Here is a 47,334-nt window from a genome sequence, read left to right as displayed (position 1 = left end):
GAACGACCGCAAACACCCCTTCGTGTGGACGAAACCGGTCGAGGAGATTCTCAAGAAAGCTCAACCGAAAACCAACTAACGAAACGCGACACTAGGAGGTTGCGGTCAGATCGAATCCGATGAACTCGGCCGCGTCCTCGGGGCTGGCGAACAGGATGGTGCGGTCGTCGAGATGCACCATCCGTCCGTAGTGGGTGGAACTGATCTCCTCGAAGACCGATCCGTCGAAATCCTGGCCGAGGGCGTCGGTGAGTTCGTCGTAGTCGAAGTCGAGGCGGTTGACACCGTCGACCCGGATCATCGACGGGTACTCGGTGAGGGTGACGCCCTCCTTGTCGCCCATCACGTCGGCGACCACACGTCCGATGGGTGTGTTCATCAGCGTGACGCCGCACATGTTGGAGAACTCGGTCTGCGCGCCGAATTGCATGCCGTCAGATTGCAAGGTGCTCACTGGTTCAACTCCTCGGGGATATCGACTTCGATGTCCGACAGCACGTCGGCGAACTTGGTCTTCGCGGCCGACAGACTCGCGGAGAACGTGACCGACTTGTCGGCCGGCTGCGACCAGATCGGCTGCAGGGTGTGCGCGGCGTCGAGGCAGCGTGGCACCCATTCGGCCATCCAGTCGGCGGCCAGTTTGCGGTTGTCGATCGCGAATTTCTCGTCCCGGCACAGCATCTGGAACAGCGACCGCGTGTAGTTGAGGTCGCGGGCGTAGTCGTACTCGCCGGTGCCGACGATCGTCGGGGTGATGTAGTCGCCGTTGCGGGCGGCCACCTGCATCACCAGTTCGCTGCGGAACAACGACCCGATGAGCTGTTCGAACACGATGTTCGTCACGAACAACAGTTGTGCCCAGTCGCCGATCGCGGTGATCCGCTCGAGCGTCTCACGCACTCCCTGCCACTCCGGTGCCGACTGCCAGACCTCCTTGTGGACCGATCCGTCGAACCGCTCCTCGGCCTCGGACAGGTCGAGGTTGAACAACGCCAGATCCTGCGCGAAACGCAGTTTGTGGGCCGCGGTGACGGCGACCGCGTTGTTGATCATGTTCGTCGGTGCCGACCGCTGGATGGAGGTGAACACGTGCAACCCCATCCCGCTCTCGGCGTGCATCCACGCACCCAGGTTGCGTTCGATGAAGGTGAGCCAGGCCGAGTTCCAGCCGTCGTAGGCGCGAGCGCGCTTGGCATTCTGCAGACACAGATCCACCTGGTGCACCACCGCGGAGTTGTTGCGGTAGATGGTCTGTTCCCACTCCTCGTTGGGATCGAGGAAGGCGTGCCAGTTGCTCGAGCGGGCCACCGTCCACTCCTGCGGGTATCCGCCGGGTCCGTTGCCGAATCCGTAGATCCATCCCTGCGTGAGATGGCGTTCGGGATCGGGCTGGACGTCGACGGTGACGTCCTCGTAGGTGGTGGCGCGCTTCTTGGCCGGCTGATAGTAGTTGTACTTCCGGCTGCGGCTGCTGGGGAACTCCTTGGCGCCTGCCTCTGCGTCCGTGAACTCGATGGTGGGGAAGCTGCGTTCCCGTGGTTGTGCTGGTGCGGACATACCTTTCGTTCCTGTCGTTCTGGCCTGACTTCTCAGTCAAATGCCGGGCTGGTGAACTTGTCGTAGAAGATCTGGTCTCTGGGCATCGCGTGCTGGTCGGCGAGCGCGAGCGCGGCGTCGACCATCGGTGGGGGGCCGCAGAAATACACCTCCGTTCGGGCCAGGTCTGATTCGTTGCCGTTGACGATGTCGGTGACGTTGCCGGCGGCCACGGTCACCCCCTCGGGAGCGTCCGTGGTCGATTCCGACAGGCACGCCGTGAACGAGAAGTCGGCGATCTTCTCTCCGAGAGAAGCGATCTCGTCGAGATAGAACAGATCACCGGCAGTTCGGGCGCCGTAGTAGAAGCGCACCGGACGATTGATCTGCTCCTCGGCGATGTGCCGCAGCAGCGACAGCAGGGGCGCCATGCCGGCGCCGCCGCCGATGCACACGATCGGCAGCACGTGTCCGTTGCGCAGCGAGCACGATCCGTACGGACCGTTGATCATGATCTCGTCGCCGGGTGACAGTCCGCCGTCCTCGAGCATCCCCGCGAACCTGCCGCCGGGATACTTCTTGATGAGGAACTCGAGGCGGTCGGGGGTGCTCTGCGTGGTGGCGATCGAGAACGACCGCGTCTCGTCGGTTCCCGGGATGGTCAGATCGACGTACTGGCCGGGTTTGAACTCGAACGTCTCGGGTTCGACGACGTCGAGTCGTAGCGACACGATGTCCTTGGTCATCGGTTCGATGCCCGCCACCCGGGTACGGACGTCCTGGATCGGTGCCCCGCCGAGAAGCTCGTCCTCGTCGAAGTTGAGCAACTCGATCTCGCAGTCGCTGTAGGCGTAGGTGCGGCACAGCAGTACGTAGCCCTCGGCCTCCTCGGCCTCGTTGCAGGCGAAGGTCGAGTAGTCGTCCATCTGCACGTCGCCGTCGAGCATGTACGACTTGCACGCCGAACACCGGCCCTCCCGGCATCCGTGCATGAGGTGGATGCCCTGCCGGAACGCGGCGTCGAGGATCGTCTCGTCCTCCGTGACCTCCATCTCGATGTCGACGGGAGCAAAGTTGATGCGGTGAATGTCGGCCAAGGCGATCTCCTGGGCTGGACCGCCCCGCCGGCCGAGGTGACTCGACCGGCGGGTCGGCTGGATGCGGACGTGTGGGATCGGACCGATCAGACGGTCACGGCCCCGTTCTTGTTGGCCATGTACGCGGCGATGTGCTCCGTGCGTTCGGTGTCGCTCATCTCGTTCAGCAACACGTTGGGGCTGCCGAACTGGATGCCACGCACATCGTCGAGCGTCCACATCTTCTTGGGATCGAGATCCAGATGTGGCTGCGGGATCAGGGTCTTGCCGTCATCGCGGACATAGCCGAGATCCTTGATGATGTCGGCGAGATCCTTGCCGTGGTGCAGCGTCTCCCATTCGCGGAATCCGGTGAGGCGCCCCATGTTCGGGGTGGGACGTCCCTCGTATTCGGGGCGGAAGGCCACCTTGTCGGTCCACGCGCAGGTTTCCGAGCAGTAGGTGCGCCACTGGCCGTCGACCTTGTCGGTCACCATGTCCTCACGGATCAGACACGGCACCATGCAGGTCCAGCAGCGGTGCGGGTACTCGTAGTCGACGTCCTCGAAGGCGATCGGCTTGTTCTTGCCGGGGTAGGCCAGCCGGTTGTAGTTCTCCCACCACTTGCCGAACTTGTTGTACCAGCCGGGGTACTTCTGCTCGAACCACTCGAAGTCCTTGTCGGTCATGGCGTCGATGCGCCAGTAGTTGACCGGCCAGCCGGTGGCGAAGAAGCGGGCCACCTCGTGCACGTAGTGCTTGTTGACGATCCGGTTCCACGCCTCCTCGACCAGGTCGTGCGGGATCGTCAGGCCGTACTTCTCCAGCGGCAACAGGTAGCTGCGGTAGTAGTCGTCGTAGATCCAGCGCCGCCACATCTCGGCGTAGCTCTCCCGGTCCTTGCGGCGGTCCTTGGTGCCGTACTCGATGAACGTGCCGATCGCGGCGTCCACCACGCAGTGGTTGTTCCACCACGCGTAGCGCAGGTCGCGTTCGAGCAGCGGCCGGTTGCGTTCGTCGGCCAAGGCCATCAGCAGGATGGAGTAGCCGTTGGAGATGTGGCGCGACTCGTCGGACTGCACCGAGTGGAACACCGTCGGCAGCAGGTAGTCGCCGTTGGCGGCCGCCTCGTCGGGCATCGCGACGAACAGGGTGTTGGTGAACGCGGTCTCGGCCACCACGGTCAGGTAGATGTTGGCCGCGGTGATCGCGTCGCCGGTGATGAATCCCTCACCGAACTGGCGGCCGATGGTGCCCGCGTAGTTGTTCGCGAACGCCTTCTCGGTGATGTCGAACCCCGCCGGGTCGATGTAGTTGTTCATGTACAGCTTTTTGAGGTTCATCTGGATCGTCGAGTGCCGCACCTCGTCGATCATCTGCACCGCGAGCCCGTTGTGGATCTCCGGGTTGGGCACGGCGTCGATGGCCATCGGCATGGCGCGGGCCGCCGAGATCTCCGGGAACGGGATGATCGACAAGAAGAGTTTCTGCCATTCCAGCCAGCGCTCCTGCACCTGCCGGAACATGTTGCCGCGGATGGCGCCGTCCATGGCGCCGAACACGCGGTTGTCCTTCTCCTCCTCCATCGGGAAGTAGGACCGCATGATCTGCTTGAGAGGGTCCTTCTTGGGTGCCTTCTCGAACGTGTAGTCGGTTCCGAAACGGGTTGCCGGGGTGGCAAAGGTGGGCTCCCACGACAGCTCGGTGATCTTCGCATGGGCTTTGGTCAAGCTCTGCCTGCTCAATGTGCGCCTCCTCGTATAGAAGGCCGACGACATGCCGGCCTGCTGGGCTGGAGCGCCTTCGATACAACATGGTGATCCACGCCACATCCGTCTCACTGTGAGACGAGCGGCATGTTTGCTGATCTGCATAGGGCATTTCGGCCCATCTCGAGGCGCTGCTTCCGGGTGCTGGCGGAGAATCCGGGCGCTGCAGCGTCCGGATTCTCCGGCACCACCCAGGTTGTGAACGCGCCGGCGTGACAAGGGTGATTGTCGGAACCGAGGCGCCGGGCGCCGCGTCCAAGGCGGCATGCCGAACTACCCGACCGACGACCACGGACTCATCCACCGCGCGGAGGTAATCGCCGTCGGGTTCACCGACGACGATCTGCGCAGATCGCTCCGGGAAGGAGACATCGTGCGGATCACGCGCGGGGTCTACGTCGTCGGGGCCACGCGTAGCCGCCGCGAATGGCACCGCGTGCGCGCCCTTGCCGCCGTGTCGACGAGCACAATCTCGTTCCCGCTGAGTCATCAGTCGGCGGCCGTGCTGCACGGCATCGAGATGCTGATGCCCGATTTCCGGCGGGTGCACACCGTGGCCACCACGGGCAAGGGCTACCGAACCGCAATGCAACACTGCCACGGCGGAGATGTCGACGATGCCGACATCGTCCGTATCCGGGGCGTCGCGGTCACATCCGTCGAACGCACCGCCGTCGACGTGGCCTGCGCCGCCTCGGGTTTCGCGCAGGCGCTCGCCGTCTTCGACTCCGCGCTGCGGCACGGTGCGGATCGCTCGGCGATGGCGTCGATGCTGACCAGCCGACGTCGCGGCGTTGCCATGGCGCGGCGCGCGTTGCACTTCGCCGACGCCGGGGCCGAGAATCCCGGTGAATCATGGAGTCGCGCAGAGATTATCGAGGCCGGACTACCGGTGGCGCGCCTGCAACACGACTTCTATGACGGTGATCAGCACGTGGCCCGTTCGGATTTCGATTGGCAGGGACGCTCGTCGGCGAGTTCGACGGTCTGGTCAACTACCAGAAGCTGCTGCGGCCCGGTGAGGACGTGACCGAGGTGGTGCTGCGGGAGAAGGCGCGTGAGGATCACCTCCGCAGCATGGGCGTCATGGTGGTCCGCTGGACGTGGAAAGACCTAAAGGCCGGACGTGTGGCCGGCCTCGTGCGGCAGTGGTTGGTGACACTGAACCTGCTGGCCGCGTAGACGTCGCGGTCCCCGCGAGGTGCGGTATCGGAGGAGTTGGGTGGTGCTGGAGAATCCGGGTGCTGCAGCATCCGGGTTCTCCAGCACCACCCGAATTCAGCCGGCTCGCAGGGCGCGGTAGACGGCCGTCTCGAAGTCCAGGTAGCGCGCCAGCGCGGTCGGGTCGAAGAACGGGAAGAGTTGGGTGGCCCAGAAACCGCCGATGCCGTTGTGCCGGTCGATCCAGAAGTACAGATTGGCCAGGCCGGCCCAGCCCAGTGACCCGGCGGGCCGACCGGTGGGTGCGTCGGCCTCGTTGATCAGGAAACCCAGGCCCCAACTCTTCGGCACACCGGGAAAGAAGTCGACGTCGTGAGAGAGTTTCGGTTTCACCCCGGGTAGCACGGTGACGGTCAGCGGCCCGATCTGGTCGCGGGTGGCGGCGGCGACGGTGCCGGCGCGCAGGATCTGCTCGCCGGAGTCGGCGCGACCGTCGTTGAGCCACATCCGGATGAAGGCCAGGTAGTCGCCGACGGTGGAGTAGAGGCCCTGCCCGCCCATGTGGATCTGCGGGTCGTCGGGAAGGGCGAAGCGTGGATTGGCACGCAGAGAGCCGTCGGGGTTGCGGTGATACATCGTCGCCGTGCGTGTGCGCATGTCGACGGTGCGGGTGAATCCGGTGTCGCGCATACCCAGTGGACGCAGAAGGCGTTCGGCGAGTACCTCGCCGAGTCGTTGGCCGGTAACGGCCTCCACCACCAGTCCGGCCCAGTCGACGCCCGACCCGTACCGCCATTCGGTTCCCGGATCGAAGAGCAGCGGCGTGGTGAGTGCGGGCAGTGTTGCGGTGGCGATGTCGGGCAACTGCTGCTCGCGGAACAGGCGCAGATAGGTCTCGTCGAAGAAGTCGTATCCGAATCCGGCAGTGTGCGTGAGCAATTCGCGGGTCGTCGGAGATCGGCGTGCGGGCCGCAGTCGCGGGGTGCCGTCGGCGTCGAATCCCTCGATCACTTGTGGGTTGGCGAGGCGGGGTTCGTACTCGCTCGCCGGTGCATCGAGGTCGAGAAGTCCGTCGTCGACCACACTCAGTGCGGCGGCGGTGGTGAGTGGTTTGGTGGCCGAGAAGATCGCGAACACCGTGTCGTCGGTAACCGGATCGGAGCCGGGCGCCGTCGCGTGTACCCGCATGAGGGTCTTTGTGGCGTCGGTGACCCCGGCGACCACGCCGGGTAGTGCCGGTGCCTCGGTCATCTTGTCCTGCAGTGACTTTCGTACGCCGTCACGCAGTGCGTGCACGTCGAATGCCGACGGCATCACCGGGCCACGCCCAGCGACGCGACGAACTCACCCAGACGTTCGATGCCCAGCGTGAGGTCCGCGGTGGAGGCGGCATAGGACAGCCGCACGTATCGGTCGGCGCCGTCGACCCCGAAGTCTTTTCCGGGGGTCAGCGCCACGCGCGCCTCCGACAGGGCGCGTTCGCAGAACTCCCACGACGACAAGCCCGTCGACCCGACGTCGATGTACACGTAGAAGGCGCCGTCGGGGGTCACCGGAACGTCGAGGCCGATGGCGGCGAGGCCGTCGAGCACCTGCACGCGGCGCCGCGTGAACTCGCGTCTGCGTTCCTCGGTGACCGCGAGCGACTCCGGGTCGAAGCAGGTGAGCGCCGCGTACTGCGCCGGCGTCGGCGGGCAGACGTAGAAGTTCTGGGCCAATCGTTCGACGGGTTCGACGAGTTTGTCGGGCAGGATGCACCAGCCCAGACGCCATCCGGTCATCCCGAAGTATTTGGAGAAGCTGTTGATCACCACTACGTCGGAGGCCAGTGACGGTTCGGCGAGCACGCTGCGTGGCGGGCGACCGTCGGGTTCCGGGTCGGACAGACCCAGGTAGATCTCGTCGACCACATTCCACCCGCCGCGCGACCCAACCCGCCGGCACATGTCGGTGAGGTCGTCGAACCGCATCGACGTCCCGGTCGGATTCGACGGCGACGCCACGATCACACCCCGGGTGTCCGGCCTCCAGAACTCGTCGACCAGATCCGGGGTGAGTTGAAATCGGTCGGCCGCGGTGGTGGGCACCAGCGACACCGACGCCCCGAAACTCTCCGCGAACTGCCGGTTACACGGGTACGAGGGATCACCGATGAGGACGCCGTCACCGGGGTCGATGAGCGCCGCGCACGCCAGTAGCAACGCGGCGGAGGCGCCGGCGGTGACCGCCACGTTCGCGGCGTCCACCTCGGCCCGAAAATGGTGACGGTAGAAGTCGGCGATCGCCGACCGCAGGTCGGGCAGGCCCAGCGCGGACGTGTAGGCCATCGGGCGGCCGTCGGCGATCTCGCGAATCCGGGACAAGAACTGTGGTGGCGCGCCGAAGTCGGGTTCACCGATGTTGAGGCGCACCACGCGGTGCCCTTCGGCCTCGACGGCGGCCGCGTTCTTCGCGAATTCCATCGCGTAGAACGGGGCCACCCGCTGTGCGCGCCGCGAGATCTTCATCCCCCCATTCTGCGCGGCGCGCCTCTCCTCAGTTCGCGGGCACCGAGTTGAAGGTGTCCGGGTCGGGGCCGCGGCGCTCGTCCTTGTTGAGGCCGTCGATCGCGGCCATGTCCTCGGGGGAGAGTTCGAAGTCGAAGATGGCGAAATTCTCCTCCACGCGCTTGCGGGTCACCGACTTCGGGAAGATGATGTCGCCGCGCTGGATGTGCCACCGCAGGGTGACCTGGGCGGTCGACCGCCCCTTCTCGGTGGCGATCTTCTGTAGCACCGGATCACCGAGAACGTCCCCCTGGGCGATGGGCGACCACGCTTCGGTGGCGATGCCGTGATCGGCATTGAACGCCCGTACCTTGGTCTGGGTGAGGTAGGGGTGCACCTCGATCTGGTTGACCGCGGGCACCACCTCGGTCTCGGCGAGCAACCGCTCGAGGTGATGCGGCTGGAAATTGGAGACGCCGATCGCCCGGGCCTTGCCGTCGGCGTAGATCTTCTCCATCGCCTTCCAGGTCTCGACGAAATCGCCCACCTCGGGCAGCGGCCAGTGGATCAGGAACAGATCCACCGCGTCCACGCCGAGCGCCGACAGCGTGCCGTCGGTGGCCGTGAGCGCGTCGTCGTAGGCGTGGAAGGAGTTGTTCAGCTTGGAGGTGATGAACACCTCGTCGCGGGGCAGGCCCGAGGCACGGACGGCCTCGCCGACCTCCTTCTCGTTGCCGTACATCTCCGCGGTGTCGATGTGGCGGTAGCCGACCTCGAGTGCCATGGTGGTGGCCTCGACCGTGTCGGCGGGGTCGATCTGGAAGACACCGAATCCGAGCTGCGGAATCTGTACCCCGTTGTTGAGGGTGATGAATGGGACTGTCATGACATACCTTTCACTTCGATGTCGGTGGACGGACGGATCTCGTGCCGACGCCGGGTGGCGCCGGTGTTCAGGCAACGATGACGAGCTTGCCCCGCTGGTGGGATTCGAGAACGTCGTGCAGTGCCTGACCTGCCTGGTCGAGCGAGTAGGTGGCCGCGACGTCGGTGACGATCGCTCCTGACGCTGCGTCACCGATCAGGGGTTCGATCGCGGCGGCGCGGTTCTCCTTGCTCTGCGGTTTCTGGCCGTCGACCACGACGATGCCGTCGTCGGCGCGGCCGAACGCGGCGATGCTCACGATGCGGCTGTGGTCGGCGACCAGTTCGAGGGACACATCGATCGCCTCGTCGGTGCCCACCGTGTCGATCGCGGCGGTGATCGCGCCGGGCGCGGCCGCCCGCACGCGGTCGGCGAGGCCCTCACCGTAGGTCACCGGGATGGCGCCGAGTGCCCGGAGGTGATCGTGGTTGACCTCGGCGGCGGTGGCGATCACGGTGGCGCCGCGGCGCGCCGCGAGTTGCACGGCGATCGAGCCGACCGATCCGGCGCCGCCGTGGATCAGGACGGTGTCCGAACCGGTGACACCGGCGGTGGCGATGGTGTCCGCGGCGGTGACCCCCACCAGCAGCAGCCCGGCGGCGTGCTCGTCGTCGAGTTCTGCCGGTTTGTGATGGACCGAACCACTGTCGACGACGACGTGGTCGGCGTAGGCGCCGGAAATCGGGTAGGCGATCACCGCGTCGCCGGGGGAGAAGGGCTGCTCGGCGCCGTCGACGGGGTCGCCGACAGCGCGGACGACGCCGGCGAGTTCGGAGCCCACGGGGCGCGGGAGCACGGACTCGTCGGTGCCCATGGAGCCGTTGACGACCTTCGCGTCGAACGGATTGACGCCGATCGCCCGGACGTCGATGACGACCTGCCCGGGGTCGGGTAGCGGCAGTTCGGTCTTGACCACCTCGACCACGTCGATCGGGTCTCCGTAGGCGGTGGCCACCACTTGACGGGCGGTGACAGCGGCGGAGGTGATGTCGAGGGTGTTCTCGTTCGTCGGGGTGGTGCTCGAGTTCTCGGCCATGTTCGGTTCAAGGCGACCCGCCCCCGGCGGTATTCCGGCAATCGTGGAATCGATTCCACCAAGATTGGTAACTTATGGGTTACCATTAGGTTGTGGGTGACGTGTTCGATGCTCTCGCCGACGAGGTTCGCAGGCAGATTCTGCGAGACCTTCGCGACGGACCGCTGCGGGTGGTCGATCTCACTCGGCGGATTCGCGACGTCCATCCGATCTCGCGGCCCGCGGTGAGCAGGCATCTGCGTGTGCTCGCCGAGGCGGGTCTGGTGGTCGGCGACGACCGCGGCAGGGAACGGCACTACCGACTCGACAGCGGTCCGTTGGACTCGGTGACGGCGTTCGTCGGTCAGCTGCGCACGCGTGCCTCGGGCACGAAGCCACCGATCACCGCGGCCATGCTCGACGCGCTCGGCACCGAGGTTCATCGGGCACGACGAGATCGCCGCGCGCCACCGGCTCCCGGGGACCGCTCAACGCCGCATGACGCACGAGAGGACACCGCATGACGCACAACCCCAGTGGCGAACATCGCAGAATCGGCGACGCGGACGCAGTGGTGCTGCACCGCACGTATCGGGCCGGTATCGACGACGTCTGGGCAGCGGTCACCGAGTCGGATCGGCTGGCTCGATGGTTCGGTACGTATGCCGGTGACCCGGCGTCCGGCGCGGTCGACGTGACGATGACCGCGGAGGGCGACGACGTGGAGCCCTCGCGCTGGATGATCGCGGACTGTGTGCCACCGCGCCTACTCGGCGTGGTGAGCGACGGCGGCACCGGCTGGCATCTCGTGCTCGAACTCGTCGAGGTCGACGGCGGCACCGCGTTGTCGTTGACGCAGTTCATCGACGACCCGGGAATCGTCGAAAGCGTGGGTCCCGGTTGGGAGTACTACCTCGACCGGCTCGGCGCGGCGCTGGCCGGTACCGACCCGGGTGCCGTCGACTTCGACGACTACTACCCGGGGCAGGCCGCGTTCTACGCGCGGCTGATCCCGCACGCGGATGGCCCGGCGTGGTGACGTCTCAGGTGCGGAACCATGCCTCCGGGTTGTCGGCGAGGGCCTTCTCGATGCGCAGCCGCGAGGTGTCGGCGAGATCGGCGGGAAGCGAGTCGGGGGTGAACCACGCGACGTCGGTGTTCTCGTCGTCGGCCACCCGTGGTTCGCCGCCGAGGTGGCGTGCGAGGAAGCACACGTCGAGGTAGCGGGTCTGGTCGCCGTTGGGGTAGGTGATGAGCGGTGTCACGTCCACGCTGGTGAGCCGCACGATCTCGGCGTCGATGCCGGTCTCCTCGCCGATCTCGCGCCGGATGGCGCGCGCCGGCTCCTCGCCCGGTTCGAGTACCCCGGACACCACTGCCCACTCGCCGGTGTCGGCGCGGCGCGTGAGCAGAATGCGCCCGGCATCGTCGCGCACCACCGCACTCACCCCCGACAACCACAGCGGCCGATGGCCGATATGAGCGCGCAGATCGGTGATGAACCCGGGAATCGGCATGGCTGCCATCATGCCGTCCGACGCGGTGGGCCACAGGGCGAGGCGGGCCGTCCCGCCGTGGCAAGCGGGGTGGCAAAATCGCATCCGGATGATCTGTGGGACGCGACGTGAGGAGCGGAGATGCGGAACGTGGGAGTCTGGGTGGTGCTGGTCGGCATCGGAGCGGTCGGCGTGATCTGGGCGATCGTCGACATCGTCAACAAGGGCTGGTCGCAGGTACCGGGCAGCACGTGGCTATGCGGCGCGCTCGGGCTGATACTCGCGGTCGGCGCCCTCTACCGCGAGTTCGGCGGTCAGCCTCTCGTGACCGTCGACCACGAGAACATCGCCGAGGAATACGAAGCCCAGAAGCGTGCCGACGGCCTGGAGGCGAACTGGATCACCAAACCCGGCTTCGAAGACGGTCAAACGGCCGCCGCCGAGGGCATCGAGCCCCCTGACCAGCGTTGACGACGGAACTCTGAGCAAAGTCACAGCGCAGCGTGCGCCTGTCGATCCGGTTTTGTCGGTGCCGGGTGTTTGACTGAGAACAACAGTCAACCCACGCTCCGGCGACGCGTTGAAGCCGAGCTCGGAGCCGACGACAGGGAGATGCCGGTGAGCACGCCACAAGTCCCGCACGACGCGTCCACCCCATGCACCGACTGGGACGACATGTCCGAATGGCTGCACCGCGAGCTGTCCACGATGCCGCGGGGTGCGTTGCTCGACATCGGCCCCGCCGAGTACGACCCGATCGTTTATGGCGACGACGTCTGCTGCGCACAGATCCAGGTGCTGCGCGGGCGCACCCTGCTCATCCGGCTGTCCACCACGCTGATGGATGCTCCGACGGCGCTGTCGGGCTACTCGGTTCCCCGCGTGGTGCTCGACCGGTGGCATCACGACGACCGATTCGACGACTGCACCCATGGTTACCTGATGACACGTTCGGCGAGTCTGGTCGCCGGCATCTGCGTCGGATGGTTCCGCGACCGCTGCGATTCGCCGGCGCCGAATGTGCTCGGCTACTCCTATCGCGCTCCGAGCCGCGGGGCGCCACCCTCGGACGGGCTGGGCGGCAGTCTGGGGGAGAGCCCTGATCTTTTCCCTGAGTCACCCCAGAAATAGGCCGCGAACAGGTGATTTCGTGTCGATCCGGGTTCAGGATGGGGTCATGGCAACAACACAGGGAGACACCGACATGACCACTCCGCACACATCCGGGGACCCGCAGAAACCCAACGGTTCGGGACTCGGCTTCTGGAAGATCCTCGGCATCATCGTGGTCGCGCTCCTGGCGCTTGCGATGATCGGCCCGCTCCTCAAGGGACTCTTCTGGGTTGCGCTGATCGCACTGGCCGGATACGGCGGCTACATGCTCTACCGGTCGTCGCGATCGTCGTCGGGTAGCTGACGAACAGAGACGCACAGCAACGCGCCGGGACCGGAGGGCGGCGCATCGGAGTCCATCACCCATCCGCCCCCGATCTCGCGTGCGGCGCGCACGTCCACCACCGTTCCGTCCAGTCGACCGCGAGGCTCGGCGATACCCGGAACGGTCAGGCGTTCGTCGTCGAGATCGAGGATGACTCGCGCGCCGACGGCAGGGACCCCGGACCCGAATGCGACCGGCGGCCCGATGACGTCCACGACCTCGTCGGAGAGGGATATCCGGCGGCGCATCGACTCGGTTGGCCGCGGTGTTCGAGATCGGGGCGGCGTGTAGCCGGTGATCCGCAGATCCACGACGGTTGCACCGTGCACTCGCGTCCAGTGCGGGTCCGACGGTTCGTCACATCTCGACGCCTCGCATCCCGACTCGTCCCATCGCGGGTCATCACCGGCACGCATCACCTGGCATCGGGTTTCGGTCCCCGGCACCGCAACGTACTGCCCGCGCACCCGGCGGACACAGTGAGACGTCGTCCACACCGCCTCGACGATCCCACGGACGGCGGGTGCCCGATCGTGATCGGTGTGCCATGAGAGGCCCAATGCCAACGGCACCGACAAGGGATCGCCGCAGTGCGGGCTCAGGTAGGCCGAAACCGAACCCGTGCGGACCAGACCGTCCTCGGTGTCCCAGCCGAGGACCGGCACTGCCCGCCAGGAGTCGCCCACGTCCCCGAGTGGGTACGCCGACAGCGTCCCCGACAGCTCCGCGCCGGTGGCCGGAACCGTTCCGCAACAACCGAATTCCGATTCGGCCACGGAGACGCGGATCGTGCTGCCGACCGGCTCGGCGGCCGTCACGACGGCTCCATCAGCAGGCGGATGAACACGGTGTCGCCCTCGAGGTCGGTGGCCGGGGTGTGCGGCGTCACTGTGGCGAGCGCCGACCAGCCGGCCCCGGAAACCCGAATCCGACTGACCTGCAGCGCCTTTCCCCTGACGACTCCGGTTGCCGCCGAACTCGACCCGTCCACGTCGATGCGCGGGTCGTCGAGGTCGACGGTCATCGTCGACCCCTCGCCCGGGAGCAACTCGCCGAACGCCTCCGGCCGCCCCGTCAGGTGCACGGTGCGCGACGCGCGTTCTTGCCGACCGTGATATGCCTCGATATCGGCCGCGGTCGGTTCTCGCAGTGCCAGCACATCGAATCCGACGACCGTCGCCGCGCTGCCGTGGCCCACGCCGTCGGTGCGGGTGCCGGTATCGAACACGTCGAAACGTTCGGCAGCGGGCACCCGGGTGTGTTTCCGGGTGCCCGGGATCGCCACCCAGCCGTTCTCGCCGGGGCGGTAGTCCTGCTCGGTGGTGTACACCTCGCGCACGACCGCGCTGACCTCCGGATCCACTCCCTGGTCGGCATGCCAGGAGAGGGCGAGGACGAACCGCCTGCCATGAGGATCGCCCAGCGCAGGGTCGAGGTGGGTGGGGTCGACGTGTGCGGACACCGCGCCGAATCGCGCCACTTCCAGATCCCGATCCCAACCGGTGATCGCGGGCGCGACGAACAAGTCGTCGGTGCCGGCGGGGGAGGCGGTCAGGGTGCCGGTGACAGTGACGCCTTCGGCGGGAGTGGTTCCGCAGCAGCCGTATTCCCACGTGGAGATCATCGCGTACGCGAGCGGGCCGCCCATCCGATCATCGTCTGTGTGCACGTAACGCATCGGGGGTTCGACGGACCCGGCACGAACCCCGGGGGCCCCGATGTACCGGCGACAACTTTACGCGGGCCCGGTCAGGTGCGTCGCGACGATTCGGGCGACACCAACTCGGCCGGCACCTCACCGACGTCGGCGGCGACCGCTGCCAGTTCCTCGCCCAGCGACTCTGCCGGCCGAGTGCCGGTGCCGGCCTGATCGCGACCGCTCTGCTCGCCCGTGGTGTCGTCGATCGACGTTTCCACCATCGGCCGTTGCGGCCCTCCGGTGAAGAGGGAGGCGATGGCCCCGAGCACGCAGCAGATCAGTGCGAAGGTGAACGCTGCGGTGAGGCCGTCGGAGAACGGGTCGCTGATCAGGTGCGGGAAGAACTCCAGGCCGGTGAGGTGCTCGACGCTGGCCTGCGGCAGGCCCTGCAGCGCCGGACCGGCGACCATCTGGATCGGGTTGTAGCCCAGGAACGCGGCGAACAGGATGCCGACGGTCGGGATGTGTGAGATCTCGCTCGCCGCTGCCGAGGGCATACCGTTCGCGGTGAGGCCGCTGTACATCGCCGTGGGCAGGTGCTGGCTGAGGCCCGCGATCATCAGCGAGAAGAACAGGCCGATCGAGAGCACCATCGCGGCGTTCTGGAACGTCGTCATCATGCCGGCGCCCGAACCGCGCGACGTGATCGGCAGGCTGTTCATCACCTCGGCGCGGTTCGGTGATGCGAACAGACCCATGCCGATGCCGTTGATGAGCAGGATCAGCGCGAACACCCAGTAGGTGAAGTCCACCGGGATGGCGATCAGTGCGGCGAAGGTGCCCGCCGTGATGAGCATGCCCATCGTGGTGAACCACTTGGTGCCCAGCTTGTCGCTCAGCGCTCCCGACAACGGTGCGCTCAGCAGGAAGCCGATGGTCATCGGCACCATGTAGATGCCCGCCCACAGTGGGGTCCGGGAGTAGTCGTAGCCGTGCTGGGGCAACCAGATGCCCTGCAGCCAGATGATCAACAGGAACTGGAGCCCGCCCCGACCGATCGACGCCATGAGGTTGGCGAGATTGCCGAACGCGAACGACCGGTTGCGGAACAGCGACAGCTCGAAGAGCGGGCTGTCGACCCTGGCTTCGATGACGACGAAGATCGCCAGCACGAGTGCGCCGCCGATGAGTCCGGCGAGCACCCATGGATTGGTCCAGCCCATGTTCGACGTGCCGTAGGGCTGGATGCCGTAGGTGATCGCCACGAGAATCGCGACCAATCCGACCGCGAAGGTGAGATTGCCCCACCAGTCCATCTTCGCGTGCTTGCGGACACCGGTGTCGCGCAGCTTCAGGTACGCCCAGATGGTGCCGATGACTCCGAAGGGCACCGACACCAGAAAGATGTAGTGCCACTGGATGGGTGCGAGCACACCACCGATCAGCAGACCGAGGAACGAGCCGGCGATGGCGGCCACGCCGTTGATGCCCATGGCCAGGCCGCGCTGGTTGGCCGGGAACGCGTCGGTGAGGATGGCCGACGAGTTGGCCATCAGGAACGCGCCGCCGACGCCCTGGATGACGCGCCAGAAGATGAGCCAGATGGCTGCTTCGCTTCCGTCGAACCAGGTGATCGCCAGAAAGATCGACGAGATCGTGAAGATCAGGAACCCCATGTTGTACATGCGTGCGCGGCCGAACATGTCGCCGAGACGACCGAAACTCACCACCAGGACGGCGGTGACCACGAGGAAGCCCATCATCATCCACAGCAGGTAGCTGGTGTTCTCCGGCTCGAGGGGGTTGAGATGGATGCCCTTGAAGATGTCGGGTAGTGCGATCAACACGATCGACGAGTTGATCGTGGCGATCAGCATGCCGAGCGTGGTGTTCGACAGGGCGATCCACTTGTAGTGCGGATCGTGTGCGGGTGTGCCGGCGGTGGAGGCCGGTGCGGCGCTGGCAGTCATCGGTGTCCTCGTGTGCCTATCGGGGGTCGGTGGTGGACGGGGTGCGGACGGTTCGCTCGCAGACGGTGTCCGACAATGCGTCGGCCAGTGTCTCGACGGAGCGCACCACCTCCTCCTGCTCGGCCGCGTCGAGCCTGCCGATCGCGGCGGCGAGCAGTTGCGCCTTTGCCGACCGGGCATTCCGGATGAGTTCGGTCCCGGCGTCGGTGGCCACGAGCAAACGCGCGCGACCGTCCTCGGGATCGGGCGTGCGCGCCACGAGTCCCTGTTGTTCGAGCCCCGCGACGATGCGGGACATGGTCGGCATCGTCACCGATTCACGTTCTGCCAGTTCGGAAAGCCGCAGCGGTCCGTGGCCGATCACCGACCACAGCGCCGACGCGACGCCCGCGCTGAGGTTGCCGGTACCGCTGGTGCGCAGCGAGCGGGTGATGCGCACGAGGTGATGGTGCAGCGCAGCCACGTCGGTGGTGTCGGTTCCGATGGTGGCGGCTCCGGCGGTGTCACTGGAAACACTGGGCATGGGTGACCGGCTCTCGGTGATGAAGGGGTGAACGACCACCCAAATATAGTTGCTTGATGCTAAGTAATCGAACCGTAAAGACTGCCGCGGCGGTCCGTCTGCGGGGTAACCTCGGTGCACCACGACGACATTCTGGGAGGCAGAAATGCTCGCACTCGGCTTTTTCGGCTGGATCATCATCGGCGGTCTCGCGGGGTGGATCGCGAGCAAGATCCTCAAGACCGACGATCAGATGGGCATCCTGCTCAACATCGTCGTCGGTATCGTCGGCGGCCTGGTGGGCGGCTGGATTCTGAAGCTGTTCGGCGTCGACGTGTCCGGCGGCGGCCTGATCTTCAGCTTCCTCACCTGCCTCGCGGGCGCCTGCCTGCTGCTGTGGATCGTGGGAATGATCCGCGGCCGATCCAAGGTGTGACGCGGTCCCGGCGTCAGGAACAGGACCGTCAGGAACAGGGCCGTCAGGAACAGGGCCGTCGGGAACAGGGCCGTCGGGAACAGGTCGGTACGTTGGAAAGCGAACCGACTCTCACCGACGGAACGAGAACATCATGACGCAGGTCATCATCATCGGCGGACACGGCAAGGTGGCATTGCGGCTGGCCAGGATTCTGGCCGACCGCGGTGACAAGGTCACCTCGGTGATCCGTTCGGAAGCACAGTCCGACGATGTCACCGCGGCAGGGGCCACCCCGTTGGTGGCCGACGTCGAGAAACTCGATGTGGCCGGCCTGGCATCGGTACTCGCCGGCCAAGAGGCGGTGGTGTGGTCGGCAGGCGCCGGTGGGGGCGAGGCATCGCGCACCTACGCAGTCGACCGCGACGCGGCCATCCGTTCCATGGACGCCGCGCAATCGGCGGGTGTGCGCCGGTACATCATGGTCTCCTACTTCGGCGCGGGCCCCGACCACGGTGTGCCAGAAGATGATCCCTTTTATGCCTACGCCGAGTCCAAGGCGCAGGCCGACGAATACCTCAAGGGCACCGATCTCGACTGGACGATCCTGGGACCCAGCCGGCTCACCGACGACCCGGGCACCGGACGAATTGACGTGACGCACAAGGGAACCTGGACCAAGGGCAGTGCCAGTCGCGACAATGTGGCACAGGTCGCGGCCGCGGTCATCGCAGAGCCGTCGACAACCGGGATGTTCATCGAGTTCAACGACGGCGACCTGCCGATCGACGAGGCGATCACGCCCTGATCGGGGGACAATCGGGCGGTGCACGCCTCTGATGCTTCCGTCCTTGATTCACTCCGAGAGATCGTCGGTGATTCGCACGTCCTCACCGATCCCGACGCGATGGCGGGTTTCCTGACCGACTGGACCGGACGCTGGACGGGCACCGCGCTGGCCGTGCTGCGTCCGCGCACCACCGAGGAGGTGGCCCGCGTGGTCGGGGTCTGTGCGGCGGCCGGGGTCGCCATCTGCCCGCAGGGGGGCAACACCGGACTGGTGGGCGGGTCGGTGCCGCCGAGTGACAGCAGCGGGCCGCTGGTGGTGCTGAGCACCACCCGGATGACCGACATCGGGGACATCGACACCGTGGGCCGGTGCGTCGGGGTCCAGGCCGGGGTCACGATCGAGGCGCTCGATGCGACCGCGGCGCAGGCCGGGCTGGCCTTCGGCGTCGACCTCGCCTCGCGCGCCTCGGCCACCGCCGGCGGCGTGGTGTCGACGAACGCGGGCGGGGTGCGGATGATCCGGCACGGCAATACGCGCGCCCAGGTCCTGGGCATCGAGGCCGTGCGCGCCGACGGTGCGATCCTCCGGCGATGGAAGTCGTTGGTGAAGGACAACATCGGCTACGACATCCCCGGTCTGCTGACCGGCAGCGAGGGCACCCTGGCGATCGTCACCGCGGTCCTGTTCCGGTTGGTGCCGGTCCTGGGCGACACCGTGGTGCTGGTTGCGGCCGTGGATCGGGTGGCCGGCGCCATCGAGCTGATCGGGGCCGCACAGGAACGCGGGCTGACCGTCGAGGCGGCCGAGATCATGACCCAGGACGGTGTGGACCTCGTGCGCGAGCACGGGGCCCGCAGTCCGGTGGCCACACCGGCACCCTTCTACGCACTGATCGAGCTATCCGGGCCCGAGGCTCTCGAGGAAACCGTCGTGGAGATCCTGGAGAACTGCGATCGCGTCGTGGACGCTGTACTCGAGGCCGGACCTGCGCGCGCGCTGTGGCAGGTGCGGGAGAGCCACACCGAATCGATCGCGCGTTCCTCGGCCACACCGGTGGTCAAACTCGACATCTCGGTACCGCTGCGGGAACTGCCCGCGGCCTTCGATGAACTCGCATCGATCGCCTCCCGGGTAGATCACCCGTGCCGCCCGATCCTCTTCGGCCACATCGGCGACGGCAACATCCACGTCAATCTGCTCGACGTGCCGGAGTCCGCGGTGCAGTCGGTGACGACCACCGTGTTCGAGATCGTCACCGCCCGCGGTGGCAGCCTCAGCGCGGAACACGGGATCGGGCGCGCGAAGGCGGCGTGGGTCGGCCTGGGTCGTTCGGACGTCGACCTCGACACCATGCGCATGATCAAGGATGCCCTCGATCCGGCCGGACTGCTCAACCCCGGCGTGCTGTTCGGTCCCTGAGTGCTGTAGCCCTGAACGATTCGCCGACACCGAGGTGTTCGGGGACACACGGCACCGGGAACGAGAGGGCGGCCATCGCCACGCGATCGCCACGATCGCGACGCATCGTTGGTCGTCGTCGCGGGGAACGGGCATAGGCTCATCGCGATCGATACGTCAGCCACGATGCGGGGAGCGACATGGCATTTCGGAAGTTCTGGAGAACGCGGACATTGTTGGCGCACAACACCTCTGCGCAGCGTGCGCGCATGCGGTCGGCGGCGGTGTTGGGTGGCGCCGCTCTCGCCACGCTGGCCCTGTGCGCACCGCCCGCGCATGCGGCATTCGTCAGCGTCTCGCGTGATCCGGTGGGGTCGGGCCCCACCGCGAGCACCTTCCGATCGGCGGCGGCGTATCCGCATCCGGAGGCGAATCCGCCCGGCGCCAACGCGTGGGGATGCCGGCCCACCGCCGCCCATCCGAATCCGGTGGTCCTGGTGCACGGGACGTGGGAGTCGGCATATCAGACCTGGGCAGGCCTCGCGCCGAAGCTGGCCGCGCTCGGATTCTGTGTGTTCGCACCGAATGTGGGCATTCTCCCCGCCGACGCGGGTGGGGGAGTACCGGCGGCGCAGAACGGCGGCGAATACGGCGCCGGTCCGGTCGACGAGAGCGCCGCCCAACTCGCCGCCTTCGTGGCGCGGGTCCGCGCGGCCACGCACGCGGACAAGGTCGACCTCATCGGTCATTCCCAGGGCGGGGTCATCGCCCGGGACTATCTCCGGTTTCACGGTGGTGTCGGTCGGGTGGCGCGGGTGGTCACCATGGTCGCGACCAATCACGGCACCACGTTCGACGGTCTGGTGAACATGCAGCAGTGGGCGCGGTCGGTGGGGATCGACGTCGGACCCGAGGTGATGGTGGCCGCCGGGGCGGCCGGTGCCGATCAAGAGGTCGGCTCGAAGTTCATCACCACGCTGAACCGTGGCGGCGACACCGAGCCGGGAATCGCCTACACCGCGCTTGCCAGTCGCTATGACGAGATCACCACGCCCTACACGTCGACCTTCCTCGCCGCGGGGCCCGGGGCGACGGTACACAACGTCGTCATCCAGGACGGGTGCACCGGCGACCACACCGACCACACCGATTTCACGTATTCGCCACGCGCCCAGTCCCTGGCGATGCACGCCCTCGATCCGGCCGTTCCGATTCGCTGTGTCGCGCGCTGAACCGCGCAATGATCACCGCGCAATGATCACCGCGCAATGATCACCGCGCAATGATCACAGTGCGGCGAGCACCTCGGCGGACTCGACCGGCCGGGAGAACATCGGATAGTCGAAGGAGATCGCGTTGTCGTGCTCGGCCGTCGAGGTCGCCGCGGTGCAGTCGGTCAGCGTGATCACGCGGTAGCCGTTCTCGTAACCCGACCGCATCGTCGACTCGACACAGCAGTTGGTGAGGAAGCCGCCGAGGATGATGGTGTCGATTCCCTTGCTGCGCAGGATGAAATCGAGGTTGGTGCTGGCAAACGTGTCCAGTCCGCGCTTTCCCTCGATGAGGATGTCGCCGTCGGCAGGCCGCAGATCGTCCACGATGTCGGCGCCCCAGGAACCCTTGACGAACGCGTTACCGTCGACGACTCCCTTGAGGATGCCGTAGGGGTGGCGGGTGAGCTCGCCGTATCCGGGGGCGAAGGTGATGGGTGCGTGCATGATCGTCACACCGGCCGCGCGGGCCTTGTCCACCAGCGTCACCGTGTTGGCAAGCATGCCGGTGGCCGCCATCACCTCGGCGACCGCCGGATGCAGAACGCCGCCCTCGGTGGCGAACTCGTTCTGGTACTCGATCAGCACGAGTGCGGTCCGCGAGGGATCGAGGGAGAGGGTGTCGTCGGTCATCGGTACCTCCCGATACGAGAATGGTGATGCGGGTCACATTGATTCAACTGCCTGTCCGGCGGGGGCGCAAGCACGGGTCGGCGGTCACGGGCGCGCGGCCCGCTCCGATCGGTGAGACGATGCTGACGTGACGACCGACGTGAGCGAAGGGCTCGCCGAACTCGCCCGGCGATGCGGAGTGACCACCGGATACACCGGCTGGGACGAGAATTACCACGCGGTGAGTCGGGAGACACTTGTCAGCGTCCTCGACTCGCTGGGCATCGCCGCCTCAACCGACGCCGAGGTGGAACAGTCGTTGCTCGACCTCGACGACGCACCGTGGCGCAGATTTCTCCCCCCGGTCACGGTGGTGACGGAGGGCACCGGCGCGGTTGTGGAAATCCATGTGCCGCACGGTGATCCGGTCGCGGTGTGTATCCGCACCGAAGCCGGCGAGATCGTCACCCCGCATCAGCTCGACATCTGGGTTGCGCCCCGCGTCGTCGACGACGTGCTGACCGGACGGGCCAGCTTCGCGGTTCCCGACGACCTCCCGTACGGGTATCACGAGATCATCGCGGTCAACCCGGCCCGCGACCTGCAGGCCCAGGCCCCGCTGATCGTCACCCCGCGCCGCCTGTCCACCGCCGACGAGTTGCTGGGCGCCCAGCGGTGGGGACTGGCGATCCAGTTGTACTCGGTGCGTTCGGCCGGCTCCTGGGGCGTCGGCGACTTCGCCGACCTCGCCGACATCTGCGAGGTGGCGGCGAGCACCTACGGAGCCGACTTCGTCCAGGTGAATCCGCTGCACGCGTCGGTGCCGCGCGCGCCGATCGAGGCGTCGCCGTATCTGCCGATCACGCGGCGTTTCGTCAACCCGCTCTACATCCGCGTGGCGAACGTCCCCGAGTTCGACGATCTCCCCAAGCAGCAACGAAAGGCGTTGCGCGGGTTGGAGAAGGCGTTCTTCGCCGACAATCTGGATGCCGAACGGATCAAACGCAACAAGTCCTACCGGGCCAAACTCGATGTGCTCGAGCTGGTTCATCAGGTCCCGCGCAGTGCTGCCCGGGCCGACGCCTATCGGACGTTCCGCAAGCGTGAGGGTCGCGGATTGCGCGATTTCGCGACGTGGTGCGCACTGGCCGAGCGTTATGAACCCGATGACCCGCGGTGGTCGACCAAGTTGCTGGACAAGCATGTGATCAAACGCAAACGTCGCAAACTCGCCGACCGCGTCGAGTTCTACATGTGGCTGCAGTGGATCTGCGACGAGCAACTCGCCGCCGCTCAGCACGCCGCCCGCTCGGCGGGCATGAGCATCGGGGTGGTCGCCGATCTCGCCGTGGGGGTGGCACGCCACAGTGCCGACGCCTGGATGCTCGGCGACGTCCTCGCGCGCGGGGCCACCGTCGGCGCCCCACCCGACGGCTTCAACCAGCAGGGGCAGGGCTGGGATCAGCCGCCCTGGCATCCCGGTCGCCTCGCCGAGGCCGGTTATGCGCCCTACCGCGACATGCTGCGGACCGTGCTCCGCCACGCCGGCGGGCTGCGCGTGGACCATATCCTCGGGCTCTTCCGGCTCTGGTGGATCCCGGACGGCAAGACGCCCGCCGACGGCACCTATGTCCACTACGACCACGACGCGCTACTCGGCATCCTCGCTCTCGAGGCGCAGCGGGCCGGGGCGGTGGTGATCGGCGAGGATCTCGGTGTGTTCGAGCCGACGGTGCAGCGGAGCCTGGCCGAGCGCGGCATCCTCGGGACGTCGATCCTCTGGTTCGAACACGGGCCCTACGCCCCGATCCCGCCCGAGGAGTACCGCGAGTTGTGTCTCACCTCGGTGACCACCCACGACCTTCCGCCCACGGTGGGTTACCTCGCCGGTGACCACATCGACCTGCAGTCGCGGTTGGGTTTGCTCGAGGCCGACGAGGACACCGAGCGTGCACGCGACGCCCGCAATCGCAACGCCATCGTCGCCATGGCGACCGACCGTCATCTGTTACCCGACGGGGTGGAGCCGACCGATCCGCGTACCGTCGAATCGCTCTATCAGCTCATTGCGGCAAGCCCGTCGGTGCTGCTCAGCGTGGCGCTGGTCGACGCGGTGGGCGAACGCCGGATCCAGAATCAGCCGGGCACCAACGCCGACCAGTACCCCAACTGGAGCATCCCGCTGGCCGATGCCGACGGAAAGGCGGTGCTCGTGGAGGATCTCGCGAGCAACCAGCGCTTCACCTCGCTCGTGGACGCGCTGCACGCCGCCGGGGTGGGCGCCGACAACTCCTGAGCGGTTCAGGCGCCGTCGGGGGACTCCGCCTGCGTACTGCGACGGCGAGTCGCCATCACGGTCAATGCCAGCGCGATCAGCGCCAGCACACCGACGGCGATGTTGAACACCACTCCGGAGGTGCGTAGCCCCCAGTGTGCGGCGGCGATGCCCTCACCGACGATGGGCAGCGAGATCGCGACGTAGGCGACGACGAAGTAGGTGGAGGTCACCTCGGCGCGCCGCTGCGGCGGGCTCGCGGCCACGATCGACGCGAGTCCCTTGCTGAACGAGAGTCCTTGTCCGACGCCGCTGACGATGGCGCCGGCCACCAGCAGCCACAGCGCGGCGGCGAGCAACCCGGCAACCAGCAGCGCCATGCCCGCGGTCAGCACGGCACACCCGGCGATCAGTGCCCGGTCGGTCGGCATCTGCCGCCCGAGAACCTGGGCGGTCGCCGACGCGCCGAAGAGGAGGAACACGAGAACGCCGGTGACCGCGTGGTTGTCGATGTGCAGCACGTGCGCGACGAACGAGGGCGTGACCCCGGTGAACGTGCCCATCACGGCGAAACCGGCGAACGCCGCGATCGCGCCGCGGACGAACACCTCACGGATCTCCGGCGGCACCGACAGTCGCTGGATCGACAGTCGGGCGCCGGTCGGCCGGGTGCCCGACTCGGTGATGAGCAGAATCCCGGCGAAGATGATCGCGAGCAGCGCCAGGTCGACCACGAACGGTAGGCGTAGCGGGGCGGGCGCGTACTGGGCGAGAAGTCCGGCCACCGGAGGGCCGAGACCGAGGCCACCGATGTTGGCGGCGGTGGCGATGGCCGGTGCGCGGTGTCGCCAGTCCGGCGGCGCGAACTCGATCACCGCGGCGGTGGCCGCACCCGCATAGATGCCCGCCGACAGCCCCGACAGCACGCGCCCGATCATCAGTTGCCATACCGGTCCCGCGGTCAGGAAGACCACCGCACTCGCCATCGACAGCACCGCCCCCGCGATCAGGAGGGGGCGCCGGCCGAGCACGTCGGACCATCGTCCGAAGCAGATCAGCGCGACGATCACGCCCGCGGCGTAGACCGCGAAGATCACCGTGGTGGTGGTGACCCCGAAGTCGAGTCGGGCCGCGTAGATCGAGTACAGCGGGGTGGGCAGGGTGGTGCCCATCATCACCACCGCGAACGCGGCCACCGCGGCCGCGAAGGACCGGCCGGCCGAGGTGTCGGGACCGCTTCCGGTCGCAGCGGTGTCTTTGGCCGTCATGATGTGGGTCAGCGTGCCATGGCTGCGTGGTATTCCGTGCCGTTGTCACGGTGCCCCACCCGTGGTTCGGGCAAATCAGATTATTCTGAGCCGATGTCCGACACCTCTCCCGTGGTCCTGGCCACCACTTCACGCATGCCGTTCGCGGTCGACGAAATCCACAAGCTCGGTGTCACCGGACGCACCGTGATCGCGTCGGACACGTTCCGGGCGGCCCCGGGTAGCCATTCCCGCGGTGCCGCCAAGCACGTCACCGTGCCGGCGCCCACGCAGGAGACCGAGGCGTTCATCGACGCCGTCATCGACATCATCGACACCGACAAGGTCAACTGGCTCCTGCCGATGTTCGAGGAGGTGTTCTACCTCGCCTACCACCGGGACCGCCTCACCGCCGGCCACGACGACCTCGAGCTGTTCTTCCCGCCCTTCGATGTGCTCAGGCAGGTACACGACAAGGTCACCTTTGCCGAGTTGTGTCGCACACTGGGGCTGCCGGTGGCCGAATCGATCACCGCGACCACCCAGGACGAGCTGCGCGCCGCCACCGAGCACTGGGACCATTGGTTCGCGCGGGCGGCCTTCGGGCGCGGCGGGCTCGACATCATCACCAACACCGGCCCGCTGGCCGGCGAGAGCAGCGTCGACGACATCCATCCGTCGGCCGATGATCCGTGGATGGTGCAGGAATACCTCACCGGCGTCGACAGGTGCAGCTGGAGCGTGGTGCATCACGGCGAGGTGGTGCTGCACTCCTGCTACGAGCATCCGCTGAGCATCGACGGCCGCGGCGGCATCGTGTTCGAATCGGTGGACTCGCCGGAGTCGCTGCACGCAGCGCAGACGATCGCGCGCGAACTCAACTGGCACGGCCAGCTCAGTTTCGACTTCCTGATGACCGACGACGGGGTGCACCACATGGTGGAGTGCAACCCGCGACCCACCGCGGGATGCACTCTCGCGACGGCCGAGGAGTTCGATACGGCGTTGTTCAACCCGTCGGTGTCCGGTTCCTCCGGGCTGGTCGTCGTGCCGCCGGGCCGCAAGAAGATGATCAAGGCGGCCATCGTGCGCGACGCGCTGATGCACCCCTCACATCTGCACGACGACCTCGCCGCGGCCAAGGGCGGCCAGGGCGTCTACGACCAGCGCAAGGATCACCTGCCGCTGCTCTACTCGGCCCTCTCGCTGCAGCATGTCCTCGCTTACCGCAAACAGCTCGGCATCAACCGGGAAAAGGGCGAGCAACTCGTCGCCACCCAGTTCTTCGACGTGCTCTACGACGGGTCGGCGATCAGCTGAGGGCCGTCCGGCGATTGCCGCGGCTCTGTGAGCTGCATTACTGTGAGCTGCATTACTGTGAGTGTCGGTAACGGCAATTCTCCGGGAGGTGGGCCCGATGCAACCCGACCACGACGTGGTGATCGTCGGCGCCGGCTTCGGCGGAATGGGCGCGGCGATCGAGTTCAAGAGGCTGGGCATCGACTCGATCGCGATCCTCGAGCGTGAGGACGACCTCGGGGGCACGTGGCATGTGAACCACTACCCGGGCCTCGCCGTCGACATCGCCTCGGTGACGTACTCCTATTCGTTCGAACCCAACCCCAACTGGTCGAGACTGTTCGCGCCCGGTCCCGAACTCAAACGTTATGCGTGTCATGTCGCCGAGAGGTACGACCTCAAACGGCACATGGAGTTCGGCACCGCCGTCGAGGCCGCTGAATGGCGCGAGGACGACCGGATGTGGGTGGTTCGCACGGCCGACGGGTCCATCCGCACCTGCCGCTACTTCGTCACCGCGACCGGGTTTCTCTCCCAGCCGCACATGCCCGACTTCGACGGGCTGGGCGCTTTCGCCGGCACGATCCTGCACACCGCCAAGTGGGAGGACGGCTTCGATTTCACCGGTCGCCGCGTGGCCGTGATCGGCACCGGGGCGACGGCGGTGCAGTTGATCCCGGAGGCGGCGACGACCGCCGAACACCTCACGGTGTTCCAGCGCACACCGATCTGGGTGGTGCCCAAGATCGACTTTCCGATCCCGCGCGCCGTGCAGCGACTGTTCGCGCGGGTGCCGCTGACACAGCGCGTGGCGAGACTCGCGAACACCTCGCTGCTGGAGATGCTGATGGTGTTCGGCGTGCTGCGGTTCAAACAGTTCAAGCTCGGCAACAAGGGGGCCGCGCTGCTGTCGAAGGCGCATCTACGGGCACAGGTCCCCGACCGCGCCGTGCGGCGTGCGCTGACCCCCGACTACGACTTCGGCTGCAAACGTCCGACGTTCTCCAACAAGTATTTCCGGGCCTTCGCCAAGCCCCATGTGGCGCTGGAGACCGGGGGCATCGGACACGTCGAACCCGACGCCATCGTGACCGGCGACGGAAAGCGCATCGAGATCGACACCCTGGTGCTCGCGACCGGATTCGACCTGTGGGACACCAACTTCCCCGCGCTCGACATCGTCGGACTCGACGGCAGGGATCTCGGGAAGTGGTGGCGCGAGAACCGTTTTCAGGCGTACGAGGGCATCACCGTGCCGCGGTTCCCGAACTTCCTGTCGCTCAACAGTCCCTACTCCTACAGCGGGCTGTCGTACTTCACCACCATCGAGGGCCAGATGAAGCACATCGGCAGGCTCTTCGGTGAGCTGCGCCGTCGCGGCGCGCGCACCTTCGAGGTCACCGACGAGGCCAACGCCCGTTTCCTCGACGAGGCCACCGAACGTCTGCAGTCGTCGGTGTTCTACCGCGGAGACTGTGCCACCTCACGCAGCTACTATTTCGACCCGCACGGCGAAGCCACCCTGCTGCGGCCGAACTCGACGCTGACCACCCTGCACGAGATGGACACCTTCCCGCTCGACGCCTACGCCTACCGCTGAGGCGGGCGCCCCCCGCTGGTGGTGCCCTCCCGCTGGTGGTGCGCCCTTCCGCTGGTCGAGCTTGTCGAGACCACCTCAGGTCCCGATGTTGGCGGTCAGGTTCACCAGCAGCGCCACGATGACCGTGCCGAACAGGTAGCTCAGCAGTGCGTGGAACACGATCACCCGCCGAAACCGCGACGCGCCGACGTCGGTGTCGGAAATCGCGAAGCTCATCCCCACGGTGATGGCGACGTAGGCGAAATCGCTGTAGCGGGGCGGCTCCTCCTGGTGGAAGTCGATGCCGCCGGTCGGTTCGTCGCCGTAGTACATGCGCGCGTAGTGGGTGGCATACATGGTGTGAATCGACGCCCACGACGCCACCACGCACACCAGGGCGATGAAGATCAGGATGGTGCGATCGCGGTGGGCGAGCACCTCCACCACCCCGACCAGACTCACGAACGCGGCGACCACCACGATCACGAAGGTGCCCACATGGGTGGGTTCCTCCTTCGACGCGTGGGCGTTGGTCTGGGTGTGGTCCATCGGCCACAGGCGCAGCCAGGTCCATGACACGAACAGCCACGCCCCGATGGCCCAGCCGACGAGCACCGCCCCGTGCGGCACGATCAACCCGATCGTCACCCCGCTCGCCACGCCCACCGCGGCGCTGACCGCGAGTCGCAGCAGCGGCGGACCGTCGCCTGCGCGGAAGGGGTGACGGGTGATGTGCGCGGCCATGCGATCAAGTAGACAACGAGGTGCGCGCAATAGAGTGGAGGCATGCGCGCGTGGGCAGTCAACCGACCCGGACCCATCTCGACTCGTCCACTGGATTTCGTGGACAAACCACTGCCGCAACCCGGCACGGGTGAGTTGCTGGTGAAGGTGCGCGCGTGCGGGGTGTGCCGCACGGACCTGCATGTCAGCGAGGGCGATCTGCCCGTGCACCAGCCGGGCGTCACTCCCGGGCACGAGGTGGTGGGGGAGGTGGCCGCGTTCGGCGCCGATGCCGAGGCCGCCGGATTCACGATCGGCGAGCGTGTCGGGGTGGCGTGGCTGCACCACACCGACGGCACGTGTACCTATTGCCGCCGCGGCAACGAGAACCTTTGTCCTGCATCGACATACACCGGCTGGGATGTCGACGGCGGATACGCCGAATACACCACGGTGCCGGCCACGTTCGCCTATCACCTGCCCGAGGAGGTCGACGACGTCACCCTCGCGCCGTTGCTGTGCGCGGGCATCATCGGGTACCGGGCGCTCAAGCGTGCATCGCTGCCGCCCGGCGGACGGCTGGGCCTCTACGGCTTCGGTGGCAGCGCGCATCTGTGCGCCCAACTCGCCATCGCGCAGGGCGCCGAGGTGCACGTGATGACGCGTGGCGAACGCGCGCGTGATCTCGCCCGGTCGCTGGGTGCCGCGTCGGTCGGTGACGCCTACGACGCGCCGCCGGTGCCGCTCGACGCGGCGATCACCTTCGCCCCGGTGGGAGAACTGGTGCCGGTGGCCATGCGCGCCCTCGACCGTGGCGGCATCCTCTCCATCGCCGGCATCCACCTCTCCGACGTCCCGCCACTGAACTATGAGCGGGAACTGTTCTACGAGAAGGAGATCCGGTCGGTGACCGCCAATACCCGCGCCGACGGCCGCGAGTTCCTCGACCTCGCCGCCCGCTATGGCGTGACCGCCACCACTCATGTCTATCCGCTGTCTCGCGCCGACGAGGCACTCGCCGACCTGCAGGCCGGACGATTCGACGGTGCCGCGGTGCTCGTGCCCGACGCGTGATCGGGCGGCGAGCCGAGGGAGCGGCGATGTCGCGGTTCACACCGGTTCGAGCAGCTCCGGACCGTTGTTGGCCACCCGGTTCACCAGCGGTGCGACCTCGCGGATCGCGATCGCCGCAGCCACCTGATCGCTCGGTGGATTGAGCAGGTCGGCGGGGGCGGGATGGTCGGGATCGAGCCAGTCGTCCCAGTTGCCGAACGGCATGATCAGCGGCATGCGGTCGTGCACCTCGCGGAGCTCGCCCACCGCGTCGGTGGTGAGGATGCTGCAGCTCAGCAGGGGAGCGGAGTCGGGCGCCGACCTGTCGTGCCACACCGACCACAGTCCGGCCATGAACAGCCTGGTGCCGTCGCGCGGCGACATGAAGAACGGCACCTTGGTCGGCTTGCCCTTCGCGTCGGGGGGACCCTTCTTCCACTCGTACCAGCCGTCCATCGGTACCAGGCACCGCTTGGACTTCACCGCCGCACGAAACGAACTCTTCTGCGCGGCGGTCTCGGCGCGCGCGTTGAACAGCAGCGGTCCCTTGCCGATCTCCTTGGCCCACGGCGGCACCAGTCCCCACCGCATGGCGCGCACGCGCAGCAGCGGATCGTCGTCGGGATCATCGGGGGCATGCCGTTTGACCACGGTCATCACCGTCGACGTCGGCGCGACGTTGTAGTTGGGTCCGAGCGGTCGCGGGGCCCGTTCGCGCTCAGGGTTCTCGCCCGAATCCGACGTCGTGTCGGCGGATTCCGAGGCGTCGAGCGAGGCGGGCACCTCGTTGACGGCGTCGATCTCCGCCGCGAGTTTCGCCGGATCGGTGGTCACCGCATAGCGTCCGCACATGGTGTCCATGCTGTCACGCCGCGCCGACACCGTGCGCTGACCGCGGTGGCACCACAACCCGGCGGGTGACCTCAGGCCGTGATGGACGCGGTGACCGCCGAGGTCAGCGCCACCAGGTCGGCCGGCGCGAGCGATACCTCGAGTCCGCGGCGGCCGGCACTGACGAAGATCTGCGGCCACTGCTGAGCGGAACCGTCGACCACCGTCGGCAGCGGGGTGCGCTGGCACAGCGGGGATACCCCGCCGAGCACGTAACCGGTGGAGCGGGTGACGTCCTTGGGGTCGGCCATGGCGGCCTTCGCCGCTCCGAACGCGGCGGCGGCCGCCTTCAGCGACAACTTGCACGGAACGGGGATCACCGCCACCGCGAGGTGCCCGCGACGCCCGGTCGCCTCGACGGTGCCACCAGCGAGCTCGATGACGAGTGTCTTGAAGATCTGTTCCGGCGCGACGTCGAGCGTGGCGGCGAGCGCCGCGACGGCTTCGGGACCGTAGGCATCCGAGCGCGGATCGTGCGCGTATCGATGCACGGTGTGTGCGACCGCGGCGCTGCCGAGGGCCGCGATGGCCGGGGTGGCGGACATCGGTGGGGTTCCTCCTCCTCGCGAACAAAAGGATCCCGGGTCGGAACAATTGTCGCTCCGGTCATGTTGTGACGGGTGTTCAGGTGCGCGCAACCAGCGACTTCGACGACGAAGGAGGAAGACCGCCGATGACTACAGCCCTGCTCGAGCGACCTCGTCCGGTCGCGTCCAGCGGTCGGTCGGTAAGCTTGACCGACACCTCAGGGCACGGCATGAGGCCGCTGACCGGGGTCACGAGCGAAGGGATCGACGTGGCCGAATCCAAGTCACCCGGGTCCACCGCACCCCGCCGGGCCGATCCGGATGAGTCCGTCGGCGACCTCACCGAACGCTTCGAACGTGATGCGCTGCCGCTGCTCGACCAGATGTACGGCGCGGCACTGCGGATGACACGCAATCCCGCCGACGCCGAAGACCTGGTGCAGGAAACCTACGTGAAGGCGTTCTCCGCATTCGCCTCGTTCCGTGAGGGCACCAACCTCAAGGCGTGGCTCTACCGCATCCTCACCAACACCTACATCAACGGATACCGCAAGAAGCAGCGTCAGCCCGCCCAGTATCCGACCGACGAGATCACCGACTGGCAGCTCGCGGCCACCGCGGAGCACACATCGACGGGGCTGCGTTCGGCCGAGATCGAAGCGCTCGACGCGCTGCCCGACGACGAGATCAAGGCGGCGCTGCAGGCGCTGCCCGAGGATTTCCGCATGGCCGTCTACTACGCCGACGTGGAAGGTCTGCCGTACAAGGAGATCGCCGAGATCATGGACACGCCCATCGGGACGGTGATGTCGCGGCTGCACCGCGGACGTCGTCAACTGCGTGAACTGCTCGCCGACGTCGCCCGCGAACGCGGGTTCAACCGTCGTCAGACCTCCGAGAGCACCCCCGAAAGCGAGGTGGCGCGATGAGCGAGGTACACACCGGCGCGCAGCCGCCCGCCGACGATCCCGAGTTCACCAGCCTCGACTGCTCCGCGGTGATCGCCGACGTGTGGCTGCTCCTGGACAACGAATGCGATTCCGGCGCTCGGGCACGGCTGCAGGACCACCTCGACAACTGCCCGTCGTGCCTGGCCCATTACGGCATCGAACGTCAGCTCAAGGCGTTGATCAACCGCAAATGCGGCGGCGACCAGGCGCCGGCCGGGTTGCGTGACCGGTTGCGGGTGGAGATCCGCAAGACCGTGATCGTGCAGGAGACCACCTACACGACCGACGAGAGCTGACCGACCGGACAGCAAGGAGAAACGCCCAAGCGGTTGGTCTCGACGACCGAACGTCTTGGCCGAGAACGGCTCCTGGGGCCGGCGGCAGCGAGATCGGCCGGTAGGACGTCATCCGCCTGAGTTGGCGGCTGCCGTGCGTGCCGGTCGTCTCAGCATCGCGGCCATCCCGATGACGAGATACCCGGCTCCCAGCACCCACGACCCCACCTGCGTCGCCTCGGCCTGCGGGGTGATGAAGATCAGGAAACTGGCCGCGAGATTGTTCAGGGCGTGCAGCCAGATCGCGATGGCCGGGCGACCATGCGTGACCTCGAGTGTGCGCGCCAGGAGCAGCGAAAAGCCGACCGTGAACATCGCGAAGGCGGGCATCGGCACATACGTCTGGATCGCGCCGGGAGTCCACCACAGGGGAAGGTGCCAGCAGAACCAGATGACACCGAGGATCAGCGGCGCGCGCCAGCGTCCGGCCCGAGCACGCAGAGCCGGCTGCAGCCAACCGCGCCAGCCGAGCTCCTCTTGGCCTCCCCCGGCGACAAGCATCACCAGCAATTGCGGCACGACGAGCCAGGGCGAGGCCGCCGCCGGGACCGGATCGCCCCAGAGTCGCTGCGACCAGGACGCGACCGTGACCACGGCGAGGACAGCCAGAGATGCGACGACCCACGCAATCCACGGGCCTGCTGGGATCAAGCACCGCCCGAGCGTGCGCCATGCCTCGCGCGTGCTGCCAGATCGCCGCCACATCGTCCACGCGGCGACGGCGGGACCACACGTGCCGAGAAAGTCCGTGGCTGCCGCGAACGGCGAACCCGGATCGTTTTCGAGCAGCAGGATCGAGAGCATCCACCACGCCCAGGCCCAGCCAAAGGCGATGGCGAGGAACGTCCCGATCCTCGCAGGGCTGCGAAAAGCCCGGGCGGATGCTGTCGTTGACACCGGCATCCGCCCGGGCTTCTCGCTGGACTGCTGAGCCGAGGGCTCAGGAGTTGGGGCGCTTGCCGTGGTTGGCTGCGTTCTTCTTACGAGCACGCTTCTTGCGTCCGCGCTTTCCCATGACGGAACTCCCTTGTTCTTGTGGTGTCCTGGTTCACCGGTGTTGTCCTGGTTCACCATCGCTGGTTCACCGTTCGGTGTCCGACCCGGTTTCCGGGTGGGTGACCGTGTTCGGCGAACCACATTGTCCCACGTCGAGGGGCATCGGCCCCAATCGCCCATCGCGATGACCATGTGAGCGGGGTGGGCTAGGTTGTGTGCATGGCAGAAGACGTGGTGGCCGAGATCGTGGCCAGTGTCCTCGAGGTCAAGGCGGTACCGGGCCTCCACGTCGAGGTCGGGGACACATTGGTGCTGCTGGAGTCGATGAAGATGGAGATCCCGGTGCTGGCCGAGGAATCCGGCACCATCTCGGAGGTGCGGGTCACGGTGGGCGACGTGATCCAGGCCGGCGACGTCATCGCCGTCTACGAGTAGCCTCGTTCATCCCGGCACCCGATGTCGACCCTGGCGGATCTGCTCGCCGAGCACACCACCCTTTCCGATCGTGCCGCCGCCCACCTGCAGCGACTGGTGGCCGAATGGCAACTGCTCGCCGACCTCTCCTTTGCGGATTTTCTGCTCGCGGTGCGCGCCGAAAGCGGTGAGATCGCCACTGTCGCCCAATGCCGCCCCAACACCGCCTCGACGGTGTTTCCCAGCGACGAGGTGGGCACCCTCGTCGAACGCGGCGCCAATCCGCAGGTGGCGCGGGCGTTCGACGAGGCGCGCATCCTGCGGGACGAGGATCCCACCTGGGTGGGCGCACTCGCCATCCGGCGCGAGGCGGTGCCGGTGGGTTTCGAGGGCCGGCCCATCGCCGTGCTCACGCGCGCGAGCGACCTCACCCATCCGCGACTGCCGTCGCCGCTGGAACTGGCCTACCAGGACTCCGCGAACGACCTGTGCCAGATGGTGTCCGACGGGACCTTTCCGCATTTCGAGGGCAACCCGCGCGGACTCTCGACGCCGCGTGCCGGCGACGGATTCGTCCGCGTCGATGCAGCCGGGATCGTGGTCTACACCAGCCCCAACGCGTTGTCGGCGTTCCATCGGATGGGCTGGACGGCCGAACTCGTGGGCACCCGGCTCTCGGAGGTCACCGCGTCGCTGCTGACCGATCCTTTCGAGTCCGAGGACGCCGCGGTGATGATCGACGTCGCCGCCGGTGCCCTCACCCCGCCGGCGGGGCCCTACCGGGACGTGGGCACCCGCATGGAGGTCGACGCACGACGGGCCACGGCGCTGATGCGCGCGGTTCCGCTGCGGCCGCGGGGAGACAGCACCGGGGCGGTGATCCTGATCCGTGACGTCACGGAGGTCAAACGCCGTGATCTGGCTCTGATCAGCAAGGACGCGACGATCCGGGAGATCCATCACCGCGTCAAGAACAATCTGCAGTCGGTGTCGGCGCTGCTGCGGCTGCAGGCCCGTCGCACCGGCAACGCCGAGGCGCGATGGGCGCTGACCGAGGCGGTCCGACGGGTGGCGGCGATCGCCACCGTGCACGAGTTGTTGTCGGGGAGCGTGGACGAGGAAGTCGACATGGACGAGGCGGTGCAGCGGCTGCTGCCGATCCTGGTCGACGTCGCTTCCGGCGAGAATCCCGTGCCGGTGCGCCAACCGGACCGGCTCGGTGTGCTCCCGGCCGAACGGGCGATGCCGTTGGTGATGGTGCTCACCGAACTCATCCAGAACGCCATCGAGCACGGCTTCGCGCAGCCGCGCGACGACGCCCGGATCGAGATCCGTGCGACACGCGACGTTCGGCGGATGGTCGTCGCGGTCCGCGACAACGGTGCGGGGCTGCCCGGTGGGTTCGTCCTCGCCGAGTCCGAGCGGCTCGGCCTGCAGATCGTGCACACACTGGTGACGATCGAGCTCGCCGGTGAACTCGAGGTGGGCCCCAATCCCGACGGTCGGGGCACGGAGGTCCGGGTCACCCTGCCCCTCTGGTGAGGGGCTGATCCGCACCCGGTGTTGTCCCGTGGCCGCGCAAAAAAAGAGACCCGGCGTGAGCCGGGTCTCCCTACGCCGCCTCGCGGGCGGCCGAATGCCAACGCAATCAGACGCTGCTGCGAGTGCGCGTCCGCGCCGTACGGCGCTTGAGCGCACGACGCTCGTCTTCGCTCATGCCTCCCCAGACACCCGCGTCCTGGCCGGACTCGAGGGCCCACGACAGACATTCCGCGGTGACCGGGCACCGCGCGCAGACGAGCTTCGCATCGGCGATCTGAGCGATGGCCGGACCGCTGGTTCCCACCGGGAAGAACAGCTCGGGGTCCTCGTCGCGACAGATTGCCTTGTGACGCCAGTCCATTCCTTCTCCTTCAGGTGCTCACCGCACCACTCGCTCACTACTATTTCGGGCTTTTTGCGGTTGTAACCGCCAGTTCACGTAGACACACCAAATGTTTCCGTGCTGTTGCTTGTGAATACTTTCACGAATCCAGCCGAAGTCAATGGTGTTCCGTTAACACGTGTGCAATATCACTCTCGACCGGTACCGGCGCCGAGGGGGGTGCTGCACTTGTTCACACGCCGATGTTCTATGCTACGCCGTTTGTGGTCGTCTGGCGAGGAATTCTCGCAGGTCCGGGGTCAGTCGGCAGGTATCGGGGCGACGACGTCGAGGACGTCGCGTCGGTGCCCGAAGTCGATCTCGGTGAACGCGCCGATGTAGTCGCCGTCCATCTGCACGTCGACCGGCTCGTCGGCGCGCATACGCACCCATGCCACGTCGTCGTCGCGGATGAGGCGTCGCCCCCGCGGGGGACGATGAGCGAGCAGTCGCAGGGCCACCGGCAGGTTGGGCAGAATCCGCACCGACGTCGACGCGAAAACCCCGAGTCGAGAGCCGAAGTCGGTGTTCGGGTTGGTCCGGATCTCGTGGTTGCCCAGGAACGTCCACGGTGTGGTGTTGCTGACGAACGCGAACCGCACGTCGTCGATGGGCGCGTGGCCGTCGAACTCGACGCGGAATTCGAGCGGACTGGCGCTGTGACGCAGAAAGGACGCGACCGTGGTCCACAGGTACCGTCCCGCGGTGGCGCGGCGGCCCGCGTCGCGCTTGTTCTCCATCGCGTGTACCACGATGGCGTCGATACCCATCCCCGCGTTGAACAGGAACCAGCGGTCGTTGGTGCAGCCCAGGCCGATCCGCCGGACGGCGCCCTTGTCGAGGAGGTCGATGAGCTGGCGTGTGGCACGCAGGGGATCGGCCTCGATGCCCAATGTCCGTGCGAACACGTTCGCGCTACCGCCGGGAATGATCGCCAGCGCCGGACGATCGTCGTTGCGAGCGGTGGCCGCAGGCGGGCCGAGCAGCCCGTTGGCCACCTCATTCACCGATCCGTCACCGCCGTGCACCACCACGACGTCGTATCCGTGCCGGGCGGCGCGCACGGCCAGCTCGCCGGCATGACCGCGGTGCGTGGTGTGCTCGACATCCACCGGCACGTGGGACCCGAGGGTATTGACGAGTGCGTCACGCCCCGCGGGGCTGGTCGCGGTCGCGAACGGGTTGACGATGAGCATGACGCGCACGACATCCGAGGATATGGGGTCTCCGGCCGATCCGCGCCATCACCCCCGCATCCACCGCGCGACCCGACCCATAGGCTGGAGCGGTGAGCACAGAGCGTGACCGGACCAGCCGCGACACCGGTGGGTCCGAGGGAGACGGCGATGCGACCCGGGTGCGTCCGCCCCGCCAGATACAGATCGCGGGGGCGGTCACGACGGCCGAGGGCGTGGTGGCGGTGGCCATCGCGGTGATCCTGGTGATCCGGGCGGCCACCGGACATACGGCCGCCTACAACGGCTACGGCACCGCGGCGTGGCTGGCAATCATCTTCGGGGCGGTGATCGCCGGAGGCGTCGCGCTGATGTCGGGACGGCGATGGGGACGCGCGATCTCGCTGGTCGCCCAGATCCTGCTGCTCGGGGTGTCGTACTACTTCTTCACCAGTGGTGTGCCCTACATCGGGGCGCCGCTGGCGCTGATCACCATCGTGGTGCTGGTGCTGTTGTTCCACCCCGCATCGCTGCGCTGGATCTCTGCGGACTACGTCGACGACGGCGAGAACCCCTGAGCTCGAGCGTGCCCGGAATCGCGTTGAGCGTGCCCAGAATCTGGTTGAGCGTGCCCGGAATCGCGTTGACCGTGCCCGGAATCGCGTTGACCGTGCCCAGAATCTGGTTGAGCGTGCCCAGAGAAGCGTTCGACGAGCCACCGCGGGCACGCTCGACGCGGATGTGGGCACACTCGACCGGCTGAATCCGCCACCCGGATGTGGGCACATACACGTCGCCGACCGGTATCACCGACGACCGGGACGTGGGCCACGCAACGGCCGTAGAGTGGTGCCCATGACGCGCATGCTCGCGGTTGCCAACCAAAAGGGTGGGGTGGCCAAGACCACCACGGTGGAGTCGTTGGGCGCCGCGCTCGCCGACCTGGATGTCTCGGTCCTCGTCGTCGATCTCGATCCTCAAGGCTGCCTGACGTTTTCGCTCGGTCACGATCCGGATCAGCTCGAGACGTCGGTACACGACGTGTTGCTCGGCGAGGAGGAGATCGCCGACGTGCTCCTCGACACCGCCGATAACGTCACGCTCCTCCCGGCGACGATCGACCTGGCCGGTGCCGAGGCGTTGCTGCTGATGCGTCCGGGGCGCGAGTACGCACTCAAGCGTGCGCTCAACGAGGTCGCGGAGGATTTCGATGTGATCCTCATCGACTGCCCGCCGTCGCTGGGGGTGCTCACCCTCAACGGACTGACCGCCGCCGACGAGGTGATCGTGCCGCTGCAATGTGAAACCCTCGCGCACCGCGGGGTGGGGCAGCTGCTGCGCACCGTGACCGAGGTGCAGCAGATCACCAATCCGTCGCTGCAGATGCTCGGCGCGGTTGCCACACTGTTCGACGCCCGCACCACGCACAGTCGTGACGTTCTCGCCGACGTGTCCGACCGCTACGATCTGCCGGTCCTCGATCCGCCCATCCCGCGCACGGTGCGCTTCGCGGAGGCCTCGGCCTCCGGGGCGTCGGTGATGCGCGGACGAAAGAACAAGGGCGCCACCGCATATCGGGAGCTCGCCGAGAACCTGTGGAAGCACTGGGACGCCGGTGAGGACGTCCGCAGCTTCGACTTCGGCTGACGCGGATCAGCCCGCGGGCGCCAGCGTCACGATCGTCGTACCGCGCTGCTCGACGACGCGATCGCCGAGCACCCGGAGGCTCACGGTGCCCGTGGCTTTGTCGCCACCGTCGATGTCGGCCACCGCGATCGACCGGGTCTCCCGGCCGGTGGCCGGGTCGCGGACACTGATGCCCGCCGGTGTCGGCAGCAACAACTGGCCGGCCATCGTCTCGCCCGGCCCGGCGGTACCGGGTACCTGGTAGATCGGCCGCATCGTCTGGCCGTTGAGCACCACGGTGGCGGTCCCGGTGAAGAAGGTCACCAGCCCGTCGTCGGCCTGCGCCACACTGTCGGCCGGCGGTGCTGCGCCTCCCTCCACGGTGTTGGTGGTGGTCGGCGCACCGTCGGAGTTGAACCCCCGGATGGTCGGCGGTGTGGGCTCGGGTGAATTGCCGCCCCCGTCGTAGACCGCGATCGCCGAGCCACTCATCGCGACCAGCACCGGCGGCGGTCCCGAGGTGCCGCTGGTGATGACCGACGAACCGAACTGCTGAACCTTCTCGTCGCTGTCGAGAACCGCTCCGAGCACGGTGAGACGGTAGCCGGGATCGTTGCGGCAGTGTTCGATCAGCGCGATCCGTGACCCGCCGATCGCCGCCGACTCGATGCGACAGTCGACCCGTCCGGGTTGCACATCGGGCTTGACCGGCGCGCTGACGCGCCCATATTCCACACCGCGGACCAGATTCGATCCCCACGTCTCCACACGGGTCGGGCCGGCGGCCAGTACATAGCCGGAATCGGTGATCAGGCGCAGCGTGTCGTCGGCGTCGCTCGTCCGGGCGCCGAGTCGTCTGCCCGACGCGGCGTCGAGCGCGGTGACCTCGGAGCATCCGCGTGAGTTGCGGTAGACGGCGAGGATCTCGTCGGTGCTCGCACGCCAGGCCGTCGCCGCCGTGCACAACGGCAGGTTGCGCCGGTATTCCCACAGCACCCGTCCGCTCGCCGGGTCGCGGCCGCTGACCGTGCCGCCGTCGGCGCTGACGATCACCGATTGGGCGACGGCAGGTGTCTCGGTGGCGGCCGACGCCGCGCGCCAGGCAACCCGGAATGCGGTGGGCACACTGGTCGCCGGTGCGACGTCGGGTGGAGCGGTGGCCGCGCGCGCGTCCTCGGTGTGCCGTACCGGGCTGACGTACCAGACGGCGATGCCCGCGACGACGAGCACCACCACGATGGCAACACTGATCGCCAGATCGACGGGGGTTCGTCGTTCGGGCAGGATTCGGGCCACGCGCGCTCCGGTGCGGCGATTCGAGGTGGGTGTCGCTACTCGCCGGCCGCCGCGGTGGCCGGCGTGGCCGAATCGTCGGCGGACTGGGTCGCGGTGCCGGTGCGCTTGGCTCCGCCGCGGCGACGACGGCGACGACGCCGTGGTTCACCCGCGCCGCCCTCGGCGCCCTGGTTCGCGCCGGCGGGCGTCCCGCCCTTCGCGGACCCGTCATTCGTGGACCCATCACCGGCCGGCCCGTCGCTGGTGGCTGTGTCGTTCGTGGTGGCCGACGCCTGGCCCGAGCCGGTTGAGCGGCCCGACGTCGTGCCACCGCGGGTACGGCGCCGGGTGCGCGTGGACGCCTCGCGTCCCGACCGCGGGCGGCGTTCGGCGCGCTCACCGTCGGTGCGCTCTCGCTTCGGGGCGGCGATCCGGCCGGTCGCCGACTCCGGGATGCCCAGGTCGCTGCGCAGGTGTTCGGAGGTGGAGTAGGTCTCAGCGGGCTCGGGCACACCGAGCTTGAGTGCGGAGTTGATCAGCTCCCAGCGGTGCAGTTCGTCCCAGTCGACCAGGGTCACCGCGATGCCGGTGCGGCCGGCACGGCCGGTGCGGCCGATCCGGTGCACGTAGGTCTTGTCGTCCTCGGGGCTCTGGTAGTTGATCACGTGGGTGACGTCGTCGATGTCGATACCGCGCGCGGCGACGTCGGTGGCCACCAGCACGTCGATCTCACCGGTCCGGAACTTCTTGAGTGCCTTCTCGCGGGCCACCTGGCCGAGGTCGCCATGCACCGCGCCCACCGAGAAACCGCGCTCGGCGAGATCGTCGGCCACCTTCTGGGCGGTGCGCTTGGTGCGGGTGAAGATCATCGTCGCGCCGCGCCCGTCGGCCTGCAGGATGCGGGCGACGAGTTCGGCCTTGTCGAGGGCGTGGGCGCGGTAGACGAACTGGGTGGTGCGCTCGTGCACCGCGGAGTCGTTGGCGTGTTCGGCGCGGATGTGGGTGGGCCGGTGCAGGAAGGTGCGGGCCAGGGTGACGATCGGGCCCGGCATGGTGGCCGAGAACAGCATGGTCTGCTTCTTCTCCGGCAGCGCGGCCATGATCCGTTCGATGTCCGGCAGGAAGCCGAGGTCGAGCATCTCGTCGGCCTCGTCGAGCACCAGGATCTCCACCTTGCCGAGAATCAGGTGACCCTGCTGGGCCAGGTCGAGCAGCCGGCCCGGCGTGCCGACCACCACGTCGACGCCCGCGCGCAGCTCCGCGATCTGCGACTCGTAGGGCCGCCCACCGTAGATCGACGTGATCTTCAGCGGCCGCTCAACGCCGTTGTCGAGATGAACGTCGAGGGTTTTCGCCGCAACCGCGAGGTCGCCGGTGACCTGCAGACACAGTTCGCGCGTCGGCACGATGACCAGCGCGCGCGGGGTGTTGTCCAGCGGGCGGATGCCGGTGTCGGCCGCGTTGACCAGCCGGTGCAGCAGCGGGACGCCGAAGCCGAAGGTCTTGCCCATGCCCGTCCGGGCCTGGCCGATCAGATCGTCGCCGGCCATCGCGAGCGGAAGGGTGAGTTCCTGGATCGCAAAGGTGTGGGTCTTGCCGTCGCGGGCCAACGCGTCGACGATGCGTGCGTCGACGCCGAGCTCGGCGAACGTGGGGGAGGTGTGGGTGTCGTCGACGACGGTCGTCTGGACGCCGTCGGTCTCGGTACCGGGTTCGCTCATGTGATGTTGTGTGCCTTTCGCATCTGTTCCAGCACGCACGAAAAGGCTCCACCCGATGTCGTCGCGACGAACGTCGCGGGTGACTCGCTGACTCACCCCGCGTGGGGCGGACGTGGGCTCGATGTGTGCGCGCACAATGTCCGGTGCCCGCGATCTGTGATTCCCGGTGAACCCCACCCCGAGGAACTGTGTCCCGGTCGGGGCGTGCTCGTTGGCCGAAACGTCACGTTCGCGTCAGTGCACCGTCGACAAGTGTACTTGGTCAACCGGTGAGCGCCGCCTACCATCGCCTCATGCCGTCCACAGCAGCCTCCCCCGACCCCGTTCCGGTCTCCACGATCGACGAGAACTCACCGGCGATCGGGAAGCTGTACGCGGTCCTGCTCGCCGGCGAGTACGCGGCGTTCTACCGGTTGATCGAGGAGTCGGAGATGGCGCCCGACGTGGACGGCCGCATCAACATCGCGCGGATGGTCGCCTCGGAGATCAAGCATTTCGAACGTCTCGCCGACGAGGTGACCCGCTGGGGTATCGACCCCACCGAGGCCGTGGTGCGCTACCGGCAGGTGTTCGACGAATACCACTCGGTGACCAAGCCCAAGACCTGGTACGAGGCGCTCGTCAAGGCATACGTGGGCGACGGCCTGGCCGCCGACGTGTACACCGAGCTGGCCGGAGTGCTGCCCGCCGAGCCCCGCGCGGTGGTCGCCGAGGTGATGTCGGCGACCGGGGGGTCGGAGTTCGCCCGCGACGCGGTGCGCGCGGCCATCGCCGCCGACCCGGCGTTGCGGTCCCCCCTGACCCTGTGGGGTCGACGACTGCTCGGCGAGGCCATCACCCACGCCCAATGGGTGCTCGCCGCCGAGGAGGAGGTCACCGACCTGTTGTTCGCCGGAGCCGCATCGCTGCAGAACATGGCCGGGTTTTTCGACACCGTCGCCGACCGCCACGCGCGGCGCATGGCGGATCTCGGACTCGGCTGACCAGAGCGGGTGGCCGGGCCGCGGCGGTGGCATGTTTTCGCTGTCAGCGGAGCCGGTGTCCGAGCGATCACGCGCTGCACTAGCCTTGTCCGGCAAGGGTGTGATGCGTCCGGTCGATGCCGGGGCATCCGTTTTCCCACCGCGCGCGCCCGCCGCGCGCGGCGACCACGAAAGGGTGGCCATGACCGTCGAAGTCAAGATCGGCATCACCGACAGCCCGCGAGAGCTGTCCATCCAGTCCACGCTGAGCAGCGAGAAGGCGCTGGCCGCCGTCGAGTCCGCGCTCGGGGGCAAGGAACCGTTGCTGACGCTGGTCGACGACAAGGGATCGCGGTTCCTCGTCCCGGTGACCAAGATCGCCTACGTGGAGGTCGGCGCCGCGGAGACCCGTCGGGTCGGGTTCGGTTCCTGACCGGCCGTCCGGTTCACTCGTTTGGCGCGGTGACCTCGTCGACCGGCGACAGTTCGGCGTCGTCCTGCATCGGCACGTGGGACAACCCGCCCCACAGCAGCGCGACCGTCGTGTCGACCGCGGACTGCTTGTCGATGGGCCGTTTGGCCTCGAGCCAGTAACGCGCGTTGACCTGACTCGCCCCGACCAGACCCGCCGCCAGCATCCGTGAACGGTGCGGATCGAGACCGGAATCGTGCATGACGAGGCCGTAGACGGCATCCACGCAGGCTTCCGTGGCCCCTTCGACCCGGCGGATCACCGCGGGATCGAGCGCATCGGAGGAGAAGATCAGCCGATACCCCGAATTGTCCTCGTCGATGAAGTCGAAGAACGCCTGGACGGCGGCCCGGACGCGCTTGCGGTTGTCGGTGGTGGTCAGCAGTGCGTTGTTCACGTCGGTGACCAACTTCTCCGCATGCGAGTCGACCACCGCGATGTAGAGGTCCAGCTTTGACGGGAAGTGTTGGTAGAGAACGGGTTTGCTGACTCCGGCGTGCACCGCGATCTCGTCCATGCCGGCCGAGTGATAACCGCGCTCGACGAAGATCTCGCTGGCCGCTTCGAGCAGTTGCCGACGTCGCGCGCTGCGGGGTAGGCGGGTCCCGTTTCTTCCCGCGTGCGGTGAGGCGCTGGCAGCAGACATGAGGACGAGATTACTCGGCGCCGCGTCGGCGGCGATGTGCGCGGTCACAGCAGTGGTCGCAGTGTCGGCTTCGTCTCGTCCCGGGTCGACGAACGACGGCCGGTTGCCTCCGTCGAATCGGTGACCGACTGTGAGAAAGTTGACGCGTGAGCCACACAGAGGGTGGGCCCGGCGAGTCGCAGACCGGGGACGGTCGGGGTCGGGTCAGGGCCAGGGACGTGGGTCCGCGTGCACCGCGTGCCACCACGGGCGAGTCCGCCACCACCGACAGGTCCGCCGCCACCGGGACACCACGTTCGCGGCCGCGTCCGGAACCGGGTCAGCCACTGCGGGCGCGGTGGGACCCCACCGACGACCGCGGTAGGCAGCGGGTCGACCGTGACGCGCAACCCGAACGACGCAAACAAAGCGCGCTGGGCAGATTCGTGTCCACTTACGGTTGGCGTGCGTACGCGATCCCGGTGCTGGTGGTGCTCACCATCGTGTTGATCGTGGTCACCCTGCGCGACGGCGGGTCGTCGTCGGACGCGTCGGGCGCCGACGTGAGTCCGGTGGCCTCCCGCAACACCGACGTCACCCGCGAGACCACGCCGGTCGGCGCTCCGAACAAGTCCATCAAAGAGGTCTCGCTGCCCGCGGGCACACTGCCCGACGGCGGCCCCTTCACCCAGAAGGGCAAGGAGACCTTCCGGGTGATTCCCGGCAGCGGTACGCAGGTGGGCCGCGGCGGGCAGGTGTACACCTACTCCGTGGAGGTGGAAAACGGCGTCAACCCGCAGGACTACGGCGGAGACCGCTCGTTCGCGAAGATGGTCGACGCCACCCTGGCCAACAGCCGCAGCTGGATCGGTGACGGCAAGGTGTCGTTTCGGCGGGTCGACTCCGGTGACCCCGACTTGCGCATCTCGCTGACCTCGCCCGCGACGGCGCGCGAACTGTGCGGTTATCAGATCAAGCTCGAGACCTCCTGCTTCTACCCGCCCGACAAGCGGGTCACCCTCAACGAGGCGCGGTGGGTGCGCGGGGCGCTGTCCTACCAGGGCGACGACATGGCCTACCGCCAGTACCTGGTCAACCACGAGACCGGCCACGGCATCGGCTACGACCACCACGAACCCTGCAAGGAGAACGGCGCGCTGGCGCCGATCATGATGCAGCAGTCGTTCGGCACCTCCAACAGCGAGATCCTCGCGCTCGACCCGGACATCACGGCGAACCCGTCGTTCGTGTGCAAGCCCAACCCCTGGCCGTATCCGACGCGCTGACCGCGTCGGGATGAGGGAATGCGCTCGCGGCCCGAGTCGTTGATCTGACGGAAGTCGATCCACCCCAATCTCTTGGAGGCGCCACGTGTCGTCCTTGCCGCCGCTGGTCACGCCCGCAGCCGAACTGTCCAACGACGAGGTCGCGCGCTACAGCAGGCATCTGATCATCCCCGACGTCGGTATGGACGGGCAGAAGCGGCTCAAGAACGCGAAAGTCCTCGTCATCGGTGCCGGCGGCCTGGGATCGCCCACCCTGCTGTACCTCGCCGCGGCCGGGGTCGGCACCATCGGGATCGTCGAGTTCGACGTCGTCGACGAGTCGAATCTGCAGCGCCAGGTCATTCACGGGCAGTCCGACATCGGACGGCCCAAGGCCGAGAGTGCTCGCGACTCGATCCTGGAGATCAACCCGTACATGACCGTCAACATCCACGACGAGCGGCTCGAACCCGAGGGTGCGATCGAGCTGTTCTCCGCCTACGACCTGATCATCGACGGCACCGACAACTTCGCCACCCGCTATCTGGTCAACGACGCCGCGGTCTTGGCGCACAAGCCCTACGTGTGGGGATCGATCTACCGTTTCGAGGGCCAGGCGTCGGTGTTCTGGGAGGACGCCCCCGACGGCCGCGGCATCAATTACCGCGATCTCTACCCGCAGGCACCGCCGCCGGGCATGGTGCCCTCCTGCGCCGAGGGTGGTGTACTCGGCATCCTGTGCGCGTCGATCGGTTCGATCATGGGTACCGAGGCCATCAAGCTGATCTGCGGTATCGGAGAACCACTGCTGGGTCGTCTGATGGTGTACGACGCCCTGGACATGACCTACCGCACCATCAAGATCCGCAAGGACCCCGAGGGTGAGACGATCACCGGGCTCATCGACTACGAGGAGTTCTGTGGAGTCGTCTCCGACGAGGCGGCGCTCGCGGCGGCCGGATCGACGTTGACCCCCGTCGAACTGAAGGACAAGCTCGACGCGGGCGAGGAACTCGCGCTCATCGACGTCCGTGAGCCCGTCGAATGGGACATCGTGCACATCGACGGTGCCACCCTGATCCCCAAGGGCGACATCCTCTCCGGGGCCGCGCTGGCACAGATCCCGCAGGACCGTCCGACGGTGCTCTACTGCAAGACCGGCATCCGGTCGGCGGAGGCACTCGCCGCGCTCAAGCGCGCCGGATTCGCCGACGCGCGTCATCTGCAGGGCGGGGTGACCGCGTGGGCCAACCAGGTGGACAAGGACCTGCCGACGTACTGAGCGCGTTCGGGGCCGAGTCGTTGCGCCGATATGGGCCCCACGCTGGGTAATCTCTGCACCGTGTCCTCCGTGATTACCGTCGAGCCACCCGAACACGTGCTCAACACGTTCGGGCTGACCGCGCATCCGCCCATCGCGATGGGCGACTCGTGGGTCGGGGGCTGGCGTGTCGGCGAGGTGGTGCTGTCCCTGGTACCCGACCACGCCCGTGCCGCGTGGTCGGCGTCGGTGCGCGAAAATCTCTACGTGGCGGGTCTGCGGATCGCGCGGCCCTTCCGCGCCACCGACGGCCGATACGTTGTGTCCGGGTGGCGCGCCGACACCTACATCGCCGGATCACCCGAACCGCGGCACGACGAGGTGGTCTCGGTGGCCGAGCGCCTGCATGAGGCCCTCGTCGACCTCGAACGTCCCCGCTTCCTGCTGCAGCAGCCCGCACCACCGCACACCGACGTCGACGTGTTCGCCGCCGCCGACCGGGCGGCGTGGGAAGACGTGCCGCTGCGTTCGGCGCGGGCCGCAGCGATGCCCGAGCCCGCCACCGAGGACGGCCGCGAAAGTGTGGCGATGCTCAAGACGCTTGCCACCTTGCGCACACCGGTGGACCTGCCGTCGCAGGTGGTGCACGGCGACCTGTTCGGCACCGTGCTCTTCGCCGGTGCGGCCGCCCCGGGGATCACCGACATCGTGCCGTACTGGCGGCCCGCGTCGTGGGCGGCTGCCGTGGTGGTGGTCGATTCGCTGGCGTGGGGCGGCGCCGACGAGGACCTCGTGCAGCGATGGTCCGACCAGCCGGAATGGCCGCAGATGATGTTGCGCGCCACCATGTTCCGCCTCGCGGTGCATGCCCTGCACCCGCGGTCCACCGCCGGCGCTCTGCCGGGTCTGGCCCGTGTTGTCGATCTCGTGCGCCTGATGGTGTGACGCCGACAGACCGAGCCGTGATCACCGGGGTCCGGCCGTGGCCAGCGCCTTGTCGCGTGCCTGCCCCACCGCGTCGCGCACCGAGTCGAAGTCGTAAGCGCCGTAGTGGCGTCGGCCGTTGACGAAGAATGTCGGGGTGCCCGCCACGTCGCTACGCAGGGCGGACTCGACGTCGCGGTTGATCCGGTCGCGGTGCACCCTGCCGGTCAGTTCCGCGGTGAACCGATCAACGTCGAGTCCCAACTCGCGTGCATAGCCGACGAGATCACGCATGCTGAGGTCGTCCTGATTGGTC

The 47,334-nt window shown here is 67.5% G+C and carries 52 protein-coding genes (1 of these 52 cut by a window edge); 26 read left to right on the top strand and 26 right to left on the bottom strand.

Annotated elements, in window-relative coordinates; translation table 11 throughout:
* Positions 1–91: 91 nt before the first annotated feature.
* The 4 genes from mimD to ACWDSI_RS07920 form a co-directional block, all read right to left on the bottom strand.
* Positions 92–430 (bottom strand): propane 2-monooxygenase effector subunit MimD, encoded by a 339-nt coding sequence (gene mimD / locus ACWDSI_RS07935; protein ID WP_449745488.1) that lies wholly within the window; start codon positions 428–430, stop codon positions 92–94.
* Positions 431–450: 20 nt separating this feature from the next.
* A complete protein-coding gene (locus ACWDSI_RS07930; protein ID WP_449745363.1) occupies positions 451–1,557 on the bottom strand; it encodes an aromatic/alkene monooxygenase hydroxylase subunit beta in 1,107 nt (368 codons plus the stop codon).
* Between the two features lie 32 nt (positions 1,558–1,589).
* Positions 1,590–2,633, bottom strand: coding sequence for a 2Fe-2S iron-sulfur cluster-binding protein (locus ACWDSI_RS07925; RefSeq protein ID WP_449745362.1), 1,044 nt, complete (start codon positions 2,631–2,633; stop codon positions 1,590–1,592).
* A gap of 86 nt (positions 2,634–2,719) precedes the next feature.
* Entirely contained in the window at positions 2,720–4,357 is a 1,638-nt protein-coding gene (locus ACWDSI_RS07920) for an aromatic/alkene/methane monooxygenase hydroxylase/oxygenase subunit alpha (RefSeq protein ID WP_449756204.1), read from the bottom strand.
* Between the two features lie 289 nt (positions 4,358–4,646).
* Between ACWDSI_RS07920 and ACWDSI_RS07915 the strand changes: the two genes are divergently transcribed.
* Together ACWDSI_RS07915 and ACWDSI_RS07910 are read left to right on the top strand one after the other, a co-directional pair.
* Complete coding sequence (locus ACWDSI_RS07915) at positions 4,647–5,411, top strand: hypothetical protein (protein ID WP_449756203.1); 765 nt, start codon at positions 4,647–4,649, stop codon at positions 5,409–5,411.
* Positions 5,408–5,563, top strand: coding sequence for a hypothetical protein (locus tag ACWDSI_RS07910; RefSeq protein WP_449756202.1), 156 nt, complete (start codon positions 5,408–5,410; stop codon positions 5,561–5,563). Before ACWDSI_RS07915 ends, ACWDSI_RS07910 begins: the two co-directional genes overlap by 4 nt.
* Positions 5,564–5,659: 96 nt before the next feature.
* Here ACWDSI_RS07910 and ACWDSI_RS07905 read toward each other — a convergent pair whose 3' ends face one another.
* From ACWDSI_RS07905 to ACWDSI_RS07890, 4 genes are all read right to left on the bottom strand, one after another.
* Positions 5,660–6,856, bottom strand: a complete 1,197-nt coding sequence (locus tag ACWDSI_RS07905) for a serine hydrolase domain-containing protein (RefSeq protein ID WP_449745359.1) — start codon at positions 6,854–6,856, stop codon at positions 5,660–5,662.
* On the bottom strand, positions 6,856–8,049 hold the full coding sequence (locus ACWDSI_RS07900; RefSeq protein ID WP_449756201.1) for an aminotransferase class I/II-fold pyridoxal phosphate-dependent enzyme: 1,194 nt from the start codon (positions 8,047–8,049) through the stop codon (positions 6,856–6,858). Before ACWDSI_RS07900 ends, ACWDSI_RS07905 begins: the two co-directional genes overlap by 1 nt.
* 28 nt (positions 8,050–8,077) lie before the next feature.
* Positions 8,078–8,914 carry an aldo/keto reductase gene (locus tag ACWDSI_RS07895; RefSeq protein WP_449745357.1) on the bottom strand — a complete coding sequence of 279 codons (837 nt, stop codon included), beginning with the start codon at positions 8,912–8,914 and terminating at the stop codon, positions 8,078–8,080.
* A 67-nt stretch (positions 8,915–8,981) separates the two neighbouring features.
* Complete coding sequence (locus tag ACWDSI_RS07890) at positions 8,982–9,989, bottom strand: quinone oxidoreductase family protein (protein ID WP_449745356.1); 1,008 nt, start codon at positions 9,987–9,989, stop codon at positions 8,982–8,984.
* A gap of 92 nt (positions 9,990–10,081) precedes the next feature.
* Here ACWDSI_RS07890 and ACWDSI_RS07885 point away from each other — a divergent pair, with 92 nt between their 5' ends.
* The gene (locus ACWDSI_RS07885; protein WP_449756200.1) at positions 10,082–10,492 is read left to right on the top strand and encodes an ArsR/SmtB family transcription factor; all 411 of its coding nucleotides are present in this window, start codon (positions 10,082–10,084) and stop codon (positions 10,490–10,492) included.
* Positions 10,489–11,007: an SRPBCC family protein gene (locus ACWDSI_RS07880; RefSeq protein WP_449756199.1), complete on the top strand. Its 519-nt coding sequence runs from the start codon at positions 10,489–10,491 to the stop codon at positions 11,005–11,007. Before ACWDSI_RS07885 ends, ACWDSI_RS07880 begins: the two co-directional genes overlap by 4 nt.
* A 4-nt stretch (positions 11,008–11,011) precedes the next feature.
* Here the strand turns inward: ACWDSI_RS07880 and ACWDSI_RS07875 are convergent, their stop codons facing one another.
* Positions 11,012–11,485, bottom strand: a complete 474-nt coding sequence (locus ACWDSI_RS07875; RefSeq protein ID WP_449756198.1) for an NUDIX hydrolase — start codon at positions 11,483–11,485, stop codon at positions 11,012–11,014.
* A 120-nt stretch (positions 11,486–11,605) separates the two neighbouring features.
* On the opposite strand from ACWDSI_RS07875, the gene ACWDSI_RS07870 reads away from it, so the two are divergent.
* The 3 genes from ACWDSI_RS07870 to ACWDSI_RS07860 all read left to right on the top strand — a co-directional run bounded on the left by ACWDSI_RS07870 (position 11,606) and on the right by ACWDSI_RS07860 (position 12,881).
* On the top strand, positions 11,606–11,935 hold the full coding sequence (locus tag ACWDSI_RS07870) for a hypothetical protein (protein WP_449745352.1): 330 nt from the start codon (positions 11,606–11,608) through the stop codon (positions 11,933–11,935).
* 147 nt (positions 11,936–12,082) lie between these two features.
* Positions 12,083–12,595 carry a hypothetical protein gene (locus ACWDSI_RS07865; protein WP_449745351.1) on the top strand — a complete coding sequence of 171 codons (513 nt, stop codon included), beginning with the start codon at positions 12,083–12,085 and terminating at the stop codon, positions 12,593–12,595.
* A 73-nt stretch (positions 12,596–12,668) separates the two neighbouring features.
* Positions 12,669–12,881: a hypothetical protein gene (locus ACWDSI_RS07860; RefSeq protein ID WP_449745487.1), complete on the top strand. Its 213-nt coding sequence runs from the start codon at positions 12,669–12,671 to the stop codon at positions 12,879–12,881.
* Here ACWDSI_RS07860 and ACWDSI_RS07855 read toward each other — a convergent pair.
* The 4 genes from ACWDSI_RS07855 to ACWDSI_RS07840 all read right to left on the bottom strand — a co-directional run bounded on the left by ACWDSI_RS07855 (position 12,848) and on the right by ACWDSI_RS07840 (position 17,073).
* Positions 12,848–13,720 (bottom strand): hypothetical protein, encoded by an 873-nt coding sequence (locus ACWDSI_RS07855; protein ID WP_449745350.1) that lies wholly within the window; start codon positions 13,718–13,720, stop codon positions 12,848–12,850. The two genes, ACWDSI_RS07860 and ACWDSI_RS07855, sit on opposite strands and share 34 nt — an antisense overlap.
* Positions 13,717–14,550 carry a DUF6578 domain-containing protein gene (locus ACWDSI_RS07850; protein WP_449745349.1) on the bottom strand — a complete coding sequence of 278 codons (834 nt, stop codon included), beginning with the start codon at positions 14,548–14,550 and terminating at the stop codon, positions 13,717–13,719. Before ACWDSI_RS07850 ends, ACWDSI_RS07855 begins: the two co-directional genes overlap by 4 nt.
* A gap of 101 nt (positions 14,551–14,651) precedes the next feature.
* Complete coding sequence (locus tag ACWDSI_RS07845) at positions 14,652–16,511, bottom strand: MFS transporter (RefSeq protein ID WP_449745348.1); 1,860 nt, start codon at positions 16,509–16,511, stop codon at positions 14,652–14,654.
* Between the two features lie 16 nt (positions 16,512–16,527).
* Positions 16,528–17,073 carry a MarR family winged helix-turn-helix transcriptional regulator gene (locus ACWDSI_RS07840; protein ID WP_449756197.1) on the bottom strand — a complete coding sequence of 182 codons (546 nt, stop codon included), beginning with the start codon at positions 17,071–17,073 and terminating at the stop codon, positions 16,528–16,530.
* A 106-nt stretch (positions 17,074–17,179) separates the two neighbouring features.
* Here ACWDSI_RS07840 and ACWDSI_RS07835 point away from each other — a divergent pair, with 106 nt between their 5' ends.
* The 4 genes from ACWDSI_RS07835 (at position 17,180) to ACWDSI_RS07820 (ending at position 20,848) form a co-directional block, all read left to right on the top strand.
* Complete coding sequence (locus ACWDSI_RS07835) at positions 17,180–17,449, top strand: GlsB/YeaQ/YmgE family stress response membrane protein (RefSeq protein WP_449745346.1); 270 nt, start codon at positions 17,180–17,182, stop codon at positions 17,447–17,449.
* A 133-nt stretch (positions 17,450–17,582) separates the two neighbouring features.
* Positions 17,583–18,236, top strand: a complete 654-nt coding sequence (locus ACWDSI_RS07830; protein ID WP_449745345.1) for an SDR family oxidoreductase — start codon at positions 17,583–17,585, stop codon at positions 18,234–18,236.
* An 18-nt stretch (positions 18,237–18,254) separates the two neighbouring features.
* Positions 18,255–19,637 (top strand): FAD-binding oxidoreductase, encoded by a 1,383-nt coding sequence (locus ACWDSI_RS07825; protein ID WP_449745344.1) that lies wholly within the window; start codon positions 18,255–18,257, stop codon positions 19,635–19,637.
* A gap of 179 nt (positions 19,638–19,816) precedes the next feature.
* Complete coding sequence (locus tag ACWDSI_RS07820) at positions 19,817–20,848, top strand: esterase/lipase family protein (protein ID WP_449756196.1); 1,032 nt, start codon at positions 19,817–19,819, stop codon at positions 20,846–20,848.
* Between the two features lie 54 nt (positions 20,849–20,902).
* Here the strand turns inward: ACWDSI_RS07820 and ACWDSI_RS07815 are convergent, their stop codons facing one another.
* On the bottom strand, positions 20,903–21,520 hold the full coding sequence (locus ACWDSI_RS07815) for an isochorismatase family cysteine hydrolase (protein ID WP_449756195.1): 618 nt from the start codon (positions 21,518–21,520) through the stop codon (positions 20,903–20,905).
* 127 nt (positions 21,521–21,647) lie between these two features.
* Here ACWDSI_RS07815 and malQ point away from each other — a divergent pair, with 127 nt between their 5' ends.
* Complete coding sequence (gene malQ, locus ACWDSI_RS07810) at positions 21,648–23,795, top strand: 4-alpha-glucanotransferase (protein ID WP_449756194.1); 2,148 nt, start codon at positions 21,648–21,650, stop codon at positions 23,793–23,795.
* Positions 23,796–23,800: 5 nt separating this feature from the next.
* Here the strand turns inward: malQ and ACWDSI_RS07805 are convergent, their stop codons facing one another.
* Positions 23,801–25,042, bottom strand: coding sequence for an MFS transporter (locus ACWDSI_RS07805; protein WP_449756193.1), 1,242 nt, complete (start codon positions 25,040–25,042; stop codon positions 23,801–23,803).
* Between the two features lie 93 nt (positions 25,043–25,135).
* Here ACWDSI_RS07805 and ACWDSI_RS07800 point away from each other — a divergent pair, with 93 nt between their 5' ends.
* Together ACWDSI_RS07800 and ACWDSI_RS07795 are read left to right on the top strand one after the other, a co-directional pair.
* Positions 25,136–26,341 (top strand): ATP-grasp domain-containing protein, encoded by a 1,206-nt coding sequence (locus ACWDSI_RS07800; protein WP_449756192.1) that lies wholly within the window; start codon positions 25,136–25,138, stop codon positions 26,339–26,341.
* A 97-nt stretch (positions 26,342–26,438) separates the two neighbouring features.
* Positions 26,439–27,920, top strand: a complete 1,482-nt coding sequence (locus tag ACWDSI_RS07795) for a flavin-containing monooxygenase (RefSeq protein ID WP_449756191.1) — start codon at positions 26,439–26,441, stop codon at positions 27,918–27,920.
* A 75-nt stretch (positions 27,921–27,995) separates the two neighbouring features.
* Here ACWDSI_RS07795 and ACWDSI_RS07790 read toward each other — a convergent pair whose 3' ends face one another.
* On the bottom strand, positions 27,996–28,643 hold the full coding sequence (locus ACWDSI_RS07790; protein WP_449745337.1) for a DUF1345 domain-containing protein: 648 nt from the start codon (positions 28,641–28,643) through the stop codon (positions 27,996–27,998).
* 42 nt (positions 28,644–28,685) lie between these two features.
* On the opposite strand from ACWDSI_RS07790, the gene ACWDSI_RS07785 reads away from it, so the two are divergent.
* Positions 28,686–29,696, top strand: coding sequence for a zinc-binding alcohol dehydrogenase family protein (locus tag ACWDSI_RS07785; RefSeq protein WP_449756190.1), 1,011 nt, complete (start codon positions 28,686–28,688; stop codon positions 29,694–29,696).
* 36 nt (positions 29,697–29,732) lie between these two features.
* Here the strand turns inward: ACWDSI_RS07785 and ACWDSI_RS07780 are convergent, their stop codons facing one another.
* Complete coding sequence (locus ACWDSI_RS07780; protein ID WP_449756189.1) at positions 29,733–30,527, bottom strand: SOS response-associated peptidase; 795 nt, start codon at positions 30,525–30,527, stop codon at positions 29,733–29,735.
* 71 nt (positions 30,528–30,598) lie between these two features.
* On the bottom strand, positions 30,599–31,111 hold the full coding sequence (locus ACWDSI_RS07775) for an aminoacyl-tRNA deacylase (RefSeq protein ID WP_449756188.1): 513 nt from the start codon (positions 31,109–31,111) through the stop codon (positions 30,599–30,601).
* 128 nt (positions 31,112–31,239) lie between these two features.
* On the opposite strand from ACWDSI_RS07775, the gene ACWDSI_RS07770 reads away from it, so the two are divergent.
* On the top strand, positions 31,240–32,022 hold the full coding sequence (locus ACWDSI_RS07770) for a sigma-70 family RNA polymerase sigma factor (RefSeq protein ID WP_449745333.1): 783 nt from the start codon (positions 31,240–31,242) through the stop codon (positions 32,020–32,022).
* Entirely contained in the window at positions 32,019–32,339 is a 321-nt protein-coding gene (gene rsrA / locus ACWDSI_RS07765; RefSeq protein WP_449756187.1) for a mycothiol system anti-sigma-R factor, read from the top strand. Before ACWDSI_RS07770 ends, rsrA begins: the two co-directional genes overlap by 4 nt.
* A gap of 108 nt (positions 32,340–32,447) precedes the next feature.
* On the opposite strand, the gene ACWDSI_RS07760 is transcribed toward rsrA, so the two are convergent.
* Together ACWDSI_RS07760 and ACWDSI_RS07755 are read right to left on the bottom strand one after the other, a co-directional pair.
* Positions 32,448–33,083 (bottom strand): CPBP family intramembrane glutamic endopeptidase, encoded by a 636-nt coding sequence (locus tag ACWDSI_RS07760; protein WP_449756218.1) that lies wholly within the window; start codon positions 33,081–33,083, stop codon positions 32,448–32,450.
* 235 nt (positions 33,084–33,318) lie between these two features.
* Positions 33,319–33,393: a 50S ribosomal protein bL37 gene (locus tag ACWDSI_RS07755; RefSeq protein WP_370452957.1), complete on the bottom strand. Its 75-nt coding sequence runs from the start codon at positions 33,391–33,393 to the stop codon at positions 33,319–33,321.
* Positions 33,394–33,593: 200 nt separating this feature from the next.
* Between ACWDSI_RS07755 and ACWDSI_RS07750 the strand changes: the two genes are divergently transcribed.
* The gene (locus ACWDSI_RS07750; RefSeq protein WP_449745331.1) at positions 33,594–33,809 is read left to right on the top strand and encodes a biotin/lipoyl-binding carrier protein; all 216 of its coding nucleotides are present in this window, start codon (positions 33,594–33,596) and stop codon (positions 33,807–33,809) included.
* A 21-nt stretch (positions 33,810–33,830) separates the two neighbouring features.
* Entirely contained in the window at positions 33,831–35,330 is a 1,500-nt protein-coding gene (locus ACWDSI_RS07745) for a sensor histidine kinase (protein WP_449745330.1), read from the top strand.
* Between the two features lie 106 nt (positions 35,331–35,436).
* Here the strand turns inward: ACWDSI_RS07745 and ACWDSI_RS07740 are convergent, their stop codons facing one another.
* Both ACWDSI_RS07740 and ACWDSI_RS07735 read right to left on the bottom strand, forming a co-directional pair.
* Positions 35,437–35,691: a WhiB family transcriptional regulator gene (locus ACWDSI_RS07740; protein WP_005170735.1), complete on the bottom strand. Its 255-nt coding sequence runs from the start codon at positions 35,689–35,691 to the stop codon at positions 35,437–35,439.
* A gap of 281 nt (positions 35,692–35,972) precedes the next feature.
* Entirely contained in the window at positions 35,973–36,908 is a 936-nt protein-coding gene (locus tag ACWDSI_RS07735) for a diacylglycerol/lipid kinase family protein (RefSeq protein ID WP_449745485.1), read from the bottom strand.
* A 92-nt stretch (positions 36,909–37,000) separates the two neighbouring features.
* Between ACWDSI_RS07735 and ACWDSI_RS07730 the strand changes: the two genes are divergently transcribed.
* Positions 37,001–37,465 (top strand): hypothetical protein, encoded by a 465-nt coding sequence (locus ACWDSI_RS07730; protein WP_449745329.1) that lies wholly within the window; start codon positions 37,001–37,003, stop codon positions 37,463–37,465.
* Between the two features lie 277 nt (positions 37,466–37,742).
* The gene (locus ACWDSI_RS07725; RefSeq protein ID WP_449745328.1) at positions 37,743–38,534 is read left to right on the top strand and encodes a ParA family protein; all 792 of its coding nucleotides are present in this window, start codon (positions 37,743–37,745) and stop codon (positions 38,532–38,534) included.
* Positions 38,535–38,540: 6 nt separating this feature from the next.
* On the opposite strand, the gene ACWDSI_RS07720 is transcribed toward ACWDSI_RS07725, so the two are convergent.
* Together ACWDSI_RS07720 and ACWDSI_RS07715 are read right to left on the bottom strand one after the other, a co-directional pair.
* Positions 38,541–39,809 carry an Rv3212 family protein gene (locus tag ACWDSI_RS07720; RefSeq protein WP_449756186.1) on the bottom strand — a complete coding sequence of 423 codons (1,269 nt, stop codon included), beginning with the start codon at positions 39,807–39,809 and terminating at the stop codon, positions 38,541–38,543.
* Positions 39,810–39,844: 35 nt separating this feature from the next.
* On the bottom strand, positions 39,845–41,509 hold the full coding sequence (locus tag ACWDSI_RS07715) for a DEAD/DEAH box helicase (RefSeq protein WP_449756185.1): 1,665 nt from the start codon (positions 41,507–41,509) through the stop codon (positions 39,845–39,847).
* 293 nt (positions 41,510–41,802) lie between these two features.
* Between ACWDSI_RS07715 and ACWDSI_RS07710 the strand changes: the two genes are divergently transcribed.
* Together ACWDSI_RS07710 and ACWDSI_RS07705 are read left to right on the top strand one after the other, a co-directional pair.
* Positions 41,803–42,492: a ferritin-like fold-containing protein gene (locus ACWDSI_RS07710; protein WP_449756184.1), complete on the top strand. Its 690-nt coding sequence runs from the start codon at positions 41,803–41,805 to the stop codon at positions 42,490–42,492.
* A gap of 181 nt (positions 42,493–42,673) precedes the next feature.
* The gene (locus ACWDSI_RS07705) at positions 42,674–42,904 is read left to right on the top strand and encodes a DUF3107 domain-containing protein (RefSeq protein WP_449756183.1); all 231 of its coding nucleotides are present in this window, start codon (positions 42,674–42,676) and stop codon (positions 42,902–42,904) included.
* Positions 42,905–42,917: 13 nt separating this feature from the next.
* Here ACWDSI_RS07705 and ACWDSI_RS07700 read toward each other — a convergent pair whose 3' ends face one another.
* Positions 42,918–43,589, bottom strand: a complete 672-nt coding sequence (locus ACWDSI_RS07700; protein WP_449756182.1) for a TetR/AcrR family transcriptional regulator — start codon at positions 43,587–43,589, stop codon at positions 42,918–42,920.
* A 146-nt stretch (positions 43,590–43,735) separates the two neighbouring features.
* On the opposite strand from ACWDSI_RS07700, the gene ACWDSI_RS07695 reads away from it, so the two are divergent.
* The 3 genes from ACWDSI_RS07695 (at position 43,736) to ACWDSI_RS07685 (ending at position 47,039) form a co-directional block, all read left to right on the top strand.
* Entirely contained in the window at positions 43,736–44,854 is a 1,119-nt protein-coding gene (locus ACWDSI_RS07695; RefSeq protein ID WP_449756181.1) for a DUF3152 domain-containing protein, read from the top strand.
* Positions 44,855–44,939: 85 nt separating this feature from the next.
* Positions 44,940–46,115: an adenylyltransferase/sulfurtransferase MoeZ gene (gene moeZ, locus ACWDSI_RS07690; protein ID WP_449756180.1), complete on the top strand. Its 1,176-nt coding sequence runs from the start codon at positions 44,940–44,942 to the stop codon at positions 46,113–46,115.
* A gap of 69 nt (positions 46,116–46,184) precedes the next feature.
* On the top strand, positions 46,185–47,039 hold the full coding sequence (locus ACWDSI_RS07685; RefSeq protein WP_449745483.1) for a TIGR02569 family protein: 855 nt from the start codon (positions 46,185–46,187) through the stop codon (positions 47,037–47,039).
* A gap of 21 nt (positions 47,040–47,060) precedes the next feature.
* Here the strand turns inward: ACWDSI_RS07685 and ACWDSI_RS07680 are convergent, their stop codons facing one another.
* On the bottom strand, positions 47,061–47,334 hold the end of the coding sequence (locus ACWDSI_RS07680; RefSeq protein ID WP_449756179.1) for a Na+/H+ antiporter NhaA. Its footprint extends 1,676 nt past the window's final position; the window shows 274 of its 1,950 coding nt (coding positions 1,677–1,950); the start codon falls outside the window, past its right edge; its stop codon occupies positions 47,061–47,063.

The organism is Gordonia sp. NPDC003429, assembly GCF_053588575.1.
This window is presented reverse-complemented; position numbering and strand designations above follow the sequence as displayed.

Bases quoted from the DNA above. Each gene is read 5' to 3' on its own strand.
- ACWDSI_RS07930 (WP_449745363.1), bottom strand. From the start codon at position 1,557: ATGTCCGCACCAGCACAACCACGGGAACGCAGCTTCCCCACCATCGAG.
- ACWDSI_RS07820 (WP_449756196.1), top strand. From the start codon at position 19,817: ATGGCATTTCGGAAGTTCTGGAGAACGCGGACATTGTTGGCGCACAAC.
- ACWDSI_RS07895 (WP_449745357.1), bottom strand. From the start codon at position 8,914: ATGACAGTCCCATTCATCACCCTCAACAACGGGGTACAGATTCCGCAG.
- ACWDSI_RS07770 (WP_449745333.1), top strand. From the start codon at position 31,240: ATGACTACAGCCCTGCTCGAGCGACCTCGTCCGGTCGCGTCCAGCGGT.
- ACWDSI_RS07905 (WP_449745359.1), bottom strand. From the start codon at position 6,856: ATGCCGTCGGCATTCGACGTGCACGCACTGCGTGACGGCGTACGAAAG.
- ACWDSI_RS07710 (WP_449756184.1), top strand. From the start codon at position 41,803: ATGCCGTCCACAGCAGCCTCCCCCGACCCCGTTCCGGTCTCCACGATC.
- ACWDSI_RS07900 (WP_449756201.1), bottom strand. From the start codon at position 8,049: ATGAAGATCTCGCGGCGCGCACAGCGGGTGGCCCCGTTCTACGCGATG.
- rsrA (WP_449756187.1), top strand. From the start codon at position 32,019: ATGAGCGAGGTACACACCGGCGCGCAGCCGCCCGCCGACGATCCCGAG.
- ACWDSI_RS07705 (WP_449756183.1), top strand. From the start codon at position 42,674: ATGACCGTCGAAGTCAAGATCGGCATCACCGACAGCCCGCGAGAGCTG.
- ACWDSI_RS07745 (WP_449745330.1), top strand. From the start codon at position 33,831: ATGTCGACCCTGGCGGATCTGCTCGCCGAGCACACCACCCTTTCCGAT.
- ACWDSI_RS07700 (WP_449756182.1), bottom strand. From the start codon at position 43,589: ATGTCTGCTGCCAGCGCCTCACCGCACGCGGGAAGAAACGGGACCCGC.
- ACWDSI_RS07870 (WP_449745352.1), top strand. From the start codon at position 11,606: ATGCGGAACGTGGGAGTCTGGGTGGTGCTGGTCGGCATCGGAGCGGTC.
- ACWDSI_RS07785 (WP_449756190.1), top strand. From the start codon at position 28,686: ATGCGCGCGTGGGCAGTCAACCGACCCGGACCCATCTCGACTCGTCCA.
- ACWDSI_RS07750 (WP_449745331.1), top strand. From the start codon at position 33,594: ATGGCAGAAGACGTGGTGGCCGAGATCGTGGCCAGTGTCCTCGAGGTC.
- ACWDSI_RS07780 (WP_449756189.1), bottom strand. From the start codon at position 30,527: ATGTGCGGACGCTATGCGGTGACCACCGATCCGGCGAAACTCGCGGCG.
- ACWDSI_RS07725 (WP_449745328.1), top strand. From the start codon at position 37,743: ATGACGCGCATGCTCGCGGTTGCCAACCAAAAGGGTGGGGTGGCCAAG.
- ACWDSI_RS07775 (WP_449756188.1), bottom strand. From the start codon at position 31,111: ATGTCCGCCACCCCGGCCATCGCGGCCCTCGGCAGCGCCGCGGTCGCA.
- ACWDSI_RS07790 (WP_449745337.1), bottom strand. From the start codon at position 28,643: ATGGCCGCGCACATCACCCGTCACCCCTTCCGCGCAGGCGACGGTCCG.
- ACWDSI_RS07715 (WP_449756185.1), bottom strand. From the start codon at position 41,509: ATGAGCGAACCCGGTACCGAGACCGACGGCGTCCAGACGACCGTCGTC.
- ACWDSI_RS07850 (WP_449745349.1), bottom strand. From the start codon at position 14,550: ATGGGCGGCCCGCTCGCGTACGCGATGATCTCCACGTGGGAATACGGC.
- ACWDSI_RS07805 (WP_449756193.1), bottom strand. From the start codon at position 25,042: ATGACGGCCAAAGACACCGCTGCGACCGGAAGCGGTCCCGACACCTCG.
- ACWDSI_RS07835 (WP_449745346.1), top strand. From the start codon at position 17,180: ATGCTCGCACTCGGCTTTTTCGGCTGGATCATCATCGGCGGTCTCGCG.
- ACWDSI_RS07830 (WP_449745345.1), top strand. From the start codon at position 17,583: ATGACGCAGGTCATCATCATCGGCGGACACGGCAAGGTGGCATTGCGG.
- ACWDSI_RS07760 (WP_449756218.1), bottom strand. From the start codon at position 33,083: ATGTGGCGGCGATCTGGCAGCACGCGCGAGGCATGGCGCACGCTCGGG.
- ACWDSI_RS07800 (WP_449756192.1), top strand. From the start codon at position 25,136: ATGTCCGACACCTCTCCCGTGGTCCTGGCCACCACTTCACGCATGCCG.
- ACWDSI_RS07860 (WP_449745487.1), top strand. From the start codon at position 12,669: ATGACCACTCCGCACACATCCGGGGACCCGCAGAAACCCAACGGTTCG.
- ACWDSI_RS07795 (WP_449756191.1), top strand. From the start codon at position 26,439: ATGCAACCCGACCACGACGTGGTGATCGTCGGCGCCGGCTTCGGCGGA.
- ACWDSI_RS07890 (WP_449745356.1), bottom strand. From the start codon at position 9,989: ATGGCCGAGAACTCGAGCACCACCCCGACGAACGAGAACACCCTCGAC.
- ACWDSI_RS07740 (WP_005170735.1), bottom strand. From the start codon at position 35,691: ATGGACTGGCGTCACAAGGCAATCTGTCGCGACGAGGACCCCGAGCTG.
- ACWDSI_RS07845 (WP_449745348.1), bottom strand. From the start codon at position 16,511: ATGACTGCCAGCGCCGCACCGGCCTCCACCGCCGGCACACCCGCACAC.
- ACWDSI_RS07735 (WP_449745485.1), bottom strand. From the start codon at position 36,908: ATGCTCATCGTCAACCCGTTCGCGACCGCGACCAGCCCCGCGGGGCGT.
- ACWDSI_RS07915 (WP_449756203.1), top strand. From the start codon at position 4,647: ATGCCGAACTACCCGACCGACGACCACGGACTCATCCACCGCGCGGAG.
- mimD (WP_449745488.1), bottom strand. From the start codon at position 430: ATGCAATTCGGCGCGCAGACCGAGTTCTCCAACATGTGCGGCGTCACG.
- ACWDSI_RS07875 (WP_449756198.1), bottom strand. From the start codon at position 11,485: ATGCCGATTCCCGGGTTCATCACCGATCTGCGCGCTCATATCGGCCAT.
- ACWDSI_RS07815 (WP_449756195.1), bottom strand. From the start codon at position 21,520: ATGACCGACGACACCCTCTCCCTCGATCCCTCGCGGACCGCACTCGTG.
- ACWDSI_RS07880 (WP_449756199.1), top strand. From the start codon at position 10,489: ATGACGCACAACCCCAGTGGCGAACATCGCAGAATCGGCGACGCGGAC.